This is a genomic window from Paenibacillus sp. SEL1 (assembly GCF_054602535.1).
In genome coordinates this window covers 1,970,418-2,020,000 of sequence record NZ_CM137723.1, presented here as the reverse complement: position 1 = coordinate 2,020,000, position 49,583 = coordinate 1,970,418, and the positions used below count along the sequence as shown (strand labels likewise).

Genomic DNA, 49,583 nt, shown 5'->3' with positions numbered 1-49,583 from the left:
CGGTTTTTACAACCTTGAGACCGACAACCGGACCATTTTTATCCGTAACATTAATCGTCTTGATCCCCTTACCTCCACGGCTTTGGATACGATAATCCACAACAGGGGTACGCTTGCCATAACCTTTGGCCGTTACAATCAGGATATCCAGGCTGGTGTCTACGATATCCATACCTATTACAGCATCACTCTCATCAAGGTTGATCCCTTTAACCCCTGTAGCACTACGGCCCATAGACCGTACATCACTTTCAGGGAAACGGATAGACATGCCTTGTGCTGTACCAATAATCATTTCCTGCTGTCCGTCCGTCAGCTTCACTTCGATCAGGGCGTCATCTTCACGCAAGTTAATGGCAATCAAGCCACCTTTGCGGATATTTGCATAGTCGTCAAGCGGTGTCTTCTTAATGATTCCATGCTGGGTCGCAAAGAATAGATAGCTATCCTCCACAAATTCCTCGATTGGAATTACCGCATTGATCGACTCACCCTGTTCAATCTGAATCAGGTTAATAATCGGTGTCCCCCGGGCTGTCCGGCTAAGGTCAGGAATCTCATAGGCCTTAATCCGATACACCTTGCCCTTGTCGGTAAAGAATAACAAATGATGATGTGAATTCGTAATGAACAGATGCTCTACGAAATCCTCATCTTTGGTATCCATACCTACTACACCACGACCACCGCGTTTTTGACTGCGATAGGTAGTAACAGGAAGGCGTTTGATATATCCCGTATGGGTTACAGTAATAATAACATCTTCACGCGGAATGAGATCCTCATCCAGAATACTCTCTTCACCCACTGTAATTTCAGTGCGACGGTCATCAGCGAAACGTTCCTTAAGTTCATTCAGCTCTTCACTAATGATGTTGAGTACCAGATGCTCATTCGCCAAAATCTCACGGTATTCCGCAATCTTTTGTATTAGCTCGTTATATTCGTTCTCGATCTTCTCACGTTCCAAACCGGTTAAGCGTTGCAGACGCATATCCAGAATAGCCTGAGACTGCTCAAGAGTGAGCGAGAACCGCTCAATCAGTCCTTCACGAGCTGCTTCTGCAGTTTGGGAAGAACGAATCAAGGCAATAACTTCGTCCAGATGGTCAAGGGCAATGCGCAAACCTTCCAGAATGTGTGCTCTAGCTTCGGCTTTTTTCAGATCAAATTCTGTCCGGCGACGAATAACCTCGACCTGATGTTTGAGATAATGATACAAGACATCCTTCAGGTTCAAAATCTTCGGTTCGTTGTTTACAATGGCAAGCATATTAATACCGAAATTCGACTGCATGGCCGTATGTTTAAACAAATTGTTCAGAACGACATTCGGGTTCACGTCTCTACGCAACTCAATAACGACACGCATACCCGTACGGTCCGATTCATCCCGAAGATCCGTAATGCCTTCAATACGTTTGTCACGTACTAATTCGGCAATTTTCTCGACCAGACGAGCCTTATTCACTTGGTAAGGCAGCTCATGCACGATAATCCGTGCTTTATTGCCAATCTCTTCTATGGTGGTCTTCGCACGCATGGTCACAGATCCGCGGCCAGTCTGGTACGCCTGACGAATACCAGAGCGTCCTAAAATATACCCTGCTGTCGGGAAATCCGGCCCTTGAATATAATCCATAAGTTCCATCGGCGTAATGTCAGGATTTTCGATTAGTGCTTGTACACCATCGATAACCTCTCCCAAGTTATGCGGAGGAATATTGGTAGCCATCCCGACTGCAATTCCGCCGACGCCATTCACCAGCAAGTTAGGATAACGTGCAGGTAATACAACGGGCTCGCTCTCTTCACCATCGTAGTTCGGCATAAAATCAACGGTCTCTTTGTTCAAATCACGTAGCATTTCCATGGCAATCTTGGACAACCGTGCTTCGGTGTAACGCATCGCAGCCGCCATATCTCCATCCACGGAGCCAAAGTTACCGTGTCCATCCACCAACATATAACGCAAGGAAAAATCCTGCGCCATCCGCACCATCGTATCATATACAGCCGTATCACCATGAGGGTGATATTTACCGATAACTTCGCCGACAATTCTTGCCGATTTTTTGTAAGGCTTATCTGGCGACATGCCTAGCTCGGACATCGCATACAAAATACGACGGTGTACCGGCTTCAGTCCGTCCCGCACATCAGGCAAGGCACGGCTAACAATAATACTCATGGCATAATCCATAAAGGATTCGCGCATTTCCACTCCGATATCCCTATTGATGATTTGCGAGTTATTTTGATCCGCCATGCTGGTCCTCCTTCTTATCCTTCAATACAATGCTCTCTATGTGAAAAGCCTAACAAGATACTGCCTATACACTCCGCTCTCTGCGCAGGATTTTGGCTGAAATCCTCATCTGTGTAATTATATTACTTTCACAAAAAGAGCACAATTAAACGCATCTGTCCTCTTTACAGCGTAAATCCCTCGTCATTCTCTTTCTGCGAGTAGCAGATTGCTATCTCTTGTACAACTCACAAGCCCTGATTATAACAAATTCCCCAGAGCTGGGGATTAGCCCCCACCCTAAGGGCCTTTTCCACATACAATACGTATACGGTCAGGGTTCACTTAGCAAAATTCCGAAAAACGCCGTATTTCTCTATTATATCATTGTTTTACGCGCTTGTCCTTTAGTTTCCCTTGTTTTGTCAAAGTGTTGCGGATTCCAAGTACATGACTCATATTTCGAAAAGAAAGGGATGAGATTACTTGTCTATTCAGCGAGTATCCAGTAAGTGGACCAAAACAAATGCCATTCTCCCCAATCCGACATTGGCCGCTTATGTACCGGAAACACGGTTGTACACATTTGATCACTTGAACGAAATGTTGGCTGTGTATGGTACTGTCTATATTAAGCCGGATAACGGTACTTATGGAAAAGGGGTTATGCGGGCAGAGAGGCTGACAGAGCCGCTTCCACCGACAGAAGAAGGAATTATCGAAGAGAGAACTTGGTATGTGCTTCGCTATGAAGTAGATACCTTCACCTTCGAAAGTCTAGAAGATCTGCATAAAGTGGTTTCTTCCCGCATACGAAAACGTCCATATCTGATCCAGCGTGGAATTCCACTTCTTCAGCATGAAGCACGCCCTTTCGATCTGAGGGTATTAACCCAGATGAATTTGAGACACCAATGGGAAACAACGCTTATTGTAGGACGCGTAGCTGCTCCTGACAAAGTCGTCACCAATCATCACAGCGGTGGGACAACGCGCTTTTTCAATGAGCTAGTCGCTCCATACATGGATGTAAAGGAAGCTGTACGACTGGAGCAAAAATTATCAAAAATGGGCGAACGGGTAGCCTGGCAGTTGCAAAAAAAATACCCACGTTTAAGGGAAATTGGATTAGATGTGGGACTGGATCAACAAAATTATCCGTGGATTCTGGAGGTTAATACGAGACCAGCAATTAAGGTGTTCTCTTCCCTTCCCAACAAAAGCCTCTATCATAAAATATTCAGATATGCAGTAGGCTACGGCCGGTACTCTTCATCCACGGGTAAAACCATACGCTCTAAGAAAAAAGCCTAAAACAATGAGTTCAAATATTCAAATACACCCGGGCTGGTTAATGAGAAGAAAAGGGACGCCCATTTGGGCGCCCCTTGGAACTCCTACAAAATACTACCTAATGAGCACGTAAAACAGCCACTAGGAAGGAACATCACACATTAAAAATCAAGATTTTTCACGTACTTCGCATGTTCTTGGATAAAGTCACGACGGGGTTCTACATTATCACCCATCAAGGTATTGAACAGTGTATCAGCCAGCATCGCGTCACTGACAGTTACCTGAAGCATAGTACGACTCTCAGGGTCCATTGTAGTTTCCCAAAGTTGGGTCGCATTCATCTCACCCAAACCTTTATAGCGCTGTACATTGTATTTCGCGTTTTCTCCAAATTCCCTGATGATCTCATCACGTTCCGCCTCGGAGTTCGCATAACGTACAACTTTGTTACGCTCCACTTTGAATAGTGGTGGCTGAGCTATATAAATATAGCCTGCATCAATGATTTTACGCATGTACCGATAGAAGAACGTCAGCAACAACGTACGAATATGGGCACCATCGACATCCGCATCAGTCATGATAATGACCTTGTGATAACGGGCTTTGGCGATGTCAAAGTCGTCTCCGATCCCTGTACCCATTGCTGTTACCATAGACCGAATTTCATCACTGGACAAAATACGGTCCAAGCGTGCCTTTTCAACATTCAGGATTTTACCGCGAATCGGCAAAATAGCTTGAAAGTGACGATCACGACCCTGCTTGGCCGATCCTCCTGCTGAGTCACCTTCGACGATGTACAGTTCACTAATCGAAGCATCCTTAGAGGAGCAATCCGCCAGTTTGCCTGGGAGCGAACTGATTTCCAGCGCACTTTTACGACGTGTAAGCTCACGCGCTTTACGCGCTGCTTCCCGGGCACGTGCTGCTTGTAAGGATTTATCAACCACCCGGCGGGAAACAGACGGATTTTCCTCTAGGAATTCCTGGAGTTTCTCTGCGAATAGGGATTCGACAATCCCTCGCACCTCACTGTTACCCAGCTTTGTCTTGGTCTGACCCTCAAACTGTGGTTCTGGAATTTTGACGGAGATAATCGCCGTCAATCCTTCACGCACATCGTCACCGGTCAAGTTGGCATTGTTGTCCTTAATCAAGCCATTTTTACGTGCATAATCGTTAATAATCCGGGTTAATGCACTCTTGAAACCTGACTCGTGAGTTCCGCCCTCATGGGTGTTGATGTTGTTGGCAAAAGAATAAATATTCTCGGTATAGCTGTCGTTATATTGCAATGCCACTTCGACTTGAATCATATCACGCGAGCCTTCGACATAAATCGGCTGTTCATGCAGCGCTTCTCTTTTTTGATTCAAAAATTGCACATATTCACTGATTCCGCCCTCGTAGTGAAATGTATCGCTGGCGCCCGTCCGTTCATCAGTCAAGCTGATTGCAATACCTTTGTTCAGGAAAGCCAACTCACGAATCCGCGTCTGGAGCGTATCATAGTCATATACGGTCGTTTCTGTAAAGATTTGATCGTCAGGATAAAAAGTCGTTTGGGTACCCGTCTCGTCTGTGTCACCGATGACTCTGACATCATACTGCGGAGCACCACGATGATATTCCTGCTCATACAGATGTCCGTCCCGTTTAACATGCACGATCATTTTACTGGAGAGGGCATTTACTACGGATACACCAACCCCGTGCAGACCACCGGATACCTTGTACCCTCCGCCTCCAAATTTACCACCTGCGTGAAGCACGGTCATAACGACTTCCAGCGCAGATTTTTTCATTTTGGCGTGTTCACTTACTGGAATACCGCGACCGTTATCTGTAACGGTAATGCTATTGTCTTCGTGAACGACAACTTGAATGCTGTCACAGTAACCCGCCAGCGCTTCGTCAATGCTGTTGTCCACAACTTCCCAGACCAAATGATGGAGACCTTTGGCGCTCGTGGAGCCAATATACATCCCGGGACGTTTCCGAACCGCTTCCAGGCCCTCAAGGACCTGAATCTCGCCCGCATCATAAGACGGTTGATTCATAGACATGCCTTTCACCTACTTCTATAGATTCTATGGTTAAGCATTGGCAACAAACTGGTTTGCCCGCTTTTTGAGTGTTGTTGAGGAGATGGGGGAATAATACACCGTATTCTGAGTCACTACGATGGACTTGGCTTCCTCTTCGCCAATCATCTCGACATGCTTCTGCTGTTGGGCGTGGTTCACGTATTGCTTGGAGATTTTAGAGGATTTTTCAATCGAGATATCGAAAATAGCCACAAGCTCTGAAGAGCGGATGATTTTTTCTCCACCCAGATGAATATACATAGCGGTCACTCACTCCTTAGTGTTCCACATGCCCGTCGTGGACGTGATAAATATTGGCATCCTTGAGTCGTTCTGCGTTCAAAGTCTCAACCCCGGTTGCCGTGATAAAGGTCTGTACCTTGCTTTGGAAAGTCTCGATCAGCTGAGTCTGACGATAGGGGTCCAGCTCGGACAAAACATCATCCAGCAGCAGGACAGGATATTCACCAATTTCTTCATGAATTAACTCTATTTCGGCCAGCTTCAAGGACAGGGCCGTCGTCCGCTGCTGCCCCTGCGAGCCATACGTATGCACTTCTCTGCCGTTAATGGCAAAGGCCAAATCATCACGATGGGGTCCCGCCAAAGTCATGCCACGGCGGATTTCCTGTTCCCTCATTTGGGATAACTTTATCATAAATCGCTCCAATAAGACAGCTTCATCTTCTTCCTCTGGCTCACTGAAGGAGGGAACATAGGTTAATTTTAACTCTTCTGTCCCACCTGCAATCCCTTCATGAATGGCCTGAGCCCACTTTTGTAGCTTTGTTATAAATTGTTTCCGCTTTTTAACAATTTTAACACCATGCTCAACAAGTTGCTCATTCCATACCTCCAGCATCAGCTGCACTGAAGCCATATCCTTACCCCAAGCTTGCTTGAGCAGGTTATTTCGCTGCACCAATACTTTCTGGTATTGCTGCAAATGATACAGATATCCTGGCGCAACCTGTCCAATTTCCATGTCAAGAAACCGGCGGCGAACCCCCGGTGTTCCTTTGACGATTTCGAGATCCTCAGGTGCAAACATGACCACATTTAACGAACCAATAAAATCGCTCAGTTTTCGCTGCTCCAGTCCGTTGATCTTTGCTTTTTTGCCTTGTGTGGATAACGCGAGATCCAGTCTGATTTTCCCGTATTTTTTATCCACATCCGCAGCTAGGTGAGTGGAAGTAGCCCCGAAGGAGATTAACTCTTTGTCGCGGGACGTTCGATGACTTTTGGTTAAAGCCAGTACAAAAATCGCCTCTACCAGATTCGTTTTGCCCTGCGCATTTTGTCCGATCAGCAAATTAACGGGCCCAAATTCATTCAGCTCCAGCTGTTCATAGTTCCGGTACTGCTGCAAAACAATGTTGTTCACAAACACATAGGGTCCCCCTTGTTACTCCGTACCTAAAAGGAGTCCTTGCCACCCAGGCGATCATGCTCCTGCTGTAACTTCGAAACTTCCGTTGTCCTCTACTTCTACGGTATCACCCGGGTACAGTTTTCTTCCACGACGTTCTTCCGGTTCACCATTCACACGGACTTGTCCCTCTTGCAGCAGGGCTTTAGCCATGCCTCCTGTGGATACACAATCGGCTAATTTTAAAAATTGATCGAGCTTGATGTATTCGGTCTGTATAGATATCTGTTTCAAGGCTTGTTCATCCTTTCGCTTGTCCTCGGGTGGGTTAAAGCTAAACGTCAGTTGGTTGTGCGATATGGCAGGATGATATACAGCGCATTGCTGGAATCTGCCGGTTTTAAAATAATGGGACTCATAATGCCGGTAAAAGCAATCGTCAGCTGCTCGCTATCAATCACCTTGAGCACGTCGAGCATGTATTTGGAGTTGAACGAAATTTTGAGCGGCTCTCCCTCAAATTTGGACACAGTTACTTCCTCACGCACTTTGCCAAGCTCAGAGGAACTAGAGGAAATTTCCAAGCCGCCATTTTCCAGCGACTGCATTTTTACAATATTCGTTTTTTCCTCACGGGACAGCAAATAAGCACGGTCAATTGACTCACTTAAACTTTTTGTATCCACAATCAGTTCTGTTTTGTAGGAGGTCGGAATAATTCTAGAAGTATCAGGATAGGTGCCGTCCAAGATGCGGGAATAAAATAGCACCCGATCTACTTTGAATAATACCTGATTGTCCGCTACTACGATATCCACAAGCATATTTTGGTCTGGAATAATTCTGCTCAGCTCATTCAGCGTTTTGCCCGCAATGACAACATTGCTAAAGCGCAAGCCTTCAGACGTCTCCAAATGAGCGCTGCGGGTGGCAAGGCGGTGGCGGTCCGTTGCCACAAACTTCAGTTCCCCCTCAGCCAGATTCCACAACACGCCGGTTAAAATCGGTGTCGTTTCGTGGGTGGAAATGGAGAACACCGTCTGTTTAATCATATTTTTAAGTAAATCTCCTGGCACAGAGATGACTTGATTTTCTTCAATGTTGGGAAGCACCGGGAATTCTTCAGGGTCCAAGCCAACAATCTGAATTTCAGTTGCACCGGACGAGATAAAGGTTTGGAATTGGTCTTTTACCTCCATACGGATCTCCTGAGACGGCAACTTTTTGATAATTTCGACAAAGAATTTGGCTGGCAGTACAACACTACCGGGTTGTTCGACCTGAACGACAGTTTGGTCACCATCCTCCATCGGAATAAAGGATTGAATGGAGATGTCTGTATCGCTGGCGGTCAGCGTTACTCCCTGGTGATTCACATCCAGCTTAATACCGCTCAGAATTGGAATCGTAGTCCGACTTGATATCGCTTTGGATACATGTTGTATAGCCTCGTTCAAAACGTTTTTCAGAATGCTGATCTTCATAAGTTCCTCCTACGGGTTTTAATCCTTCAAGCACGCGTTGACGCGGGCCTTATTTAGGTGATGTATATCTTTAAAATATATTAGTAATAGTAATAGGCGCACTGAATATGTGGATAAGTCACTGTAACCCTAATAAAATCAAGCCTATCCACATGTGTATAAATTGTGTATAGGCTCTGAACTTGTTCAGGTTGGATTTTTGATTTTTTCTATTAGGTTGTTGATAACTTTAAACAAATCCTGATCCACTTGAATGGATTTGGAGATTTTTTCGTGCGCATGAATGACAGTCGTATGATCACGCCCACCGAAAGCTTCGCCGATTTTCGGCAAAGAATAGTCGGTTAGCTCACGAGACAGGTACATGGCAATTTGTCGTGGAAAAGCTACAGCCTTCGTCCGCTTACGCGCTTTAAAATCCTCCAGCCGTAGATTGTAAAATTCCCCGACTTGATGCTGTATATCCTGAATCGTGATCATTTTTGGACGGCTGGACGGGATAATGTCCTTCAACGCTTCAGCCGCAAGATGACTTGTTACATCCTGATTTGTTAAGGAAGAATAGGCGACAACGCGTATTAGCGCCCCTTCCAGCTCACGGATGTTCGTATCAATTTGATTAGCGATATACATCATGGCCTCATTGGGAATATCCAGGTTTTCCGCCCGCGCCTTTTTCCGAAGAATAGCAATTCTCGTCTCCAGATCCGGCGGCTGAATATCCGTAATAAGTCCCCACTCGAAGCGAGAGCGCAGCCGTTCTTCCAGCGTTGGAATTTCTTTAGGCGGCCGATCGCTTGAGATTATAATCTGCTTGCGTTCCTCATGAAGCGCGTTAAACGTGTGGAAAAATTCCTCCTGCGTCGATTCCTTGCCCGCAATGAATTGAATATCATCAATGAGCAAAATATCAATGTTGCGATATTTATTCCGGAAACTTTCCCCGCGGTTGTCCCGGATGGCATTAATGAATTCATTCGTAAACTTCTCCGACGATAAATAAACGACCTTGCTGGTCGGATTGTGCTCCAAAATATAGTGCCCGATAGCGTGCATCAGATGCGTTTTTCCCAGCCCCACACCACCGTATAAAAACAGCGGATTGTAAGCTTTGGCCGGCGCCTCGGCGACGGCCAGCGATGCCGCATGGGCAAAACGGTTCCCCGATCCGATGACGAATGTATCGAATGTATATTTGGGATTCAGCATATGGGACACAGCTTCTTCATGAACGACCGGCTGCTGCTGAGGTTGTTGCTGAAGGTCGAACTCGGCGGGCTTGTTCTCTTCAATAACGAACTTGACCTCTAGCTGTTTGCCCAAAATTTCATAAACCGTTGCTCCGACTAGCTTGGTATAGCGGCTTTCAAGCCATTCCACGGCAAAAGTTGTCGGTGCAGAAATCACAATGGAGTGGTCATTTAGTTTCGCTGCCTTGGTAGCCTTAAACCAAGTGTCGTAACTCGGCTTACTCAGCTTGGTTTGTATAATGGATAGAATTTGCTGCCATAGTTCAGAGGTATGGCTGTCCACAGACGTCACTCCTTTTAAATCCTGACATTTTACCGAATTAAGCTGCAGAGAGCTGCTCTCGGCGCTTCGGCAAAACGCCTAAAATCCCAAAAATGTTGTTGAAGGCCATAAAAAGACATACCGCCGCCTAAATCATGCGGCAGTGTGGTGAGAGAACGCAGCACAAAATGACCCTGAAAAATAGCTAATGGAAATTCCGCTGCTGATCAGCAGAAGAGAGGCGATATTTCTCAGGAGGGAATGTGCGGCACGATCCGTTCTCTTGATCCCGCAGGCCAAAACGGGACTGCAATATGTCGAAATCAAATGAAAAATGTAGAATATATCCCCAGAATCCCAAATCCGCACAAAAATAAAAAGATGGATAAATTGAACTTGTTCACAACTTTATCCACAGGGTGTTGATAATATGGAGGGTAAAACAACATATTCACATTCAAAAGTAATATCATCATAGCAAAAGAAGCCTTGTATTTCAATGACTGGTGGTTATTTATCCACAAATTCAATCTGTTGTGTACAATTTTTATTCACAACACAAGATATTGTTTATAATTTGTTCAGTTTTCGACAATAACTCTTTTTTACTCTAAAATGTTATGCACAGGTTATGACCATTTAAATCACAATTCAGTTCTTTTTGTGGATCTGTGTATAACAGCTGTTGCCTTTTGGTCACAGAGGCTTATTTTTCTGTTGAAAATTTCCGGTAACGTTTCCGACATTATTTTTGAACGAACCCGATAACGTCGATCTGAAAATAGGATGGATTCAAGTCACAGAATGAAGAAATGTAAAAAAAGCAGTTTTTGGAGGAGTGAAAACTACAAATAGAATGCTGATAACGGAGGAGAGGCGAAAGAAATTTTATGAAATAAGGGAATAAAAGAGTGAGGTGAGTGAGCGGGGGAAGGGGAGGAGGCTTCCTGAATGCGAAAAAGAGGGAGAGGATTCACAAGTACATTGACTTTGGCCGCTATTTGTGGTTAAATGTACAAAGGTGTTTTTTGTGGAGATTGCTACGTTAGGTATATTCCATATAAAACGTATTCCTTGTAAGGAGGTGCAGCACAATGAGACCGACTTTCAGACCGAATGTCAGCAAACGTAAAAAAGTTCACGGCTTCCGTAAAAGAATGAGCACGAAGAATGGCCGTAAAGTTTTGGCAGCTCGTCGCCAAAAAGGTAGAAAAGTATTGAGTGCGTAATGCGTGCATAAAGACCACTACGGTGGTCTTTTTTTTCATAATTGAGGTATTCAGGGATCGGATCCCTTCTTCTATTGTTGTAAAAATGTAGTGAAAGAAGAGGGAGAAGTCCAGCATCCTATCCTATATTAGATGAAGCTTTTGAAAATGGATATAAAATAAGCGAGATTACCATGTTGGAATGTTGTCCATACTTCTTACTATATAAAAGGTAAAGGTAAGCTTACCGACATGTGTAAAAGAGATGAGCAAGGAGAAGCGCCGTGCAAAAAAAATTGCGTCTACGAAACCGGGCGGACTTTGGGCGCGTATACCGCCATGGCAAATCTTTTGCCAACCATCAGTTTGTGGTGTACTGGTTCCGCCGCAGAGAGGTAGAGCAGTTCCGCGTCGGAATTTCGGCCAGCAAGAAGATCGGCAATGCAGTAGTTCGCAACCGGATGCGTAGAATCGTTAAGGAAATTGTGCGCCATCATGAACATGAATTGGTGGAGCAGATTGACCTGATTTTTATCGTTCGTAAAGATGCGGTTACAATGTCGTATCAAGAGCTGGAGAAAAGCGTGCTGCACGTTCTACGCAAAGCCTCGCTGCTCAAGTCTTCACGCCGATAGTCAGTATCTTTGTCCTACAGGATATGGTATGATTTACGTTGGAATGGATTGGTTAAGAAAGGGGTTATGAAGTGTCGCGTTTGAAGACTCAACGGGGAAAATGGTTCCTCCTGATTGCCTTATTGGCACTTGTTGCTGTGCTGTCCGGATGTGCCCAGACGGCCCACAATTCTTACACGACGGCAGACTTGGCCAATGGATCGTTTTGGCAAAGATATGTCGTTTACTGGTTTTCGTATGCGCTAGATACATTTGCCCAATGGTTCTCTGGAGAGTATGGCCTGGCCGTACTGATTCTGGTGATTATCGTGCGAACCATTATTTTGCCGCTTACACTCAAGCAAGTACGTAGTTCCAAAGCTATGCAGGCCATTCAGCCGCAATTAAAAGAAATCCAAGCGAAGTACAAGGATACGCCTGAAAAGGTCCAGCAAGAGACGATGAAGTTGTTCCAGGAAAACAAGGTCAACCCGATGGCGGGCTGTCTTCCTTTGGTAGTACAGATGCCAATTTTCATCGCGCTTTATAATGCCATTTATTATAACTCAGCATTGCGGGATCATGACTTCTTGTGGCTCCAGTTAGGTAAACCGGATCACTTGTTTATCCTGCCGATTTTGGCAGCGATTACGACATTTGTCCAAACTTGGATGATGATGAAAATGAATCCGACGCCGCAGCAGGGACCGATGCAATTTTTACTGTACGTCTATCCGGTGCTGATTCTGTTCATGTCGTACAACTTCCCATCCGCTTTGCCGTTGTACTGGTTCTACAGTAATATTTACACGATCATTCAAAACTATTTCCTTTATCGGAATAAGGATAAAGAAGCAGCACTGGCGAATGTGAAAACAGCCAGTCTCGCGAAAACAGGTTCCTCCAATAGTAAGAAAAAAGGTGGTAAAAACACGAAGGGGGCTAAAAAGTCGAGATGACCAAAGTCGTGACATCAGGAAAAACCGTTGAAGATGCTGTAAGACAAGGACTCTCCCAGCTGGGAGTAAGCCGTGAACGGGTAACCGTAAGCGTGTTGGAACAGCCGTCAAAAGGATTCCTGGGGTGGCTCGGGGTCAAGAAGGCGAAGGTGGAGCTTACGCTGCTCTCTGAGCCGTCTCCTGAAACCACACACGCGGCTGAACTTCATGTATCGGCTCAAGCACCTTCTAGCGTGGGACAGGCTTTATCAAAAGAAACTAGGCCTGTTGTACAGGAAGCACAGATGAACACGGAAGCACCCTCGGGACATATAGATCCTTATGAAGAGGCGCTGCGTTTCATCCGTGAAACAGCAGCAGGAATGGGACTGGACGTTAAAGTCGATGTCCGCCACCGCAAGGATGAAAGTACACTGGATATCTCCGGTCCGTCGCTCGGTATGTTGATCGGCCGCAGAGGACAGACGTTGGATGCATTGCAGTACCTGACGAATATCGTTGCCAACCGTCATTCTGACAAGTTCATCCGAATTGTGCTGGATGCCGAGCAATTTCGTGCACGTCGGCAAAAAACGCTGGAGGATTTGGCAGATCGGTTGGCGAACCAGGCTATTCGTTATGGCAAGGAAGTGGTACTGGAGCCAATGCCGTCACAGGAGCGGAAGCTGATTCATGCCAAGCTCCAACAGCATGCGCTGGTTAGAACATACAGCAAGGGGGACGAGCCCAATCGGCGCGTCATCATTGCTAAAAAATAATCCGACGCAATGGCTCTCTGCAAGATGCAGAAGCCATTGCTTTTTTTCTTATATTTCTCGCTGAAACGGCTGCCGTCCTTGATGAAGGACGGCAATGTCGTTTCTACTTGATAGGAGGTAGAAACTTTATGCTGAGTGATACTATAGCTGCCATTGCAACGGCTGTCGGCGAGGGCGGCATTGCGGTTGTACGAGTCAGCGGTCCAGAAGCGGTCACAGAAGTGGAGGCTTTGTTCCGTAGTAAAACACCTCTAAGCAAGGCTCCAACTCACACAGTACATTATGGACATATTATAGATCCTCAAAGCCAGGAAAAGGTGGAGGAAGTTTTAGTTACAGTGATGCGGGCGCCACGCTCTTTTACGACAGAAGATGTCGTAGAAATCAGCACTCATGGCGGGGTCGTAGCCGTCAAACGGGTGATGGATTTACTATTGCTGCAAAATATACGTCTGGCTGAGCCAGGTGAATTTACGAAACGTGCTTTTCTGAATGGTCGTATTGATCTGAGTCAGGCAGAGGGCGTCATTGACTTAATCCGCTCCAAATCAGATAAAGCTTTTTCGGTGGCTTTGAAGCAGGTAGATGGACAACTGTCCCAGAATATTCGTCGTCTGCGTCATGTCTTGGTGGAGACACTTGCTCATATTGAAGTGAACATTGATTATCCTGAGCATGATGTTGAATCTTTTACATCTGACTTAATCAAGGATAAAAGCAGTCAGGTCATGACGGAAATTGATCGGCTGCTGCATACGGCGGAGCAGGGAAAGATTTTGCGCGAAGGGCTGACTACAGCGATTGTTGGAAGGCCAAATGTGGGCAAATCGTCACTGCTGAACACATTGGCTCAGGGCGAGCGGGCCATTGTGACCGATATTCCGGGCACAACTCGTGACGTTATTGAGGAATATGTGACTATTAATAGTATTCCGCTCAAGTTGCTGGATACAGCAGGGATTCGTGAAACGATGGATGTAGTGGAACGGATCGGAGTAGAACGTTCGAGAACGGCGGTCAGTGAAGCGGATCTGCTGCTCATCGTCATTAACGCCAACGAACCACTGCATGAGGATGAAATGGCATTAATGGAACAAATCCGCGGTAGACAAGCGATCGTCATTATGAATAAAATGGACTTACCGGCCCAAGTAGACCGGGATTTGTTGCTGCGTTATGTTCCCGAAGAGCTTATCGTACCGATGTCTGTGAAGGAAAATGAGGGAGCGGACCGACTGGAGCAGGCGATATCCAAGTTATTCTTTAGTGGCAAGCTGGAATCAGCGGATATGACATATGTCAGCAACGTACGGCATATTGCTTTGTTGAAGAAGGCGCGCCAATCGCTGGTAGATGCCTATGAAGCCGCTGATCAATTTGTTCCGATCGACATGATCCAGATTGATGTAAGACTGGCATGGGAGCATTTGGGTGAGATTGTAGGCGATACTGCGCATGATGCGTTGATAGATCAAATATTTTCACAATTTTGTCTGGGCAAATAGAACATTCAAGTATGGCTGGTATAAGCCTGCTATCGTTATAGATATACAAGAGCATATTCGGCGTGAAGACCGGAATGTATAAGGAGGTAAGAAAGGTATGGGTTACCAAGGAGGCGACTATGACGTAATTGTCGTAGGCGCGGGCCATGCGGGTGTAGAATCAGCCTTGGCAGCAGCACGGATGGGCTGCCGCACGTTGATGATCACAATTAACCTGGATATGGTCGCGTTCATGCCCTGCAACCCGTCTATTGGCGGTCCTGCAAAAGGGCATGTAGTGCGAGAAATTGATGCACTGGGCGGCGAAATGGGTCGGAATATCGATAAGACATTTATCCAAATGAGAATGCTAAATACTGGTAAGGGTCCGGCGGTTCATGCATTGCGTGCACAAGCAGACAAGTTTTCTTATCAGCATGCGATGAAGGAAACAATGGAAAAGGAACCGAATCTAACTTTACGCCAAGGTATGGTGGAAGAGCTGATTATGGAAGACGGCCATTGCGTAGGTGTAATTACGAAGACGGGCACAGAGTATCGAAGTAAAGCAGTTGTCCTAACCACAGGCACTTATCTGCGCGGAAAAATCATTATGGGCGAGCTGATGTATGAGAGTGGTCCGAACAATCAACAGCCTTCGTTGAGATTGTCTGAGCATTTGAGAGAGCTGGGTTTTGATCTGGTTCGATTTAAGACAGGAACGCCACCACGTGTGCACAAGGACACGATTGATTTTAGCAAAACGGAAATACAACCGGGTGATGATCAACCGAAGTTCTTTTCCTATGAAACGAAGTCTTCGGATAATGAACAGCTTCCTTGCTGGCTGACATATACTTCAGTAGAAACACATCAGATTATTAATGATAACTTGCACCGTGCGCCCATGTTCTCTGGTCTGATTGAAGGAACGGGACCACGTTATTGCCCATCTATTGAAGATAAAGTGGTACGTTTCAGCGATAAGCCTAAGCACCAAATCTTTTTGGAGCCTGAAGGTAAAAATACATCTGAATACTATGTTCAAGGCTTGTCGACCAGCTTACCAGAGGATGTGCAATTAGCTGTGCTGCGTTCGATTCCGGGGATGGAAAAGGTAGAGATGATGCGCAATGGCTATGCTATTGAATATGATGCAATGGTACCTACGCAGTTATGGCCTACTTTGGAAACGAAGAAAGTTCCTGGCTTGTTCACAGCAGGTCAGATTAACGGTACCTCTGGTTATGAAGAAGCTGCGGGCCAAGGAATTATGGCAGGGATTAACGCAGCTCGTAAGGTGCAGGGCAAAGAGCCTGTCGTATTGGACCGTTCGCAAGGCTACATTGGGGTTCTGATCGATGATTTGGTGACGAAGGGGACGAATGAGCCTTATCGTCTGCTGACGTCGCGTGCAGAATACCGTCTGTTATTGCGTCATGATAACGCGGACCTGCGATTGACTCCGATCGGGCATGATATTGGCCTAATTACGGATGAACGATACGAGCGCTTTTTGGATAAAAAGCAAAAGGTAGAGCAAGAGATTGAGCGTTTGCGCTTGGCGAAGGTTCGTCCGGTTGATATAAATGAGATGCTGGAGCAAGGCGGATCTGCACCAATACAGGATGGCAGTAATTTGTTAACGGTGCTACGTCGACCAGAGATCAGTTATGCGCAAGTAGCACAAATCTCACCTTCACCTATAGCTCTTACTGAGGAAGAACAGGAGCAGGTGGAAATCCAGATTAAGTATGCGGGCTACATTGAAAAGCAATTGATGCATGTGGAGCGTCTGCAAAAGATGGAGAAGAAGAAGCTCCCAGAGGATATTGTATACAATGAAGTTCAAGGACTGGCCATTGAAGCCAAGCAGAAGCTTGAAAAGATCCGTCCGATGTCGATTGGTCAAGCATCCCGTATTTCGGGTGTAACTCCTGCGGATATTTCCATTTTGCTGGTTTATCTGGAGCATTATAACCGCGTAACGGCAGCAAGGGGATCATAATGGACGCGATACAACAGCAATTTAAGCAGCGGCTGGCAGAGCATAGTATTGTGATTAATGACAGTCAGTTAGATCAGTTTGAAACATATTACCGTGTGCTGGTTGAGTGGAATGAAAAAATGAACCTGACGGGTATTACTGAGCGCGATGCAGTGTACACCAAGCATTTTTATGATTCTCTTTCCCTGGCCTTTTATGTTCCGTTAAATGATGTGGGAAGCTTGGCTGATATTGGATCAGGTGCAGGTTTTCCAGGCATTCCTTTGAAAATATGCTTTCCGCAGATTCAGTTGACTATTGTAGATTCATTGAACAAACGTATACAATTCTTGGCCCATGTAGTAGAGCAGTTGGGTTTGGAAAATGTTGAACTGGTTCACAGCAGGGCAGAGGAATTGGGGCGTAAACCAGGATACCGCGATAGCTATGATCTAGTGACAGCAAGAGCGGTTGCTCGTCTCGCCGTATTGAATGAATTTTGTTTGCCATTTGTCCGTGAAGGGGGACACTTTGCCGCGATGAAGGGTAGTGATCCTACGGAGGAAATCAAGGAAGCCTCCTACAGTTTGAAAGAGCTAAAGGGAAAAATCAAACATGTTCAGGCTTTCCAGCTACCTGTTGAAGATGCAGCCAGACATATGATTATTATTGAAAAAAGAGCGGCGACACCACGGAAATATCCACGTAAGCCGGGTACTCCTTTGAAGACGCCGTTAGTGTAATTGTTTGAAAGAAAGTGAATGTTTCACGTGAAACATTCACTTTTTTTATGGCTGACAGACTCTTTACATAAAAGACACTTTGCTAACATGCGTTCTTGTTTACATGGGGGAAGAAGATGGATAGATAGTTGTCAAAGAAGATGCATAATTTATTATCTGATCCTTCCGAAAAGCTGATAGAGACGATAGGATTATGGCTGGAAAAGTGATAGAATAGAGATAATCGTTTTAATGTAAGTTGACTGCTCCCGTACCCATGAATTCAGATATACATATAGGGCAGTGGGACAACAAATGTCAGGGGTGTACGTGGAGTGTACCCGCTTACGGCGCTGTTTCATATAAAAGGGTCTACGATCCGCGTAAGGAACTGTTTTTCACGAAGCGCTGTTAGTATGGTGCTATTATGAAATTAGGTGGTATTATACGGAATGAAAGAACAATTTTCCAAGCTATTTGGTTTGACGGAGCGATCTACTGGGGACGAAATAAAACAAATTCCAGTTCGGGATATTGTCAGCAGTCCTTATCAGCCCCGTACCATATTTGACGACGAGAAGATTGATGAGCTATGCCAGACCATTAAGACGCATGGTGTAATTCAACCGATTGTCGTTCGTTTCCGTAATGGACAATATGAGATTATAGCAGGGGAACGTCGTTGGAGAGCTGTCACCAAGCTGGGTATGGAAACTATTCCAGCCATTGTTCGTGAGTTTAATGATTCACAAGCTGCATCCATCGCGTTGATTGAAAATCTTCAACGGGAAGGGTTAACTGCGATTGAAGAGGCTGTAGCTTACCAAAAGCTGATTGATCTACATCAGCTCACCCAGGAAAGCCTCGCTCAACGACTTGGCAAAAGCCAATCCACTATTGCTAACAAGATACGGCTGCTTCATCTGCCGGAGAGAGTGAAAGAGGCTCTAATGGAACGGAAGGTGTCCGAGCGTCATGCTCGTGCATTATTGTCATTAGAGACTGAAGAACTACAGTACAAGGTTTTAGATGAAGTCATTGCCAAGGAACTCAATGTGAAGCAGACAGAGGCACGAGTTGCCTTTTATAAACAAGTATCCACCAATAAGAAATCGAAGCGGATTTCCTTTACCAAGGATGTCCGGCTTGCGCTGAATACGATTCGTCAATCCATTGATATGGTGTCTGGCTCAGGCTTGGATATCAAAACCAAGGAATCTGATCATGAGGATCACTATGAGATTGTCATTCAAATTCCCAAACGTAAGTAAGGGATGAAGCGTACAGGCGGCAGCAATTGCCGCTTTTTCTGTCTAACGCCGAATAAAACCGCAGCATACTCAATTCTATTCTGAAATTGCCGTTATCCGTAAGTTAAGGACTAAGTAACGTCTCCATAGAGCGTTTTGTAGTTATGGAGTGTAGCAGGATTCCGATTAAATTATGAGGTGAATGAAGTGTCAAAAATAATAGCCGTAGCCAATCAAAAGGGCGGAGTAGGCAAAACAACTACTTCCGTTAATTTGGGCGCCGGACTTGCTTCCCTCGGCAAAAGGGTATTGCTCGTGGATATCGACCCGCAAGGTAATACAACCAGCGGTGTGGGTATCAATAAGGCGGACGTGGCAAATTGCATTTATGATGTACTCATTAACGAGGTTGATCCTAGCGAAGCTATTATGAGTACACAGGTTGAGGGATTAGATATTATTCCGGCAACCATTCAGTTAGCAGGCGCGGAAATTGAACTGGTGCCGACCATTTCTCGCGAATTGAGATTAAAAAGATCGCTTCAACTCGTTAAGCATAATTATGATTATATATTAATTGATTGCCCGCCATCGCTGGGTATTTTGACGCTTAATTCATTGACAGCTTCCGATTCAGTCATTATTCCAATCCAGTGTGAATATTACGCATTAGAAGGATTAAGTCAATTGTTAAATACCGTACGATTAGTGCAAAAACATCTGAACACCTCACTGCAAATTGAAGGTGTGTTGTTAACCATGTTTGATGCCCGCACGAACTTGGGTATTCAGGTGATTGAAGAAGTGAAAAAGTATTTTCAAAGCAAGGTTTATCAGACGATTATTCCACGCAATGTGAGACTCAGCGAAGCACCATCACATGGCCAGTCCATTATTACGTATGATCCCCGTTCCCGTGGGGCAGAGGTATATATTGAGTTGGCAAAGGAAGTGGTATCTTATGAGTAAACGGTTGGGAAAAGGACTTGATGCACTCATTCCCTCCCTTATGGTCAATGAAGAAGATAAGGTTGTTGACATTCCGCTCAGCCAGTTGCGTGCAAACCCGTACCAGCCTCGAAAAACGTTTGATGAAGAGTCCATTAAAGAATTAGCCGAATCCATTCGTCAACACGGTGTTATCCAACCTATTATTGCACGTAGTGTATTGCGAGGATATGAAATCATAGCCGGGGAAAGGCGGTTTCGGGCGTCTCAATTTTGTGGGAATCCGACTATACCTGTAGTTGTTCGCAATTTTACGGATCAGCAAGTGATGGAGATTGCCCTGATTGAGAATTTGCAGCGTGAGAATTTGAATGCAATGGAAGTGGCAGTGGCTTATCAGGGATTGATGGATCAATTTTCTTTAACTCAGGAAGAGTTGTCCATGAAAGTGGGAAAATCACGTTCTCATATTGCCAATTTCCTTCGTTTGCTCGCATTACCTGAAGAAGTTAAAGATCATGTTTCACGTGGAACATTGTCTATGGGGCACGCTAGGGCTATTGTTGGACTCAAAGATCCAGACATGGTGAAACAGTTAGCACAGCAATGTATTGAACAGCAGTGGAGTGTTCGCGAACTGGAGGAAGCTGTACAGCAGTTGGATCATAAACCTGGTGAGGCGAAAGCCAAAGCAAAGGTACGGAAAAAGGACCCCTATATTGACCATATGGAAGAGTCCCTGCGTGAACGCTTTAAAACAACTGTAAAGATCAAGCACAATAAGGATAAAGGCAAAATTGAATTGAATTATTACAGCCAGCAGGATTTGGAAAGATTACTGGAGCTATTACAGTAGTTTGTTGAAATATGGACATGTCTCCTTGAGCAAAATGGAAAGTGAGATATGTCTTTGCTTTGTCTGGAATTGCAGGAATTAGAATGGTTTTGATGGATAAACTAATAGCCTTGTGTTATTTGTTTCGCTGTTCTCAAACGTATAAAATATAAGTATGCAGGTACATGATTTTTGAGGTAGAGGAGTAGAAGCAAGCATATGGCTGAATTGAATGGACTAATCATGGAACAGCTTGCCGGAATCGTTGCAGGGATCGTGCTTATTTTGCTCATCCTGTTGATTGTTATTATCGTGCAGGGTGCAAAGCTGAAGAAGATGCGGCGAAAGTATGAAACCATGATGGCAGGCAGCGGTGTCGAGAATTTGGAAACGCTGCTGATTGATTTAAAGGTACAGATGGATACGATTGAGGATGAGCAGGAAACCCATCGTGCAAGTATGAAATCACTACGCAGCAAACTGACTGGCTTGAAGGGACATATAGGCATTAAACGTTATAATGCCTTTGGTGAGAGAGGAAGTGATTTAAGCTTCTCTCTGGCTATTGTAGACGACAATCAGGATGGTATGGTATTAACCGGCATTTATAACCGAGATGGTTCATATGTGTATGCCAAGCCTCTAGAAGCGGGACAATCCACCTATTCCTTATCACCTGAAGAAAAAGAAGCCGTTACTCTTGCGCGGCAAGCAGGACAGAACGGTAATGCCACTCCTTAATCGCGGAGTATAGGCTACCAGCAATGATATCTGATAATTTCATTACCAAATTTAGTCTCGTATTTTGCAGCACGAAGTATTCCATGAAGCCGCCGACGTTAACGATACCAGTCAAATGGATATCGCCGACCGGCGGTAATTCTTTATTCACACCTGCTCCTGGCTTGAGAGGGCCTTCTGAAACCTGAATGCATCCAACACTGGAGGTTTGTCCAAGACATGCATCTATACCAATGATATAAGGCTGTTCATACCGGTCTTGTATACTGTTTAGCGTCGTTTGCAGGTTCATGGCATGTACAGGCTCCTCTAATGTACCGTATAGGTTAAACAGAGGGCTTTTGTAGCGTGCTAAATGCGTACCTACGAGCGGACCCAGGCAATCTCCAGTGGAACGGTCGGTGCCGATGCAAATAATGACGATATTTTGCAGACTCGGCGCCTGGTGCAGATGAAACAGCAGACGATGGATGATGGCTGATTGGATCCCGGGGTCTGTGTGTGATATTTTTAAGCTTAGGGGTTCTTGCCCCGGAATGAAGTCAGATGGATGAGTCATGGAATCTTCCTTTCGCTCTGTAATGGAGTGTGTGGGTTACGCTCGCTGTACCTTGGAGAATAACAATTAGCCTGCGGGTAACATTTATGCTCAAGATAGTAGCTAGTATATGGATAAACTTGTGCTTTTATACTCGAAGAAAGTAGATTATTCATAGCCATATGTTTGAAGTCAGTAGATAAGCTTATATAGTAGGAAATAGAATTCGGGAAGCAGGAAGAGTAGTTCCCTTGTTTAAGGAGGAGTACAGCATGACCTTAATACATTGGTTGGCCGGTAATGTAGGTACGGATGACGTAGTGAAAGATGCGATTCAATGGAAGGATGCTGTATGGAAATGGCTCACTGATAGTACGATGTGGTCGACCCTTTTGTTTGTGATTTTGAAAATAGCGATTATTTTTATCATCACACGTATCTTTATTCGAGTTATTAATAAAATTATAGATAAGTCGATGCAACAAAAGGGAGATAACGGCAGGTTCCGATTGAATACAAGGCGCTTAACGACTGTTGGGGAACTGCTGAAAAATGTAACCAATATTGTATTTAATTTCATTTTGATTATGCTGGTGCTATCGCAAATGGGTATTAATCTCGGCCCTCTGATTGCTGGAGCTGGAGTGCTTGGATTGGCTGTTGGTTTTGGGGCACAGAGTTTGGTTAAGGATGTAATTACCGGATTCTTTATTATTTTTGAAGATCAATTTGCCGTAGGAGATGTCATTCAGACAGGTACTTTCAAGGGTACAGTAGAAATGATCGGGCTGCGTACAACCAGACTGGTGAGCTGGAAAGGTGAGGTGTACATTTTACCAAACGGCTCAATTACAACGGTAACGAACTTCTCCATGTCCAACGCGTTAGCGGTAGTGGATGTGCCAATGAAGGCCGAGCGTAGCCTAGAGGAAGCAGTTGGTTTGGTAAAACAGGCAATCCAAGGTATTGAAGAGTCCAATGTACAGATACTTAATATACCGGATGTGTTAGGGGTTCAGTCCATGACTACCTCAGAGTATATTGTGCGTGTTGTGGCAGAATGTATGCCGAATACAGGGGCCGTGGTAGAGCGTGATATTCAGAATAACATCAAGAAGGCCCTAGAGGATGAGGAACATCGTCAGGCCGCCTTGGAGACAGCGATAACCCTAGAAAAAGAAGATGAACAAGGAAGAAAAGGGGGAGAGAAGGGTGGAGCGTAAGTCATTTGAACTAGGGGACATTGTACAGATGAAGAAGCCTCATCCGTGTGGAACGAATGAAATGGAAATTATCCGCATGGGGATGGATATTCGAATCAAATGTGTCGGTTGCCAGCATAGTGTGCTGATTCCACGTGCCAAGTTCGAAAAGAATATGAAGAAAGTGCTGCGATCAAAGGCTAATGCCGACGAGCAAAACACAGAAGCAAATTGAGCTAAGAAAGATGAATGGCGATGAACCAGAATCAGCTTGCGTCACAGTTGCAATGATGATATAATTATCCTTGCTGCGGAAAGGTACCCAAGAGGTCTAAGGGGGCTGACTCGAAATCAGTTAGGCGTCGCAAGGCGTGCGTGGGTTCGACTCCCACTCTTTCCGCCACTAACTTCATTAAATAAACCAATCTCTTACGTCTGTGACGTAGGGGATTTTTTGTTTGTGGAATAAAAGGTCAACAGAGTGTGATAAAGTGAAAAGCACTAAGATAAACCATGAGGGTAAGATGGAAGAAACGATTACAAATCTATTGGGGAATGAATAAGGCGTTATAGCAAAAAAATGCTCCTGACAGCAGAGAAACATTGCCGTTAGGAGCACTTTTTTTGTTATAGCTGGTTAGGCGGGTAATGATAGCGTTTTGTTTTTTTTGAGCCAGAGATCATCAGAAGGATCGCTGCAATCAAATGGAGAGCCCAGCCTACAAAGGGTATCCAGGCCAGCAAAGAAGTGAGTACTCCCCATACGGAGCCGTAGATCGCTTCCTGATTGCGTAACGACAGGATAAGTGTTACTGCGTGTAGGACAAGCATAAATCCCAGAGCCGAGTAGCCGGTCCCCATGACAATAGCTCCCCCCACAATCGGTACGGCAAGCACCAATTCGAATATACCTGATATCCACTTTAATATTCGAGAATAGCTCATCTTTAAACCTCCGTAGATAGTAGGTCTTTGTACTTGGATATATTCTAGCAGAAGGAGCTGAATTAATCTGCATTTTACCAGGATATGCAAAAAGTCCGATAATGCAACAAAGGAGGACCACAAAGGTCCTCCATCGTAGGCGATACATTTTTAACAGGATACGATCTGTCCAATCACATCATGAAACTCGGTGTACTGACAAGCAATACCGTGTTGAAAAGACAGTGTCCTTTTACACAAACCTAACGCTTCTAATGCCCGGAATGGATCTCCTAACAGTTTGTCCGGCTACGTCGTCCAACGGAACCACACCTCTCTGTTGTATCGCCTAATCATAATATGGCCAGGATTCCGAGGAAATATACATTAGTGGACACGAGCTTTCGTTTTTTTCTTCCATTTGCGATTATGGTTGGCGGTCTCGGGAAAAGAATCGCCTCTTTCCAGCGTTACTTGCTGTGGGTTTTGGATTTCAGTATGGAAGCTCTTTTCTCCGACCTCCATGTATACGCCGTCGTTTGGGACCTTATCCCCTGGTTCGAACTCAGTCTTTTCACCCATACGGTGGTGCCTCCTTAGATAAATGAATTTGAACTGCAACGGTTATTGTGCGCTGTCTTGAACAGAAACATGCGAAATCGGGTATACAGATAGTGAGTGAATCAAATGATTTCCTTTATATATGCGAAATTTTTGATGTTCTATAAAATTGTATAAAGCTAATGATATACAGTGTATTTAGCCGTATTAGGCTTGTGTATTGAATTTGTAGGTTGCATTCAGTTGCTCGATTTGGTAAACTGTTTTAGTGCGAGCTTAGGCTCGTTCCTTGCTCTCAACTGAGATTGAGGGCCTTATGTCCATAAGGAGGTGTAAAGAATGCGCAAATATGAAGCGATGTATATTATTCGTCCTGACATTGAACAAGAAGCTGTTCAAGCGACAGTCGATAAATTCCAAGGTATCATCTCTAACGGCGGTGGCGAAATTACGAGTCACGATGTAACTAAACGCCGTCTTGCGTATGAGATCAAGAAATTCCGTGATGGTTCTTTCGTTCTGGTAAACTTCACAGCAGAACCTGCTGTTGTTACTGAGCTTGAGCGTATCATGAAAATTTCTGACGAAGTAATTCGTTATCTCATTACGAACGACGTAGCTTAATTATTGTACGTGATTATGTAATGAACAACGCTCAAAGGAGGGGATTGGATTGTTGAACCGTGTCATTCTGATCGGTCGTTTGACCAAAGATCCAGAGCTGCGCTATACACCGTCTGGTGTAGCAGTAACCCAGTTCACCCTGGCTGTAGACCGTCCGTTTACGAGTCAAGGCGGCGAACGGGAAGCGGATTTCTTGCCGATCGTAACCTGGCGTCAGCTTGCTGAAACATGCGCTAACTATCTTCGCAAAGGTCGTTTAACGGCTGTTGAAGGCCGTGTCCAGGTGCGTAATTATGAGAACAATGAAGGAAAACGTGTATACGTGACTGAAATTGTAGCTGATAATGTGCGTTTCTTGGAATCTAACCGCGATGGCGGTAACGGTGGCGGCAATAGCGGTGGAGCTGCGCGTGAGGAGTCTCCTTTCGGAGGCGGTAACAGCAATAGTGGACGCGGGAATAATAACTCGCGAAACAATCAGGATCCTTTTTCCGATGACGGAAAACCGATCGATATTTCGGATGATGATTTACCATTTTAATTGGGAAAGGACTGACAAAGAATGGGCTTCAGACAAAGAGAAGGCGGAGACGATAACAAAAGACCAGCTCGTCGTGGTGGTCGCAACAAACGTCGTAAAGTATGTTTCTTCACTGTGAACAAAATTACTCACATTGACTATAAAGATACAGACCTGCTTAAAAAATTCATCAGCGAACGTGGAAAAATTCTTCCTCGTCGTGTGACTGGAACAAGCGCGAAATATCAACGTATGTTGACAATCGCTGTTAAACGTTCCCGTCAAATCGCATTGCTTCCTTACACTACTGAATAGTAGTGGGCGGAAAAAAGAGACGTTCCCGATCCCGGGAATGTCTTTTTTTTTGTGATCTTTTATATTGACAACAAGTGCCATCTATTGTAACTTACTAATAATACAATCCATGTTTACCCATAAACCATAGCATACCTTTTAATGGCTTGTGAAATTGCAAGCTCCTCGACTCGCCAGAGTAAACATTTCGGCCTTCCGGAATGTTATTTTATATTACATGCAATCTTGTTTTTTGTCATTTTCCACAAGTAAAATTCATAAAGTTTACATAAATAGATATTTTGCATTTTTATATTACATGAAAAAAGATATTGACGTGATATTATTTTACACTTAAGATAAACCTTAATAAAAATGTAATGGTTGTTAACGCACAAAATTGACCAGAGGTCTAAAACACGTGTTTACGCTATTAAAGACAGTAAGGAGGATGTGCCAACTTCATTTTCAAACCTCAAGCTTTAACGAATCACCGCAGGAATGAGACAGGCTGTTAAATAAAGAACCGACTAAGGGGGATTAACAGGATGATGCAGACGAAGAAATGGGTTTCTTTGCTTATGATGCTTACGATCGTTGGTGTTCTGTTTGCAGGATGTAGCGGAGGTGCCAATGAGGCACAGCCACAGCAAGGCAATGCGGGCAATAAAACAGAGGGGAATGAAGCAAGTGCACCTGTTACGGAGGGCGTTATTAAAGCAACTGATCTGTCGCAAAACCCTCCGGGAGCGACTAATCGGAAAGATAACATTGTAGTAGGTATGACATCACCTAAAGGGGTATTCAACCCGCTATTCTGGCAAACGACTTACGATTTATATGTAGTCAGAACAGTATTTGATTCCTTCTTACAGGTGAAGGCGGATGGTACATATGAAAATAGTTTGGCTGAAAAGGTTGATGTATCGCCAGATGGTCTAAAATACACATTCCATCTGAAACCAGGTGTGAAGTATAGTGACGGTACTCCAGTAACCGTGAAGGATTATGCTTTTGTACTCAAAGTGCTGCATGATCCGAATTATGATGGAGAAACCGATGTATTGTCTTTTAAGATTAAAGGCGGTAAAGAATATCACGATGGCAAAGCAAATGATATCTCGGGGATCAAGGTCATTGATGATAATACAGTAGAGGTCACCGTTACAGAAGCAACAGCGTATACAAAGGATTTTCTGGGTGAGCAATACTTCATGCCAGAAGCTTATTACGGAAAAGGGTTCAAAAAGGGTAACCTGGACAGCATTAAGGCGCTTAATAATAAGCCAATCGGCTCTGGTCAGTATGTGCTGAAAAGCTTTTCCCCGGGTCAACAAGTCGTATTGGATGCGAATCCAAACTACTTCAAGGGCGCACCAAAGGTGAAATCAGTTATTTTTAAAACAACAACAGAAGAAACGAACCTGTCTATGCTGCAAACAGGCGAAACGGACATGGACAACATCACAGTTACGGAAGACAATGTAGAGGAATTAAAGGCGCTGGGCTTCTTGGATGTGAATATTCTGCCGACAAACGGCTATGGATATATAGCGTTTAATCACAAGGAAAAGAAATTTCAGGACCCTAAAGTACGTCAGGCTCTAACGATTGGCTTAAACCGTAAGGAGATTGTGCAGGGCGTGTATGGTCCATATGCGAATGTTATTAACATTCCACAATCTACAGAATCTTGGTCTTATACGGATGAAGGTATCAACAAATATGAATTTGATACAGCGAAGGCGAAGGCTTTGCTGGATGAGGCAGGCTGGAAGGTTGGTGCTGACGGAATTCGCGAAAAGGGCGGAGAAAAGCTGATCATTAACTTCTCTGCGACTGCTGATAATCCAGTAGTAGAGGCCTTGCTACCGATCATGTCCAATAACTATAAGGAGCTAGGCATCAAGCTGACTTCCGAAACTTTAGATTTTAACGCCATTATGGATAAAAAGGACACAGGCAAGTTTGATATGTTCTTCGCGGCTTGGGGCTTAACTCCAGACCCGGATACAACGACTTTTATTACGAATGGTGCACAAAATGATATCGGATATTCCAATAAGAAGGTCGATGAACTAACGCTTGCTGGTAAGCATGAGCTGGATCAAGAGAAACGCAAACAGATTTACAAACATCTCTATCAAGAGTTGAACAAGGATCTGCCAACTATTTTTATGTACCAACGCAGAGATATGTGGCCAGTTAATGGACGTGTAACCGGCTTGGAAATTACACCATACAAAGATTTTGAGTTCACTCTGCATAACGCTCAGATCGCTCAATAAGGGTTGCCAATCGTATGCTCAGCTCTCACGAGCTGGGCATATCACTTTATTCGTCTGGAGGAATGAATATGAAGCAGTACATTATTCGAAGACTGCTGCAACTCATCCCCACACTTATTGGCATATCCATTATCGTATTTGCGATTTCAGCCATGGTGCCGGGTGATTATATTACAGCCAAGCAGAACCCGAATATGACGGCCGAAAAGGCACAGCAGCTACGACATATCTACGGGCTGGATAAACCGGAATACCAACGCTATTTTATATGGGCCGGTAATATGTTAAAGGGGAATATGGGAGATTCATTACAGCATAAGCAGCCGGTAACGAAGGTCATTGGCAATTATGTATGGAACTCATTTATTATCGCTTTTTTTAGTCTTATATTTAGCTGGTTGATTGCGGTTATTGCAGGGGTATTTTCAGCCAAGTTCCAATATTCGTTATTCGATAAGTTTGTCACATTATTCATTTTCTTATGTATGTCGCTGCCTTCATTTTTTATTGGTCTATTGGTCATCAAAATATTTGCCCTGGAGTGGGGGATTCTCCCGGTTGGGGGCATGACCACAGCAGGGATGGAGCCAGGCTCATGGGCTTATATGGTGGATGTTCTCAAGCATATGTTCCTGCCGACACTCGTACTTACGATGCTGAGCACAGGAAGTCTGACCCGGTATTTCCGTACAGGCATGTTGGAGGTCATTCGTCAGGATTACATTCGTACCGCACGCGCCAAAGGCCTGAAGGAACGTACGGTTATTTTCAAGCACGCACTGCGCAATGCACTGATTCCAGCCATCACACTACTCGGCTTCGAGCTTCCGGCCTTATTTGGTGGAGCGATGATTCTGGAGAAGGTATTTGTGTGGCCGGGTGTGGGTCAGGTCTATCTGGAGTCGATCAGTATGCGGGATTATCCGTTTATGTTGGGCTTCACGATTTTCCTAGCGGTACTTACGCTTATCGGTAATTTGCTCTCTGATGTATTGTATGGCATGGCAGATCCAAGAATTCGCTTGAAGTAGGAGGGATACTATTGTCCGCAGAAACAGTCACGATTGAAACGAATCAAAAGGCGGCGATCCGTCCTGAAGCGTCTCCATGGAGAATCGCCGTTCGCCGTTTTAACCAAAACCGTCTGGCTTTGGCTGGTCTCGTTATATTAATTCTGATGGTTACCATTTGTATATTTGGACCGATGATTTCACCTTATCATTTAGATGATTACAAGCTAGCTGACAAAAATTTATCGCCTAATGCTAAGTACTGGCTTGGGACGGATAAGTTTGGTAGAGATATTTTGCTGCGTACGATGCTGGCCGGCCGTATTTCCTTGACGGTGGGGCTAGTTGCCACGTTTATTTCGGTCATTATCGGAGCGACGTTGGGTGCGTTGGCGGGATTTTATCGTAAAGGCGTGGATACGGTTATTATGCGGATTGCCGATATTTTCATGGCACTCCCTACATTACCGCTGCTTATTATTTTAGGTGCTGTTCTGTCGGATTTGAAGGTCGATCCGTCGAATCGCATTTATTTTCTGATGCTCATTATCGGGATTCTGAGCTGGACGAGCTTGTCCCGTCTGGTCAGAGGGCAGATTCTCACGCTGCGTGAACAGGAGTTTATGCAGGCGACGGAAGCGCTAGGTTTGAGAGACCGCCGCAAAATATTCCGACATTTGCTGCCGAACACGATTCCTACCATTATTGTTACGGCTACGCTTGGAGTAGCGGGTGCGATTATTACAGAATCTGCACTCAGTTACTTGGGGATTGGCGTTGTGCCGCCCACACCTTCGTGGGGGAACATGATATCTGCTGCGAATAACCTAATTGACTTCCGCAAACGGCCTTGGATATGGGTTCCACCGGGAATGTGTATTCTCATTACAGTTGTAGCGATTAACCTGATTGGCGACGGTTTGCGTGACGCGCTGGACCCTAAAATGAAGAAGTAGGAGACGAACGTTTATGGAAAATGCTTTGATTGAATTTCGTAACCTGAAAACCCACTTTCATACCTCTAACGGAACTGTCAAAGCGGTCAATGACGTCAGTTTTAAAATTCGTGAGGGTGAAACGCTCTGTGTGGTAGGAGAATCAGGCTGCGGTAAGAGTGTAACAGCGATGACGATGATGCGGTTGATTGATTCTCCCCACACCTCAGACGGACAAATCTGGTTTGAGGGCAAGGACCTCCTAAAACTCAATAAAGGTCAAATGCAGCAAATTCGAGGCAATGACATCTCGATTATTTTTCAGGAGCCCATGTCTTCTCTGAATCCCGTGCTTACGATTGGGGAACAGATCACGGAGCCATTGCTGATGCACACATTAATGAGTAAAAAAGAAGCACATGCTCGGGCAATTGAGCTGATTAATTTGGTGGGGATTTCACGTTCAGAGGAAATATTTCATTCCTATCCTCATGAGTTGAGTGGCGGTATGCGCCAGCGGATCATGATTGCCATCGCATTAAGCTGTAATCCGAAGCTATTGATTGCGGATGAACCGACAACGGCACTGGATGTTACGATTCAGGCTCAGATTCTGGATTTAATGCGGGATTTGAAGGATAAGCTTAAAACGTCCATTATGCTCATCACGCACGACTTGGGCGTCGTGGCAGAAATGGCTGATTATGTAGTTGTTATGTATGCTGGAAACGTCATTGAAGAGGCGCCTGTCATTGAGCTGTTCAAAAATCCGCAACATCCATATACTCAAGGCTTATTAAAGGCGAAGCCCGTCATTAATCAGAAAATGGATCGACTCTATTCTATCCCAGGACAGGTTCCAAACCCGATTGAGCTGGGAGAAAATTGTCATTTTCATGATCGGTGCGCCCATTGTATGCAAATTTGCAAGGATCAGGCTCCTCCCTTGAATGAAAAGGAGAATGGTCATAAGGTTGCCTGCTGGCTATATGAGAAAGAAGGAGGGCAACGGATATGAGCGAGCCTTTGATTCAAGTGGAAGGCCTGAAAAAGTATTTCCCGATCACAGGCGGAATTTTTCAGCGTACTGTCGGACATGTGAAAGCAGTCGATGACGTATCCTTTAACATTCATAAGGGTGAATCCTTCGGTCTGGTAGGAGAATCGGGTTGCGGCAAAAGTACGATTGGACGTACGATTCTCAGATTGATGGATAAGACAGAGGGATCGGTACGATATAAAGGCGAGGACTTGCACGCGTTAAACAAAGAGCAGATCCGTGCGCTTCGTCCGAAGTTGCAAATCGTCTTTCAGGACCCTTTTAGCTCACTGAATCCGAGAATTAAGGTCGGTGAAGCCATTGGAGAGGCGTTGCTGGATCACGGGTTGATTGATCGTAGTGAGCTGCGGAAGAAGGTCAATGAAACGCTGAACATTTGCGGGCTATCCTCGTATCATTATGATCGGTATCCGCATGAGTTCTCTGGCGGTCAGCGCCAGCGGATCGGGATTGCACGGGCTTTGATTTTGAATCCTGATTTTATTGTGGCTGACGAGCCGGTATCTGCTCTGGATGTGTCTATTCAGGCCCAGATCATTAACTTGTTAAGTGATTTGCAGCAGGAACGCCAATTGACCTATCTGTTCATCTCGCATGATCTAAGTGTAGTCGAGCATCTGTGTAGCCGGATTGGTGTGATGTATCTGGGTTCAATGGTAGAGCTTTCCTCCAAGGAGGAACTGTTCAGTAACCCGCTTCATCCGTACACGAAGGCGCTACTATCGGCTGTACCGATTCCCGATCCCACGATCAAGAGACAACGGATTGTGTTGAAAGGAGACATCCCATCTCCGGCCAATCCGCCTTCAGGATGCAAGTTTCATACACGTTGTCCTATGGCAGAAGCACGTTGTGAAACAGAGACTCCGGTATACCGCGATGCGGGCGATCAGCATTTTGTAGCCTGTCACTTTGCCTGAAATATAATAATTAGGAAGCAAAATATCCGTCATTCTGAAAGCATAATTGACGGATATTTTGGCGTGGAATAAAAAAGGTAAAAAAATTGTATCTTTTTTTCGAAAAATTGCAGACAAAATGGATTTTTCATCGTCTAATAAAGTATGGAGGTTATTACGATGATGAAAAAACATTGGTTACGTTGGGCTATTGTCGTCCCGGTACTTATTATATTGATTTTTATTACGCTTGGACCCCGCCTATTGATCGGAAAGCCGAATGTGGATGCAGAGGCTGCGGTGCTGATGGACATGCATACTGGGGAATTGCTGATGGATGTGAATGGTGATACGCCTATGCCTTCCGCAAATATGTCCAAGCTCATGACTGAGTTATTGGTGCTGGAGGATATTCGGGCCGGACGGTTAGGCTGGAATGATGAAGTGCGAATTAGCCGTTACGCCAGTACAGTGGGCGGTGTAAATCTCTCCCTCCGGTATGGTGAAAGGATGACCGTATCCGAATTGTTCCAGAGTATGGTTGTGTATTCAGCGAATGATGCCGCTGTCGCGTTAGCGGAGCGTTCAGCAGGGAACGAATCAGCTTTTGTGAAGCGTATGAATGGGAAAGCTGCCCAAATCGGGTTGTCATCCGATAGTCGCTTTAGCAATGCGTCTGGGGCAGGTCAGAGTGAACTGGGGCCGAATCACCCTGAGGATATTCAGGGAGAAACGAAAATGACAGCAAGCGACACGGCAAAGTTGGCCTCCTATTTGATTACGTCACACCCGGAGATTTTGAGAACGTCCAGTCGTACGCAAATGGAGTTGAAGGATAAAGGCATCTACATTAGTAATACGAACTGGATGCTGCCTTCCTTGGCTGGACCGTACTCTTACGCAGGAACGGACGGACTGAAAGCAGGGTACACAAGCGATGCTGGATACTGCTTCACGGGCACAGCTGAGCAGCATGGAAGACGGCTAGTTGCTGTGGTGCTGGGTGCACCGAGCAAGGAAGAGCGTTTTGAGCAGACACGGAAGTTATTCGATTATGGTTTTTCCCTGTCGACTTCTTTCCCGGTGAGACTGCAAAATTTGGTGAAACTGGCTCCACATTAAGGCAAAAAATGATTTTGAAAGCTACATAGGATACGAATATAAACATGAATTGGGGCTTTGACCGTGAGGTCGAAGCCTTTTTTGGTATGAATTCGAGGAGCTGACCACGCCATGACACTTTTGACAACAAGGTAGTAGACCTTTTATGCTTTGAGGGGAAGTTTCAGCTTCATGTGGGACCAATTTGGTTTAATGAAGAGATGGGATTTGTGACGGAAAGAAGGAAGGTACCTGTTATGGAGAGAAGACATAAGAGAAGGACCAGTGGAAAGCCCAAAAAGAAAAAGAGGTTTACCGCTCTATATATTTCATGTATTGTTTTATTTTTGATTGCAGTGGGAGGCTACCTGTTCCGCAAACAGCTGACACTGGTGGCTTTTGATTGGTTTGTATCACCGACGTTGGAAAGCAAGCTGGAGAAATCCTATCAGCCGCGACAATCCGGGGAACAGCAGCAAGAGACAGTAGCTTACCGTAAGGAACCCTTTTCAGTGTTGTTACTGGGTACAGATCAAAGGCCAAATGAAAAGGCGCGTGGTCGTTCGGATACGGTTATGTATGCAGTAGTACGGCCCGCGGAATCGCGTGTGCTTTTGGTTTCCATTCCAAGGGATACGTACGTACAGATTGCCGGACATGATCCGAATCGCGATGGCGAGGATGATTTTGATAAGTTGGGGCATGCTTATGCGTTCGGAGGCGAAGATATGTCCATGGCTACAGTAGAGAAGTTGATGGAGCATAAGGCCGATTATTATGCTACGATTAATTTCCAGGGTATTCAGGAGGCGGTGAATGCAGTGGGTGGAGTTGTGCTTCCAATCGACAAGCCCATTGAGAATAAAAACCCGCTGCATATCAAGTTCCGTATTGAGGCAGGCAAGCCGCTTTATAATGGTGAGGAAGCCATGTATTATGTTAGATATCGGGAAGATAGTGACTTCAACCGTACAAAACGGCAGCAAATATTTTTGAACGCTATGGCGGATAAGCTGCTGAATATCAACGGAATTACCAAGATCCCGGAGCTGCTCGATATTATGGGAGCCAATTTTAAAACCGATATGGAACCTACTTTTATTACTGGGCTTGGCAAGCAAGCTATTTCGCAGGGGAATCCACAAATTTCAAGTTTTACGATTACGGGGGAAGGGTTCAAGAAGAAGGGCCTGTATTATGACCGGGCTAATGAACAGGAACTTGAATATGCCAGACTCATGATTGCCAACTGGCTAGATTCCGATACAACCCCGCAGACGCTGAGGCTTCCCGACAAGCAGGACATTCAGTGAATAATCAATGGATTTATATTTGATTTTGAGGGGGATTCGTTTCTCATGAATATCGCTTTTTTCTTGCTTCCCAAACAGGAAGTTGCTTGTGTAACGGCGGATGCTACTTTACGGCAAACGTTGGAACGGATGGAGTATCACCGTTTTACAGCGGTTCCTATTTTGGATAAGGAAGGTAGATATACAGGTACGGTTACAGAAGGTGATCTGTTGTGGCATATGAAAGAGTCCGAGGGGAAAATCACCTTTGAAAACGCTTCTAAGTTCATGCTTAAGGACGTTCCGCTGCGGGTTACGATGAAGCCCGTATCCATTGACGCGAACATGGAGGATTTAATTAATTTGGCGAAGGTACAGAACTTTGTGCCCGTTGTAGATGATATGGAACGGTTTATTGGCATTGTACGTCGCAGCCAGATTATTGAGTATTGTGAAAAATTTGTGTCCAGGGAATCGCTTAATACTTCAAGCTAAAATAAGCAGCAAAGCTGGTCCGAAAATAACGATTTACCCTATGGGGTAACAGTTATTTTCAGAATAGGATATGCTATAATGGAGAATAAAGCTTTTTCAGAGGGGTGTGACTCTTCATCATATGCCTAAAGAAATGGATGTAGTTAAACGAGCCAAGGTTATTGAATGGCTTAAAACAGAGGTGCTTGACCAAGTCTCCCGTCTGTTTAAGGCGATGTGGGAAGGCAGTACAGCCCGCATCGGTGATTGTTTGGCGAGTTTGGTGATGAGCAGTTATATTTTGGGGAGGCGCCTTGGAGTGTCTTACCGTGAATTGGATGATCTACTCATCGACAAGCTAAGAAAGCACAGAAAAGAAGGACACCAGCTGGAGGATTGGTATCAGGACATTTCCGCACTGGAAGAACATATGCGTAAGAGGTGAAAACGTTGAAATTCCGCTTGGCAACTGTAGCATGGAGCGTCATTTATTTGCTTCTGCTGCTGACTCTATTGACACCATTAAGAATCATTACCGTATTTTTGCTGATTGTGCCTGGCGCTGTATTGTTTTCATCGCTGCCTTTCAAAGGATTTCTGGTCCACGTCATACCGGTGCTGTTAATTATAGCGCTACTCGATGTGTATTCGCTGCTCCCCGCGATTTATTTTCTGATTCCTTCAATAATGATGGGACGGATTTATAAAAAGGGAGGACCTGCTTTTCAAGCGTTGATGACCGGAATAGGCATTATTTTAGCCGAGTTGTTGGTTGTTCTGTTTATCGCTACGTATTCCTTTGGATTTGATCTTTCGCAGTACCTTCGTGATCAGGCTGCGATATCGGCAAGTATTGTACAGCAGGTTTTGAGTGCTAATCCGATGTTTTCAAACATGAATTGGACGGCAGAGGATACGCAGAAACTCGGCACAATGCTGATTGGAAAAATTCCGTATGTGCTGATCGTGACCTCGTTCATATTGGCGGTGATTACGCATGCTTTGGCACGTCCGGCATTGAGCAGTCTCGATGTACCGGTACGCAAAATGAAGCCTGCCCGCGAGTGGAGGCTACCGCGCGCGCTGATCTGGTATTATCTGCTGGCAATTGTAATTGAATGGATAGCAGGGTCTTCTGATAGCAGCTGGATTCAAATGGTTTCCATTAGTATGCTGCCGCTGATCCATGCATGTTTTATTATCCAGACGATTGGTTTTGTATACTTCTGGACGCATAGCCGTAAAATGAGCCCGGTGATTGCGTTGCTGCTGTCGCTCGTCGTTCTGGTGTTCCAGCCGCTCCGCATTATAGGTATTATTGATTTGGCCTTTCCGCTGCGTGAAGCTATTACAAGATCAAAGAAATAGGGTGAACAGTCATGCCTAAATTTCTACAAAAACGCTGGCACGGCTATCAGACGGTCTGGGCGTTTTTACTGCTGCTGGTGCTTGTCATATGTATTTCCATGTACAACTGGGAACTGGGTGTGATAGGACTGCTGCTGTCATTCTTGCTCGGCGGGCTGATGCTGAAGACGGAATTGGATTTTCGTCGGGAACTGAATCAATATATCAGCGGTCTTTCCTTCCGGATCAAGCGGGTGGAAGGGGAAGCGATTAGCGCATTGCCGTTCGGCATCATTTTATACAGTGAAAATCGAACGGTAGAATGGCACAATCGGTTTGCCGGGGAGATGTTCGAGGAGCAATCACTGATTGGTGAGTCTCTTCAAGATTTGTTTCCTCAACTCGCAGGTGCTCTAAGCACCAAGAAGGAAACAAAGGAGCCTGCCCGTGAGCTGAAGGTGGAGCTACAGCATGATGAGCGTCATTATCAGTTTCTGATCGTGCCCGATGAGCGTCTGATATATTTGTATGAAGTCACGGAGTTGGCGGTGCTACGCAAGCAGTATGAAAACGAGCGATTGGCGCTCGGTATCGTCATGCTCGATAATATGGACGAGGCTGCTCAGGGGATGGACGATCAGCAGCGCACCGCGCTTATTGCGAAGGTGTCAAGCGAGATTACATCCTGGGCTAATCAGTACAATATTTATTTGCGTCGATTATCTTCCGAGCGTTATCTCATTATGCTAAATCATAAAGCGCTTCAGGAGCTGGAGCAAAGTCGATTCGTCATTCTGGATACCGTAAGGGAAATGACAGCGGATTTGAAAGTACCGATGACACTGAGTATTGGCTTATCCTTTGGTGCAGAGAGCATCAAGGAGCTAGGGGAGCTGGCCCAATCCAGTCTAGATATGGCGCTTGGGCGTGGAGGCGATCAGGCAGCAGTGAAGGCGGGACAACGCCTGTCCTTTTACGGAGGCAAGTCCAATGCTGTCGAGAAGCGTACCAGGGTACGTGCCCGAGTCATTGCACATGCGCTGCGTGATCTGATGCAGGAGAGCGACCGCGTGCTGATTATGGGACACAAAATACCGGACATGGATGCAGTGGGAGCGGCCATCGGTGTGTGGAAGGCTGCGGCGCTTTACAATGTAGAGGCACATATCGTACTGGATAAATCCAATCCGTCTATCGACCGAATGATGGAGCAGGTAAACAAGGATGAGAAGTTATCGCAAGCGCTCCTGACGCCAGAGCAGTCGCTCCAGCTAATGACTGAGCACAGTCTGCTGGTCGTGGTGGACACGCACAAGGCCTCCATGACGATTGAGCCGCGTCTAGTGCAGACGGCCAGTCGGGTGGTGGTTGTCGACCATCATCGTCGGGGCGAGGAATTTATTAACGATTCGGTTCTGATCTACTTGGAGCCCTATGCGTCATCGGCCTGTGAGCTGGTGACCGAGCTGCTGCAATATATCCATGAGAAGGTCCAACTGACACCGCTGGAGGCAACATCACTGTTGGCAGGGATTACGGTGGATACCAAGCATTTTTCCCTGCATACAGGCTCGCGTACATTCGAGGCAGCCGGCTTTTTACGGCGTAGCGGGGCAGATACAGTTATGATCCAGCGCATGTTAAAAGAGGACCTGGATGAATATATTGCTAAGGCGGAAATTATTAAGCATGCTAAAATGATATATGGGCATATCGCAATTGCGGTAACTGAGCCCGGACAGAAAATACCGCAGCTCCTGATTGCTCAGGTGGCGGATTCATTACTCAATATGACGGATGTACTGGCCTCCTTTGTGGTCAGTGAACGTCCTGACGGCCTGGTGGGGATCAGCGCCCGTTCACTCGGACGCATGAACGTACAGGTCGTCATGGAACGGCTAGGCGGCGGAGGACATCTGACGAATGCGGCGGTTCAGCTGGATTGCCCGCTGGAGGAAGCTAAGCGCAGAGTGGTCGACGTGCTGGCCGAAATTGATGGGGAAGAGGGGTTATTTGAATGAAAGTGATATTCATTAAAGATATGAAGGGCCAAGGCAAGAAGGGGCAAATTAAGGAAGTTTCGGACGGTTATGCAGCGAATTTCCTGTTGCCGCGTGGTGTTGCCCGTCCAGCGACAGAAGGAAATATGAAGACGCTGGAAAATCAGAATGCTGCGGAGGAAAAGCGTAAGCAAGAGGAAAAGGAAGAGGCGCAAGCACTCGGCAAAAAGCTGGAAGAGACAACGGTTCAGCTCAAGGCGAAGGCTGGTGAAGGTGGACGGCTGTTCGGCGCGATTACAAGCAAGCAAATCGCGGAGGCAGTAGCTAAAACTGGCATCAAGCTGGACAAACGCAAAATTGAGCTGGAAGAACCGATTCGTACGTTGGGCGTGACTCAAATGACCGTTAAGCTTCATCCTGAGGTCAAAGCTACGCTGAAAGTACAGGTGACTGAAGAATAATTATGGGCGGCGAATTTTTTGATCGGATTCCTCCGCAAAATCTGGAGGCTGAACAGGCGGTTATCGGGTCTATTTTGCTCCAGTCTGAAGCACTGATTACCGCAATGGAGCGGGTGCAGACCGAGGACTTTTATGATAAGGCTCATCAGATGATTTACGAAGCAATGATTGAGCTGGGTGAATCCGGACAGCCGATTGACTTGGTTACGCTGACCTCGAAAATTCAGGACAAGGGACAGCTAGAGGATATCGGCGGTGTCAGTTATCTGGCGAAGCTGGCTCACGGGGTGCCAACAGCGGCTAACGTGGATTACTATGCCCAGATCATTGAAGAAAAAGCGATGCTTCGTCGCTTGATTCGTGCAGCTACACAGATTGTGAGCGAAGGCTATAGCAGTGGCGAGGATGTCGCTGGTATGCTGAGCGATGCTGAGCGCAAGATTATGGAGATATCCAACGGGCGCTCAGGTAGTGGCTTTATTGCCATCCGCGATGTCGTGATGGAAGTGTTTGACCGCGTTGAATTGCTGCATCAGAACAAGGGCAATACGACCGGAATTCCGTCTGGATTTGTTGATTTGGACAAGATGACGGCGGGTTTCCAGCGCAATGACTTGATCATTGTGGCCGCCCGTCCATCCGTAGGTAAAACAGCGTTCGCTCTGAATATTGCGCAAAACGTTGCAGTTCGGGCAAAAGAGACAGTAGCCATCTTCAGTCTGGAGATGTCGGCCGCTCAGCTCGTGCAGCGGATGATTTGCGCCGAGGCCAATCTAGACGCGAACGTCATGCGGACAGGTGAATTTAAAGGCGACGACGATTGGGCGAAGCTGACGATGGGCATTGCAGCCTTGTCAGAGGCAGAAATCTATATCGATGATACACCCGGCATCACTGTGGCTGATATCCGTGCCAAATGCCGTCGTCTTAAAGCGGAAAAGGGACTGGGTATGATCGTAATTGACTACTTGCAGCTGATCCACGGACGAGGCAAAGCAGGCGAGAACCGGCAGCAGGAGGTATCGGAAATTTCACGGACATTGAAACAAATCGCTCGTGAGCTTGAAGTGCCTGTAATTGCCCTCTCCCAGCTGAGTCGGGGTGTGGAGCAGCGCCAAGACAAGCGGCCGATGATGAGTGACTTGCGGGAATCGGGTTCTATCGAGCAGGATGCTGATATCGTGGCGTTTCTGTACCGGGATGATTACTATAATCAGGAAACAGAAAAGAAGAATATTATTGAGATTATCATTGCCAAGCAGCGTAACGGCCCAGTCGGTACGGTAGAGTTGGTTTTTCTCAAAAATTATAATAAATTCGCTAATTACGAGCGTGCCCATTCGGATGCGTTCGCCGGATAACATATTAGTATCATTAGAAAAGGCTCTTTCGACGCGGATTTCGCGATCTCGAAAGGGTCTTTTTTTATAGAATTCACGTATTTTCATATAAGGAATGAAACTCTCAATTACGAACAATACTATTTTCATGTAATATAATGTTCGCTTTTTATTTGACTTTAAAAAATGGTGCTGTTACACTTATATTGCTGCTTCAACGCAGTGGGGGGAACAATACGCCCGGGGCTTTCCGAACCTACGGAATGTCTGCGACGGACGTTTTTTCCTGCTGTCCGAGAACGCTCCATATCTGCTCGCTCAGGCGGTTGAAGTCGGATATGCGTAGTGTGTCAGCTCAAAATCAGAGTGTCTGTGGGCACTCCACGGAGGAATGAAACATGTCAACTGTAGTCGTTGTGGGAACACAATGGGGAGACGAAGGCAAAGGTAAAATCACGGACTATCTGGCGGAAAGTGCTGAAGTGGTGGCCCGTTACCAAGGCGGAAACAATGCTGGTCATACGATTCTCATTGACGGTAAAAAGTACAAGCTGAGCCTGATTCCATCCGGCGTTTTTTATGAAGATAAAAAGTGTGTTATTGGCAACGGTATGGTAGTCAATCCAGCCGCTCTTATTGAAGAAATTACTTACATTCATGATAATGGCTTTTCCACGAAAAATCTGGTCATTAGTGACCGTGCACATGTGATTATGCCGTACCATATGACACTGGATGTGCTGGAAGAAGACCGCAAAGGTCCTAACAAAATTGGTACTACCCGTAAAGGGATTGGCCCTGCTTATATGGATAAAGCTGCACGTAACGGTATTCGTATTGCTGATTTGCTGGATGCAGAGGAATTCGAAAAGAAGCTGCGCCATCAAACGAAAGAAAAAAATCAAGTGATTGAACAAGTATATGGCGGCGAGCCATTGGATGTAGAAGCAATACTGAAACAGTATCTGGAATATGCTGAATTTATCCGTCCTTATGTAGGCGATACGTCTGTCGTGTTGAATGACGCGATTGACGCAAATCAAAAGGTACTGTTTGAAGGTGCGCAAGGCGTTATGCTCGATATCGACCAAGGTACGTATCCATACGTTACGTCCTCTAACCCGTCGGCTGGCGGCGTATGTATTGGTTCCGGTGTGGGACCATCCAAGATTCAACAAGTCATCGGTGTAGCTAAATCGTACACAACTCGTGTAGGTGATGGACCCTTCCCAACTGAGCTGAACGATGAAGTCGGCGATTACATTCGTGAAACAGGTCATGAGTACGGTACGGTTACAGGTCGTGCTCGTCGTGTGGGCTGGTTTGACAGCGTCGTTGTGCGTCATGCCCGTCGTGTCAGTGGATTAACGGGGCTTTCCCTGAACTCGCTGGACGTATTGACTGGCCTGAAAACGGTGAAAATTTGCACAGGTTACAAGTACCGCGGCGAGGTGATTACGCATTATCCGGCTAGCCTGAAAATGCTGGCGGAATGCGAAGCGGTATATGAAGAAATGCCAGGTTGGAGCGAAGACATCACTGGCGTGAAAACGCTGGAGGAACTGCCTGAGACTACACGCAATTACGTACAACGCGTGTCTGATCTGACAGGTATCCCAATCGCTATTTTCTCAGTTGGTCGTAATCGCGATCAAACGAATCAGGTGCTTCCGATTTATTTGTAGGACAAGAATGATATAGCTATTGATACACGTTCAAAGAGAGAGGCTGTTAGCAGCCTCTCTCTTTTTTTATTCTGTGAAGTGTTAAATGGATACTCCCCCTTTACATAATCTTATCTTCCTTGTCGATTTGTGATAACAAACCCTCTCTATAATCCAAATAGAAAAGAGATTCGGACGTCTAGACGTCTTGAGAGGGATGAATTATGAACTGGTATCTTCGCTCACTCGGCACACGCAAAATTGTGGAATTCATTGTGCTTATCATTTTCGTCATTTTTTTCCTAGGTCCTCTGACCAATCTTCTCCTTTTGGCGGTTTCGGGAAAATGGCAGTATCCTGCACCGCTCCCGCAGAGCTTGTCACTGGAATGGTGGAAGTTTGTACTTACCCAGGATGATGTACTCAGCTCGATTTCTCTATCCTTCCTGATTGCGATAACCGTTACGGTCTGCTCCATTATCGTATGTATTCCTGCTGCTTATGCCTTTGCACGAATTTCTTTCCCGTTCAGTAAGTGGTTCCTTTTCTCATTCCTACTTACGCATGCTTTTCCGAAAATGGGTTTGTATGTGTCTATTGCCGTACTATTCTACCAATTCGGGTTGATGAACACCTTTGCAGGCATTGTGCTTATCCATATGGTAAACACGCTCATGTATATGACCTGGATTCCTTCCTCTGCCTTCCGCAGCGTACATCGTGCACAGGAGGAGTCGGCGCGGGATGCTGGGGCCGGACCATTTAGGGTGTTTTGGAAAATCACCTTTCCTATGGCGCTGCCCGGCATTGTGGTCGCCTCCATTTTTACCTTTCTTGCTTCACTGGATGAAGCACAGGGGACACTCCTTGTCGGAACGCCGGACTATAAAACAATGCCAGTCATCATGTATTCCATCATTGCTGATTATCCAAGCACAACGGGCGCTGTTTTCTCGGTCATTCTTACCCTGCCAACAATCATTCTGCTATTGGCAGCCAAGCGTTTTGTAAGTGCGGATGTCCTGGCAGGCGGATTTCAGGTGAAATAACGTAATTGGTCAAAAGAGGAGTTTGTAAAATCCTGAAAAAGGAGCCTAAGCTAATGCCCATTCAATTATCCATTCAAGAGTTAACCAAGCGCTTCAAGACAGGAGACGGAGTCAAAGGCATTTCACTTGACGTGATGAAGGGAGAGCTGGTGACACTGCTGGGACCTTCCGGCTGTGGTAAAACAACCGTGCTTCGCTCCATTGGCGGCTTTTTGGACCCGGACAGTGGCGACATTCAGATTCAGGGTAATAGCGTACTCAAGCTGCCGCCCGAAAAGCGCCCGACAGCTATGGTGTTCCAAAGCTATAATTTGTGGCCGCATATGACCGTGTATGACAACCTGGCTTTCGGGTTGAAGATTCGAAAGGTGAAGAAGACAGAGATTGACCGTCAGGTGAAGGAAGCGCTAGCGCTGGTTCGGCTAGAGAGCGCAGAGCGTAAAACGCCGGGACAGCTCTCGGGCGGTCAACAGCAGCGGGTAGCACTCGCTCGGGCTCTGCTGCTAAAGCCTGATGTATTGCTGCTGGACGAGCCCTTTTCCGCACTTGATGCCAAATTGCGTATGGAGATGAGAGAGGAGCTGCGCGATATCCAGACCCAGACGGGGATGACGATGGTGTTCGTCACCCATGATCAGGAGGAGGCGTTGTCCATTTCCGACCGCATCGTCGTTATGAATGCGGGCCGAATTGAGCAGCTCTCTTCACCGCAGGAGATCTATGACAAGCCACAGTCACTTTTTGTAGCAGGTTTTATTGGCCGGATCAATTTATTAAAGGGGGTGAGTACAGGTCGCAGTGTCTCTGTGAGCGGAATACCGTTTGCACAAGAGCATGAATACACAGGCGAATCCATGGTTGGTGTAAGACCAGAGGATATTGTTCTGACGACGGAAGAAAAAGGTTCTCTAGCCGGAACGATCAGACAAGTGATGATTCTTGGGCATTATGCGGAAGTTTCGCTGGATAGCGGTACCCATCATCTGAAAATGTTTGTGCCGCGTGAACGAGCGACCGAGCTGCGCAGTGGAGAGCATATCAGATTCAGCTTCAGTAAAATTGTTACTTTTCCAGCAGCACAGTGAAGATTCACGATCAACCTCTATATCGCATCAATGTCCATCACGAAAGCATCATCTGGTGATGCTGCGAACTTGTGCAACTATCTAAAGGAGGCAACAACGTGTTTGGGAAAAAGAATATGGGTCTGGTTTTGGCAGGGGTACTTAGTTTATCGTTGTTGGCTGGCTGTGGAAACGGCGGTAATGCCGCCACGGCTACAGGGGAAGCCAAGTCTACCAAAGCGGGAGCCGCTACGGGAACAACGGAAATTTCCTTGTACACTGGAGGGTCTCTGAACGTTAAAGAGCTGTGGGAAACGTTAATCAAGGACTTTGAAGCTAAAAATGATCACGTTAAGGTCAAACTGGTGTATTTGCCAGCAGGAACCGGAGGTGCATCTACACTGGACCGTCTGATCGCAGCCAAGAAAAGCGGACAAACCGATACAGATATCGACCTGTACGAAGGCAGTCTGGATGACATCACTAAAGGGGTAGGCGAGAAACTGTGGGAAACGGTGGACGCTGCCAAGGTTCCAAATTTGAAGAATGTGGATGAAACGTATCTCAAGCAAGTCAACAATCAGGCCATTCCATACCGTGCTTCTTCGGTTGTCCTTGCCTATAACAGTGCAAAAGTAGCGACACCTCCGAAAACAGCCGACGAGCTGTACACGTGGATTCGCCAGCATCCGGGCAAGTTTGCCTATAATGATCCGTCCACAGGTGGATCAGGCAGCTCATTTGTGAACACGGTTATCTATAATTTCCTTCCGCCAGAGGCAATGAACAGTGATGATCCGGCAAATATGAAAAAATGGGATCAAGGTTTCTCACTGCTCAAGGAACTGGGCCCTTTAATGTACCAAAAAGGAGTCTATCCTAAGAAGAACCAAGGCACGCTAGATATTTTAGCAAGTGGAGAGGTAGACATGGTTCCAGCCTGGTCTGATATGGCGCTCGAACAACTGGCTAAAGGGCTGCTTCCAGACACGGTGAAGCTGACACAGATCGACCCTGCTTTTACAGGTGGCCCCTCTTATCTGATGGTTCCTTCACTTTCCTCCAAAAAAGAAGCAACCCAGGAATTCTTGAATTATATACTGACGGCTGAAGCGCAAACGGTGGTTATTAATAAAATGTACGGCTATCCGGGGATTAAGTGGAATCTGATGCCAACGGAACTGCAAGAGAAATTCAACAGTGTATCTTCTGGATACCGCAGCTTTAACAGCGGAGAGCTTCAGCAGGAAATCTACAAACGCTGGCAAAGTGAAGTAGCGGGCGGTTGAGCATGAGTTCATTGTCCAAAAGGGGGATGCTGGGGCTTGCTCTGGTCATCCCGTCTTTTCTCATTTTGCTGGTCGTCGTTATTATTCCGATTCTTTATGCCGTGAAGGAAAGCTTGATTGATCAATATGGAACGGGCTACGGTCTGGCCAATTATATTCGGCTGTTCACGGAACCTGCCATGCGTAGAAATATCATGTATACGATTAATGTCACGTTAGTCTCGACGGCCCTTACTCTGGTCATCAGCTATGCTTTGGCGATTTATCTGAGATTCGGCAAAGGAGTTGTCGTGAAGTGGATAGGCCGCTTGTATTTTATTCCGATGTTTGTTCCCGGTGTAATTGCAACGTATGCGATCATTACGATGTATGGCAATCACGGTTGGGCTGCACGTCTTTTGCTGCCGCTTGGCATTGAGACGATTCCGAGGATTATTTATGACTACAAAGGGCTGGTGCTGGCTAATTTGTGGTTCAACATTCCGTTCGCAACCATGCTGCTCAGCTCGGCACTTGCCAGCATTCCAAACGCTGTCGTCGAAAGCGCCAGAGATGCCGGAGCCAGCACGATGCAGCTGTTTGGGCGCTTTATTTTACCCCTTTCCTACAAAACGATGTGGGTTGCGGTGACCTTCATTTTTATGGGAATCATGGGCAGCTTTACGGCTCCCTTCCTGATCGGTGCCAACTCGCCGCAGGTGCTGGGTGTTGCGATGCAGCAGGTGTTTTCCAGCTATCAGGAGACGCATACGGCCAGCGCAATGGCAGTGTTTATGTTTTTACTGTGTTCTTTTATGGGCTACTTTTATATTCGGACAATGGTGAAGGATGCGGATGCTAGCTAGACCGCCGTTATACACTAAGGAGGTTACAGGGATGAACAGCCAAGCAGAGGTGCAAATTACCGGGTTTAGTGGGCGAGTGTGGGAAAAGGATCTGCTGGATTGCGGTTATCGGATTGCCTTACACAAGGCGGAGGTTGAGCTCAGCCCGGGAAACGGGTTCCGGTTTAGGTTCTCCATGCCAGAAGACGGATACGCGGAGCTTGATCTGTTCGCCAGATCAGACAGTGACTGGGCTGCGAAAGATCGAGAATCTGCCTTCGTACGCCTCTACCTGAATGAAGCCTATAATCAAGATGTCATTTTGTACTATGGCAGCAGTCAGGGAGTGTATACCCGTTTGTTGGGATATCTAAAAGAAGGCGATTATGAGGTCTATGCCGAATTTCGCGAACTGGAATCGGCTCCGCTTGTATCTCGAGCATGGATCGACGGGGTTGAACTGCGCTGCGTGGCTGATTCCTCTCCAAGATCGCTGATTTATCGCCATACCCCGCTTTTATATGGCCGCAATCTATCACATCCCTATGAGAATCGCTTTACGGATACACCGCTTGTTTTGTTCTATTCCGTGGAAGGGAATGAGGAGAAGACAGTCATCGAATATCAGATGATGTTCAGCCATGAAGATGAGGGAACGCCCGCGCCGCTGCTTATGAGCAAATGGGGAAGAACGACCGATATCGAATGGATGTACCGCGTCGAGCTGGATGCGGAAGGCAACGTTCTGGAAGCTGTTTTCCAGGGGGCACATCATATTACGACTGCGTTTAATGGAAATTATGATCTAGGCGGGCATCCTGTTCTCCAATCCGCAACCACCAATGGAAACTTTAAGGATGACATCACATCGGACTATCGTTTTATGCTGCCACCTGCTTTCCAGTGGAAACCAAAGGAAGAGCCACGTGAGGCGGTCATGAGCCGTTTTCCTTTTGCCTATCAGGTCACTGGGTGGGAGATGGAACGTCAGCAGGAGCTGGAAATGCCGTCACAAGCGTCTTCCATTACACTTGCACACCAGCGTAGCTATGTGTTTATCCAGACTTCCAAACGCCCCTTGCGGGATTCGGACAGAGAATTGTCTCCAGGGTTCAAGCCTGGCTTCAATCGGCGTGAGGAAGATGCCTGTGTCGATGTTCAGCTTCGCCTTCACGGCTCGGAGCAGTGGTATTCATCCTGCCATCATGATCTGAGACTCGGGGAATTTAGAGCCGCTTATGAGGGGGCAGAGTCACATTTTTCTACCACGATCAAGCTATCTGGAGAGGCTGTGCTCGAGGATATAGCTGAAATCAGAGCCGTATTGCTGGAAGGCGGTGCGGACAGCATGGAAGTAGCCGGCCTGTGTGCTTTTACGTTAAACGAGGATAATCTCCCGCAGTTCCCGGGTATTCGTACAGACCGGGTGATTAAGCTGACGCGGCTTCAACCCGTGGGTGTTTTATGGGCGGCAGACAAAGACATGTCGGGTGATGAAGAACATCCTGTGAATGATATGGTAAAGCATGTTGTGGATGAACTGTCTAGCCAGGATGGGGAGTCATGAGCAGACTGCTGTATGTGGAGGGCACGGTCGACAGAACCTGCACCCAGAGCCATATTACGTACTCCTTCCATATTCCACAGCCGACTGAAACGATTCGTATTCACTTCTCTTACACGCCTAAGTTATTGGAGGATCAAGAGCAAGCACGAGGAATCATTGAGGAAAGCATGTGCAAATACGGATACGACGAGCCGGGGCATTCATCCGATCTGTGGAAGAAGTATATCCCGCTGCAAAATTTATTAACGCTGTCTGTCGATGATCCTCTCCGTCACCGTGGAAATGCGCACCTTCCCGAGATGCAGCAGGAGCATTGGCTCGGTTCGTCTACGGCTTCGCCGGGATTCCTCGCAGGAGATAATCCGGCGGGCATGTGGCGGATTACGGTCAGTCTGCATGCCGTTGTAACCGAGACGCTTGCCTACCAAATTCATGTATTGGGGGAGGAAGCAGCATATGCTTAAATGGATTCCAGCTGAGCTTCACACCCATACGCTTCACAGCGACGGAAAGAAAACGCTGGAGGAGCTTGTTCAAAGCGCAGTGGATCTGGGACTTGAGTGCATCGCTATGACGGATCACAACACGCAATCGGCACTTGCGGATCAGGAACAGGTTCAGCGGCAGTTTGGTCTCCCGATCATTTCAGGGATGGAGTGGACGACCTTTTACGGGCATATGCTGACGCTTGGGGTTGACCGCTTTATCGACTGGCGTGTGCTGGGACCAGATGACATCCATGAGGGGATTCGGCAGGTGCATGAGCAGGGAGGCATTGCGGGGATTGCCCATCCGTTCAGGATCGGAAGTCCGATCTGTACGGGGTGCTTTTGGGAATACACGATTCAGGATTGGCATGAGGTGGATTATATAGAAGTCTGGTCAACGCTTATGCCATCTATTAAGCGAGATAGCCAGCGGGCGTTTGCCATGTGGACCGATTTGTTGAATCAGGGGTATCGCATCACTGCGGTAAGCGGTCGGGACTGGCATGTATCTAAACCGGATGATGCGCTTCCGGCTGTTACGTATCTGGGGGTTCATGATGAAGCAGAAGAGCGAGAAGGTTTAGCAGACCGGGCAGTTGAGGCGATTCGCCACGGTTCAGTGTCAGTTACGATGGGACCGTTACTGACGATGTGGGCACAGATTAAGGGCAGAGAACATCGTTATCCCATCGGCGAATGCATAGAGCTGACTGTAGAAGATTCACTATCTGTGACGGTTCAATTGGATGTGGAAGCAAGAGCAGCCCATTACAACCTCAAGCCTCAGAATCTTCGTCTTCTGCTGACAAGTAGTCACGGAATATGCTCCGAGATTCAGATCCCTGCTCACACAGGAGAATATACGCTGTCATTGCAAGATCCGCTAGGTAAGGTCTGGATAAGAGCCGAGCTTTACGGTTGCATGGAAGACTGCGTGATGATGATTGCTTTTACGAATCCGATTTATATGGCTTAACACAATAGAAAGGCTGGGCTTCGGACGGTGTCAACAAAACAAGAGAACATAAAGCAGCGTATAGAAGAATATATGAAGGTTAATCAAATGGGTCCGGGGGATCGGCTGCCGTCGGAAACTGCACTTTCCCAATCGTTTCGTGTCTCGCGTACGACGCTACGGGGAGCTATTCGCCAACTGGAATCGGAAGGTAAGCTGCTTGTAAAACACGGGAGTGGCACGTTTGCGACTTGCCCGCTGCCGAGTATTCCAAGCTCCCTCGACCGCCTGTACAGCATCGGGGA

The 49,583-nt window shown here is 46.2% G+C and carries 49 protein-coding genes and 1 tRNA gene (2 of these 50 cut by a window edge); 40 read left to right on the top strand and 10 right to left on the bottom strand.

Features of this window, described 5'->3' with window-relative positions; all coding sequences use genetic code 11:
• Positions 1-2,269, bottom strand: the 5' portion of a protein-coding gene (gene gyrA / locus ACYCSE_RS09315; RefSeq protein WP_442434480.1) for a DNA gyrase subunit A. It extends 296 nt beyond the left edge of the window; only the first 2,269 of its 2,565 coding nucleotides appear in the window; the start codon lies at positions 2,267-2,269; the stop codon falls past the left edge of the window.
• A 465-nt stretch (positions 2,270-2,734) separates the two neighbouring features.
• Here gyrA and ACYCSE_RS09310 point away from each other — a divergent pair, with 465 nt between their 5' ends.
• Positions 2,735-3,562, top strand: coding sequence for a YheC/YheD family protein (locus ACYCSE_RS09310; protein WP_061830446.1), 828 nt, complete (start codon positions 2,735-2,737; stop codon positions 3,560-3,562).
• 140 nt (positions 3,563-3,702) lie between these two features.
• Here the strand turns inward: ACYCSE_RS09310 and gyrB are convergent, their stop codons facing one another.
• The 6 genes from gyrB to dnaA all read right to left on the bottom strand — a co-directional run bounded on the left by gyrB (position 3,703) and on the right by dnaA (position 10,023).
• Positions 3,703-5,613, bottom strand: coding sequence for a DNA topoisomerase (ATP-hydrolyzing) subunit B (gene gyrB, locus ACYCSE_RS09305; protein WP_061830445.1), 1,911 nt, complete (start codon positions 5,611-5,613; stop codon positions 3,703-3,705).
• A 30-nt stretch (positions 5,614-5,643) separates the two neighbouring features.
• Positions 5,644-5,895 carry an extracellular matrix regulator RemB gene (remB, locus tag ACYCSE_RS09300; protein WP_007433255.1) on the bottom strand — a complete coding sequence of 84 codons (252 nt, stop codon included), beginning with the start codon at positions 5,893-5,895 and terminating at the stop codon, positions 5,644-5,646.
• A gap of 16 nt (positions 5,896-5,911) precedes the next feature.
• The gene (gene recF / locus ACYCSE_RS09295) at positions 5,912-7,027 is read right to left on the bottom strand and encodes a DNA replication/repair protein RecF (RefSeq protein WP_013308098.1); all 1,116 of its coding nucleotides are present in this window, start codon (positions 7,025-7,027) and stop codon (positions 5,912-5,914) included.
• 54 nt (positions 7,028-7,081) lie between these two features.
• Positions 7,082-7,300 carry a S4 domain-containing protein YaaA gene (gene yaaA, locus ACYCSE_RS09290; protein ID WP_023986416.1) on the bottom strand — a complete coding sequence of 73 codons (219 nt, stop codon included), beginning with the start codon at positions 7,298-7,300 and terminating at the stop codon, positions 7,082-7,084.
• A gap of 47 nt (positions 7,301-7,347) precedes the next feature.
• A complete protein-coding gene (gene dnaN / locus ACYCSE_RS09285; RefSeq protein WP_029518977.1) occupies positions 7,348-8,490 on the bottom strand; it encodes a DNA polymerase III subunit beta in 1,143 nt (380 codons plus the stop codon).
• A gap of 186 nt (positions 8,491-8,676) precedes the next feature.
• Positions 8,677-10,023, bottom strand: a complete 1,347-nt coding sequence (dnaA, locus tag ACYCSE_RS09280; protein ID WP_039272142.1) for a chromosomal replication initiator protein DnaA — start codon at positions 10,021-10,023, stop codon at positions 8,677-8,679.
• A gap of 1,073 nt (positions 10,024-11,096) precedes the next feature.
• On the opposite strand from dnaA, the gene rpmH reads away from it, so the two are divergent.
• The 11 genes from rpmH to ACYCSE_RS09225 all read left to right on the top strand — a co-directional run bounded on the left by rpmH (position 11,097) and on the right by ACYCSE_RS09225 (position 21,508).
• A complete protein-coding gene (gene rpmH, locus ACYCSE_RS09275) occupies positions 11,097-11,231 on the top strand; it encodes a 50S ribosomal protein L34 (RefSeq protein ID WP_007433250.1) in 135 nt (44 codons plus the stop codon).
• A gap of 263 nt (positions 11,232-11,494) precedes the next feature.
• Entirely contained in the window at positions 11,495-11,845 is a 351-nt protein-coding gene (gene rnpA / locus ACYCSE_RS09270) for a ribonuclease P protein component (protein WP_459702102.1), read from the top strand.
• 71 nt (positions 11,846-11,916) lie between these two features.
• Positions 11,917-12,783, top strand: coding sequence for a YidC/Oxa1 family membrane protein insertase (locus tag ACYCSE_RS09265; protein WP_013312816.1), 867 nt, complete (start codon positions 11,917-11,919; stop codon positions 12,781-12,783).
• Complete coding sequence (jag, locus tag ACYCSE_RS09260) at positions 12,780-13,541, top strand: RNA-binding cell elongation regulator Jag/EloR (RefSeq protein ID WP_459702101.1); 762 nt, start codon at positions 12,780-12,782, stop codon at positions 13,539-13,541. The genes ACYCSE_RS09265 and jag overlap by 4 nt, the downstream gene beginning before the upstream one ends.
• A gap of 128 nt (positions 13,542-13,669) precedes the next feature.
• Positions 13,670-15,046 (top strand): tRNA uridine-5-carboxymethylaminomethyl(34) synthesis GTPase MnmE, encoded by a 1,377-nt coding sequence (gene mnmE / locus ACYCSE_RS09255; RefSeq protein ID WP_039272137.1) that lies wholly within the window; start codon positions 13,670-13,672, stop codon positions 15,044-15,046.
• A gap of 97 nt (positions 15,047-15,143) precedes the next feature.
• Complete coding sequence (gene mnmG / locus ACYCSE_RS09250; protein WP_103049706.1) at positions 15,144-17,033, top strand: tRNA uridine-5-carboxymethylaminomethyl(34) synthesis enzyme MnmG; 1,890 nt, start codon at positions 15,144-15,146, stop codon at positions 17,031-17,033.
• Positions 17,033-17,755 (top strand): 16S rRNA (guanine(527)-N(7))-methyltransferase RsmG, encoded by a 723-nt coding sequence (gene rsmG, locus ACYCSE_RS09245; protein WP_165178323.1) that lies wholly within the window; start codon positions 17,033-17,035, stop codon positions 17,753-17,755. Before mnmG ends, rsmG begins: the two co-directional genes overlap by 1 nt.
• A 431-nt stretch (positions 17,756-18,186) precedes the next feature.
• The gene (gene noc, locus ACYCSE_RS09240) at positions 18,187-19,005 is read left to right on the top strand and encodes a nucleoid occlusion protein (protein WP_013312811.1); all 819 of its coding nucleotides are present in this window, start codon (positions 18,187-18,189) and stop codon (positions 19,003-19,005) included.
• A gap of 186 nt (positions 19,006-19,191) precedes the next feature.
• Positions 19,192-19,953 (top strand): ParA family protein, encoded by a 762-nt coding sequence (locus ACYCSE_RS09235; RefSeq protein WP_013312810.1) that lies wholly within the window; start codon positions 19,192-19,194, stop codon positions 19,951-19,953.
• A complete protein-coding gene (locus ACYCSE_RS09230; RefSeq protein WP_039272130.1) occupies positions 19,946-20,788 on the top strand; it encodes a ParB/RepB/Spo0J family partition protein in 843 nt (280 codons plus the stop codon). Before ACYCSE_RS09235 ends, ACYCSE_RS09230 begins: the two co-directional genes overlap by 8 nt.
• Positions 20,789-20,986: 198 nt before the next feature.
• Complete coding sequence (locus tag ACYCSE_RS09225) at positions 20,987-21,508, top strand: DUF4446 family protein (protein WP_459702100.1); 522 nt, start codon at positions 20,987-20,989, stop codon at positions 21,506-21,508.
• On the opposite strand, the gene yyaC is transcribed toward ACYCSE_RS09225, so the two are convergent.
• Positions 21,462-22,067: a spore protease YyaC gene (yyaC, locus tag ACYCSE_RS09220; protein ID WP_254327999.1), complete on the bottom strand. Its 606-nt coding sequence runs from the start codon at positions 22,065-22,067 to the stop codon at positions 21,462-21,464. The genes ACYCSE_RS09225 and yyaC overlap by 47 nt on opposite strands.
• 251 nt (positions 22,068-22,318) lie before the next feature.
• Between yyaC and ACYCSE_RS09215 the strand changes: the two genes are divergently transcribed.
• The 3 genes from ACYCSE_RS09215 to ACYCSE_RS09205 all read left to right on the top strand — a co-directional run bounded on the left by ACYCSE_RS09215 (position 22,319) and on the right by ACYCSE_RS09205 (position 23,651).
• Positions 22,319-23,269 (top strand): mechanosensitive ion channel family protein, encoded by a 951-nt coding sequence (locus ACYCSE_RS09215; protein WP_235306825.1) that lies wholly within the window; start codon positions 22,319-22,321, stop codon positions 23,267-23,269.
• Positions 23,259-23,483 (top strand): DUF951 domain-containing protein, encoded by a 225-nt coding sequence (locus tag ACYCSE_RS09210; RefSeq protein ID WP_025723137.1) that lies wholly within the window; start codon positions 23,259-23,261, stop codon positions 23,481-23,483. Before ACYCSE_RS09215 ends, ACYCSE_RS09210 begins: the two co-directional genes overlap by 11 nt.
• 77 nt (positions 23,484-23,560) lie before the next feature.
• Positions 23,561-23,651, top strand: a tRNA-Ser gene (locus ACYCSE_RS09205).
• A 224-nt stretch (positions 23,652-23,875) separates the two neighbouring features.
• Here the strand turns inward: ACYCSE_RS09205 and ACYCSE_RS09200 are convergent.
• Both ACYCSE_RS09200 and ACYCSE_RS09195 read right to left on the bottom strand, forming a co-directional pair.
• The gene (locus tag ACYCSE_RS09200; RefSeq protein WP_013312804.1) at positions 23,876-24,193 is read right to left on the bottom strand and encodes a hypothetical protein; all 318 of its coding nucleotides are present in this window, start codon (positions 24,191-24,193) and stop codon (positions 23,876-23,878) included.
• 366 nt (positions 24,194-24,559) lie between these two features.
• Positions 24,560-24,754 (bottom strand): YjzC family protein, encoded by a 195-nt coding sequence (locus ACYCSE_RS09195; protein ID WP_013312803.1) that lies wholly within the window; start codon positions 24,752-24,754, stop codon positions 24,560-24,562.
• Positions 24,755-25,072: 318 nt separating this feature from the next.
• Here ACYCSE_RS09195 and rpsF point away from each other — a divergent pair, with 318 nt between their 5' ends.
• The 25 genes from rpsF to ACYCSE_RS09070 form a co-directional block, all read left to right on the top strand.
• The gene (rpsF, locus tag ACYCSE_RS09190) at positions 25,073-25,357 is read left to right on the top strand and encodes a 30S ribosomal protein S6 (RefSeq protein WP_013312802.1); all 285 of its coding nucleotides are present in this window, start codon (positions 25,073-25,075) and stop codon (positions 25,355-25,357) included.
• Positions 25,358-25,406: 49 nt separating this feature from the next.
• A complete protein-coding gene (gene ssb, locus ACYCSE_RS09185; protein ID WP_013312801.1) occupies positions 25,407-25,898 on the top strand; it encodes a single-stranded DNA-binding protein in 492 nt (163 codons plus the stop codon).
• Between the two features lie 21 nt (positions 25,899-25,919).
• Positions 25,920-26,192 (top strand): 30S ribosomal protein S18, encoded by a 273-nt coding sequence (gene rpsR / locus ACYCSE_RS09180; RefSeq protein ID WP_013312800.1) that lies wholly within the window; start codon positions 25,920-25,922, stop codon positions 26,190-26,192.
• Between the two features lie 527 nt (positions 26,193-26,719).
• On the top strand, positions 26,720-28,459 hold the full coding sequence (locus tag ACYCSE_RS09175; protein WP_459702099.1) for an ABC transporter substrate-binding protein: 1,740 nt from the start codon (positions 26,720-26,722) through the stop codon (positions 28,457-28,459).
• A gap of 68 nt (positions 28,460-28,527) precedes the next feature.
• On the top strand, positions 28,528-29,490 hold the full coding sequence (locus ACYCSE_RS09170) for an ABC transporter permease (protein WP_061830440.1): 963 nt from the start codon (positions 28,528-28,530) through the stop codon (positions 29,488-29,490).
• 11 nt (positions 29,491-29,501) lie between these two features.
• A complete protein-coding gene (opp4C, locus tag ACYCSE_RS09165; protein WP_459702097.1) occupies positions 29,502-30,425 on the top strand; it encodes an oligopeptide ABC transporter permease in 924 nt (307 codons plus the stop codon).
• A gap of 13 nt (positions 30,426-30,438) precedes the next feature.
• The gene (locus tag ACYCSE_RS09160) at positions 30,439-31,422 is read left to right on the top strand and encodes an ABC transporter ATP-binding protein (protein ID WP_149034876.1); all 984 of its coding nucleotides are present in this window, start codon (positions 30,439-30,441) and stop codon (positions 31,420-31,422) included.
• Positions 31,419-32,384, top strand: a complete 966-nt coding sequence (locus ACYCSE_RS09155) for an ABC transporter ATP-binding protein (RefSeq protein WP_254328001.1) — start codon at positions 31,419-31,421, stop codon at positions 32,382-32,384. Before ACYCSE_RS09160 ends, ACYCSE_RS09155 begins: the two co-directional genes overlap by 4 nt.
• A 159-nt stretch (positions 32,385-32,543) precedes the next feature.
• A complete protein-coding gene (locus ACYCSE_RS09150) occupies positions 32,544-33,485 on the top strand; it encodes a D-alanyl-D-alanine carboxypeptidase family protein (protein ID WP_061830438.1) in 942 nt (313 codons plus the stop codon).
• Between the two features lie 236 nt (positions 33,486-33,721).
• Positions 33,722-34,777, top strand: a complete 1,056-nt coding sequence (locus tag ACYCSE_RS09145; RefSeq protein ID WP_452567841.1) for an LCP family protein — start codon at positions 33,722-33,724, stop codon at positions 34,775-34,777.
• Positions 34,778-34,822: 45 nt separating this feature from the next.
• Complete coding sequence (locus ACYCSE_RS09140; RefSeq protein ID WP_013312792.1) at positions 34,823-35,251, top strand: CBS domain-containing protein; 429 nt, start codon at positions 34,823-34,825, stop codon at positions 35,249-35,251.
• Between the two features lie 121 nt (positions 35,252-35,372).
• The gene (locus ACYCSE_RS09135; protein ID WP_013312791.1) at positions 35,373-35,675 is read left to right on the top strand and encodes a MazG-like family protein; all 303 of its coding nucleotides are present in this window, start codon (positions 35,373-35,375) and stop codon (positions 35,673-35,675) included.
• A gap of 5 nt (positions 35,676-35,680) precedes the next feature.
• The gene (locus ACYCSE_RS09130; protein WP_459702096.1) at positions 35,681-36,598 is read left to right on the top strand and encodes a DUF2232 domain-containing protein; all 918 of its coding nucleotides are present in this window, start codon (positions 35,681-35,683) and stop codon (positions 36,596-36,598) included.
• Between the two features lie 11 nt (positions 36,599-36,609).
• Positions 36,610-38,598 carry a DHH family phosphoesterase gene (locus ACYCSE_RS09125; protein ID WP_039272108.1) on the top strand — a complete coding sequence of 663 codons (1,989 nt, stop codon included), beginning with the start codon at positions 36,610-36,612 and terminating at the stop codon, positions 38,596-38,598.
• Positions 38,595-39,038: a 50S ribosomal protein L9 gene (gene rplI / locus ACYCSE_RS09120; RefSeq protein WP_013312788.1), complete on the top strand. Its 444-nt coding sequence runs from the start codon at positions 38,595-38,597 to the stop codon at positions 39,036-39,038. The genes ACYCSE_RS09125 and rplI overlap by 4 nt, the downstream gene beginning before the upstream one ends.
• Positions 39,039-39,040: 2 nt before the next feature.
• A complete protein-coding gene (gene dnaB, locus ACYCSE_RS09115; protein WP_013373892.1) occupies positions 39,041-40,399 on the top strand; it encodes a replicative DNA helicase in 1,359 nt (452 codons plus the stop codon).
• Between the two features lie 377 nt (positions 40,400-40,776).
• Complete coding sequence (locus ACYCSE_RS09110; RefSeq protein ID WP_029518946.1) at positions 40,777-42,063, top strand: adenylosuccinate synthase; 1,287 nt, start codon at positions 40,777-40,779, stop codon at positions 42,061-42,063.
• Positions 42,064-42,266: 203 nt separating this feature from the next.
• The gene (locus ACYCSE_RS09105; RefSeq protein WP_039272106.1) at positions 42,267-43,091 is read left to right on the top strand and encodes an ABC transporter permease; all 825 of its coding nucleotides are present in this window, start codon (positions 42,267-42,269) and stop codon (positions 43,089-43,091) included.
• Between the two features lie 53 nt (positions 43,092-43,144).
• Positions 43,145-44,176, top strand: a complete 1,032-nt coding sequence (locus ACYCSE_RS09100) for an ABC transporter ATP-binding protein (RefSeq protein ID WP_254328005.1) — start codon at positions 43,145-43,147, stop codon at positions 44,174-44,176.
• A 98-nt stretch (positions 44,177-44,274) separates the two neighbouring features.
• On the top strand, positions 44,275-45,444 hold the full coding sequence (locus ACYCSE_RS09095) for an extracellular solute-binding protein (protein ID WP_459702094.1): 1,170 nt from the start codon (positions 44,275-44,277) through the stop codon (positions 45,442-45,444).
• 2 nt (positions 45,445-45,446) lie between these two features.
• A complete protein-coding gene (locus tag ACYCSE_RS09090) occupies positions 45,447-46,289 on the top strand; it encodes an ABC transporter permease (RefSeq protein WP_165178318.1) in 843 nt (280 codons plus the stop codon).
• A gap of 31 nt (positions 46,290-46,320) precedes the next feature.
• A complete protein-coding gene (locus tag ACYCSE_RS09085) occupies positions 46,321-47,835 on the top strand; it encodes a hypothetical protein (protein ID WP_459702093.1) in 1,515 nt (504 codons plus the stop codon).
• Complete coding sequence (locus ACYCSE_RS09080) at positions 47,832-48,299, top strand: hypothetical protein (RefSeq protein WP_254349772.1); 468 nt, start codon at positions 47,832-47,834, stop codon at positions 48,297-48,299. Before ACYCSE_RS09085 ends, ACYCSE_RS09080 begins: the two co-directional genes overlap by 4 nt.
• Positions 48,292-49,299, top strand: a complete 1,008-nt coding sequence (locus ACYCSE_RS09075; protein WP_459702090.1) for a CehA/McbA family metallohydrolase — start codon at positions 48,292-48,294, stop codon at positions 49,297-49,299. The genes ACYCSE_RS09080 and ACYCSE_RS09075 overlap by 8 nt, the downstream gene beginning before the upstream one ends.
• Before the next feature lie 72 nt (positions 49,300-49,371).
• Positions 49,372-49,583 carry the beginning of a GntR family transcriptional regulator gene (locus ACYCSE_RS09070; protein ID WP_069080189.1) on the top strand. It continues 460 nt past the right edge of the window, so 212 of the gene's 672 nt are visible here — the first part of the coding sequence; it begins with the start codon at positions 49,372-49,374; the stop codon falls past the right edge of the window.

Coding starts and splice junctions, on each gene's coding strand:
- gyrB (WP_061830445.1), bottom strand. CDS start 5,613: ATGTCTATGAATCAACCGTCTTATGATGCGGGCGAGATTCAGGTCCTT.
- remB (WP_007433255.1), bottom strand. CDS start 5,895: ATGTATATTCATCTGGGTGGAGAAAAAATCATCCGCTCTTCAGAGCTT.
- dnaN (WP_029518977.1), bottom strand. CDS start 8,490: ATGAAGATCAGCATTCTGAAAAACGTTTTGAACGAGGCTATACAACAT.
- rpmH (WP_007433250.1), top strand. CDS start 11,097: ATGAGACCGACTTTCAGACCGAATGTCAGCAAACGTAAAAAAGTTCAC.
- jag (WP_459702101.1), top strand. CDS start 12,780: ATGACCAAAGTCGTGACATCAGGAAAAACCGTTGAAGATGCTGTAAGA.
- mnmE (WP_039272137.1), top strand. CDS start 13,670: ATGCTGAGTGATACTATAGCTGCCATTGCAACGGCTGTCGGCGAGGGC.
- mnmG (WP_103049706.1), top strand. CDS start 15,144: ATGGGTTACCAAGGAGGCGACTATGACGTAATTGTCGTAGGCGCGGGC.
- rsmG (WP_165178323.1), top strand. CDS start 17,033: ATGGACGCGATACAACAGCAATTTAAGCAGCGGCTGGCAGAGCATAGT.
- noc (WP_013312811.1), top strand. CDS start 18,187: ATGAAAGAACAATTTTCCAAGCTATTTGGTTTGACGGAGCGATCTACT.
- ACYCSE_RS09230 (WP_039272130.1), top strand. CDS start 19,946: ATGAGTAAACGGTTGGGAAAAGGACTTGATGCACTCATTCCCTCCCTT.
- ACYCSE_RS09225 (WP_459702100.1), top strand. CDS start 20,987: ATGGCTGAATTGAATGGACTAATCATGGAACAGCTTGCCGGAATCGTT.
- yyaC (WP_254327999.1), bottom strand. CDS start 22,067: ATGACTCATCCATCTGACTTCATTCCGGGGCAAGAACCCCTAAGCTTA.
- ACYCSE_RS09215 (WP_235306825.1), top strand. CDS start 22,319: ATGACCTTAATACATTGGTTGGCCGGTAATGTAGGTACGGATGACGTA.
- ACYCSE_RS09200 (WP_013312804.1), bottom strand. CDS start 24,193: ATGAGCTATTCTCGAATATTAAAGTGGATATCAGGTATATTCGAATTG.
- ACYCSE_RS09195 (WP_013312803.1), bottom strand. CDS start 24,754: ATGGGTGAAAAGACTGAGTTCGAACCAGGGGATAAGGTCCCAAACGAC.
- rpsF (WP_013312802.1), top strand. CDS start 25,073: ATGCGCAAATATGAAGCGATGTATATTATTCGTCCTGACATTGAACAA.
- rpsR (WP_013312800.1), top strand. CDS start 25,920: ATGGGCTTCAGACAAAGAGAAGGCGGAGACGATAACAAAAGACCAGCT.
- ACYCSE_RS09175 (WP_459702099.1), top strand. CDS start 26,720: ATGATGCAGACGAAGAAATGGGTTTCTTTGCTTATGATGCTTACGATC.
- ACYCSE_RS09170 (WP_061830440.1), top strand. CDS start 28,528: ATGAAGCAGTACATTATTCGAAGACTGCTGCAACTCATCCCCACACTT.
- ACYCSE_RS09160 (WP_149034876.1), top strand. CDS start 30,439: ATGGAAAATGCTTTGATTGAATTTCGTAACCTGAAAACCCACTTTCAT.
- ACYCSE_RS09155 (WP_254328001.1), top strand. CDS start 31,419: ATGAGCGAGCCTTTGATTCAAGTGGAAGGCCTGAAAAAGTATTTCCCG.
- ACYCSE_RS09150 (WP_061830438.1), top strand. CDS start 32,544: ATGATGAAAAAACATTGGTTACGTTGGGCTATTGTCGTCCCGGTACTT.
- ACYCSE_RS09145 (WP_452567841.1), top strand. CDS start 33,722: ATGGAGAGAAGACATAAGAGAAGGACCAGTGGAAAGCCCAAAAAGAAA.
- ACYCSE_RS09140 (WP_013312792.1), top strand. CDS start 34,823: ATGAATATCGCTTTTTTCTTGCTTCCCAAACAGGAAGTTGCTTGTGTA.
- ACYCSE_RS09135 (WP_013312791.1), top strand. CDS start 35,373: ATGCCTAAAGAAATGGATGTAGTTAAACGAGCCAAGGTTATTGAATGG.
- ACYCSE_RS09125 (WP_039272108.1), top strand. CDS start 36,610: ATGCCTAAATTTCTACAAAAACGCTGGCACGGCTATCAGACGGTCTGG.
- rplI (WP_013312788.1), top strand. CDS start 38,595: ATGAAAGTGATATTCATTAAAGATATGAAGGGCCAAGGCAAGAAGGGG.
- dnaB (WP_013373892.1), top strand. CDS start 39,041: ATGGGCGGCGAATTTTTTGATCGGATTCCTCCGCAAAATCTGGAGGCT.
- ACYCSE_RS09110 (WP_029518946.1), top strand. CDS start 40,777: ATGTCAACTGTAGTCGTTGTGGGAACACAATGGGGAGACGAAGGCAAA.
- ACYCSE_RS09105 (WP_039272106.1), top strand. CDS start 42,267: ATGAACTGGTATCTTCGCTCACTCGGCACACGCAAAATTGTGGAATTC.
- ACYCSE_RS09100 (WP_254328005.1), top strand. CDS start 43,145: ATGCCCATTCAATTATCCATTCAAGAGTTAACCAAGCGCTTCAAGACA.
- ACYCSE_RS09090 (WP_165178318.1), top strand. CDS start 45,447: ATGAGTTCATTGTCCAAAAGGGGGATGCTGGGGCTTGCTCTGGTCATC.
- ACYCSE_RS09085 (WP_459702093.1), top strand. CDS start 46,321: ATGAACAGCCAAGCAGAGGTGCAAATTACCGGGTTTAGTGGGCGAGTG.
- ACYCSE_RS09080 (WP_254349772.1), top strand. CDS start 47,832: ATGAGCAGACTGCTGTATGTGGAGGGCACGGTCGACAGAACCTGCACC.
- ACYCSE_RS09075 (WP_459702090.1), top strand. CDS start 48,292: ATGCTTAAATGGATTCCAGCTGAGCTTCACACCCATACGCTTCACAGC.